The following is a 56,887-nucleotide window of genomic DNA, read 5'->3' on the forward strand; positions in this document are numbered from 1 at the left end:
ATGAGCGAATGTCGGCTGCACGCCCGACCAGTAAGTCCGAAGGCACCATAGATCAGATGTAATGAACCGCCCTGGCCATCGTCTCCTCGTCATACTTCCTCGCTGCAGGCACGAGCCGATCTTCCTTCCGTGAGTCTCTTCAGACCCTCCGACTCGCCCAGGGCGGTTCATTACATCTGATCTATGGTGCCTTCGGACTTACTGGTCGGGCGTGCAGCCGACATTCGCTCATGCCTCGAACTCCTTTGTCACTACCTACCTGCAGAGCAACGGCATGGCGTGGTGAAGGCGGCTACCTTCGCGATCTTCCTCCTGACGATACTGGCGGCACTGACAAGCTGCGATTCACAGTCTGCGCCTCCACGTGATGACAAGACGGTGGGCGTTCCGGCACCGGACAGCAATGACCCTGCCGCCGAGCCGATCGAGACCAACCGGTCGCTCGATGTCGGCCAGGCTCAGGCGGTCACCCAGGCGCGGCCGGTGGGCGCGGGGCTGCGTGAGGTGGCCAGGCTGGGCCTGGTGCGTTCGGCCAACACAACTCAGGGCATCAGGGCTATCCATGAACAAAGCGTCGTGGTAGGAATCCAATCCACACAGGAGTTCACTGGCGAGGCGCCCCCAACGCGGCTCGAGTTGCGTCCGATCGGTGCACTTGGCCATTCGGGTGAGCCGGTTCAGAGGCTGCCTTCCAAGAAGTCTCGACAGGTCTCAGCCGTCGACATGTCCGAGCGATGGGTCGTGTGGATGGAGACGCCGTCAACAGTTCTCGGGCTCCAACCGTGGACGCTGGTCGCCTACGACCGGACCGACAAGAGCGTTCGCAAGCTCGCGCGGTCGCCCCGGATGGACGATGGTGGGCCAGCGATATCAGTGCCCGGGTGGACCGGGCCGGTCATCTTTGGCACGAAGGTCTACTGGGCTCAGGCGGCCGGCACCCTCCAGGCAGGCCGTGTTGATGTCTGGGGTTGCGTCATCGAGGCCTGCAACCCGGCCATGGTGGCCAAGGCCGCCGCGATGCCGGCATCTGACGGCGAGTACCTCTACCTGATCAGCTCGGCCAATTATGCTGGTGCGCCCAGCGCAAACGAGCAGACGGTGGACCGAGTGGACCCGAACACCGGTGCTCGCTCCACCGTGGCCCGCATCGCGGTCGCCGATCAGGAGGGTGTCTCCGGGCTGGCCGCCGGGCCCGGCATGCTGGCGTGGACCGTCGGGAGATCGGGTGCGGACGAAGCGGTCGTCCTGAATCTGGTCGACGGTTCGGTAGCCACCTTCGCGGACACCCAGCAGGGCGTGTTCGGGTATCCCGTGGTGACCAGGAGCGCCGTGATCTGGGCCGAGTCCGGCGGGGTCGGTCCTGAGGTCGGGGGATACCTGCTCGACCGGAGAGACGGGACGCTGTCGACGATCGGCAACAAGCTCGGGCTCTACGGCGAAGGCGGGGACGGCGCCTATGTGTACTGGCAAGAGAGCCGCACCCCGCAGGCTCGCCCCGAAGACATCGACTACGTCGTCGGCCGACTGCGGTAGGTCAGTCGTGTCCGGTAGCCTCTGCCCCGGCACAGCGGCAGAGGAGTGGGACAAGTGGCAGTCAGGGCCATCCGGGGCGCGACGCGGCTCGGCTTCACCGACGTGCCGCTGATGTGCGCCCGCGAGCTGGCGAAGGTGAGCGAGACGCCTCATGAATGAGGCCTCATGACCGAGGACCAGGCCGCCGTCGAGATCGTGGGCGCGGGGCTGCTCGGCGCCTCCGTCGGGCTGGCGCTGCGGCGCGCCGGCGTGGAGGTGCTGCTGACCGACATCGACGCCGACCACGTCCGTACCGCCTCCGGGATGGGCGCCGGGCGACCCGCCGGGCCCGGCGACCGGGTCGGGCTGGTCGTGGTGGCGGTGCCACCGGCCCACCTGGGCGAGGTGATTCGCGAGGCGCTCGACCGCACCAGCGGCACCGACGCGGTGGTGACCGACGTCGGCTCGGTGAAGGCCGCCCCGCTGGCGGCGGTCGCCGACCATCCCCGGGTCGGGAGGTACGTCGGCTCCCACCCGATGGCCGGCAGCGAGCGCTCCGGTCCGCTGGCCGCCAGCGCGACCCTCTTCGACGGCCGCCCCTGGGCGGTGACGCCGCACCCGGCCGCCGACCCCGACGCCCTCGAGGCGGTCGACCGGCTGGGGGAGGCCGTCGGCGGCGTACTGGTCCACCTCGACCCCGAGGAGCACGACCGCGCCGTCGCCCGGATCTCGCACGTGCCCCACCTGATGGCCGCGTTGATGGCCGGCCGGCTCGCCGAGGCTCCCGGGCGACACCTGGCGCTGTCCGGCCAAGGCGTTCGGGACGTGACGAGAGTCGCCGCCGGCGACCCACGGCTCTACAGCCAGATCGTCGCCGGCAACGCCAGCGCCGTGGCCGACCTGCTGCACGAGGTCCGCGCCGAGCTCGACGGCCTCATCGCCGCCGTCAGCGACGGCGATGCGGACGGACTGCGGGCGATCCTGGCCAGGGGAGTGGCGGGTACGAGGGCCATCCCCGGCAAGCACGGCGGCCCGACCCGGCCCTCCGTATCGATCTTCGTGGCGGTCCCCGACGAGCCCGGCAACCTGGCACGACTCTTCGCCGACGCCGGCGAGATCGGCGTCAACATCGAGGACGTCCACATCGACCACGACCCGGGCCGCCCGGTCGGCCTGCTCGAGCTCACCGTCGAGGCCGCCCGCGCCGAGGAGCTGCAGAGCGCGCTGGAGTCGAGGGGATGGGTCGCGCACCGATAGACTTGTGCTCCGTGAGCAGACTGGTCATCGCCGTCGACGGCACCTCCGGATCCGGCAAGTCCAGCACGTCTCGCGGGGTGGCCGATCGGCTCGGGCTGCGCTATCTCGACACCGGGGCACAGTTCCGGGCGATGACCTGGTGGATGCTCACCCACGGCGTCGACGTCCACGACCCGGCCGCGGTCGCCGCCCACGCCGACGAGCCGGTGATCGAGTCGGGCACCGACCCGCTGGCGCCGACGATCACGCTCGACGGTGCCGACGTCGCCACCCAGATCCGCTCCGACGAGGTCAACGCCGCGGTCTCCCCGGTCAGCACCGTCCCGGCGGTGCGCCGCCGGCTGCTGGCGTTGCAGCGGCAGATCATCGACGCCGCCGAGGACGGCATCGTCGTCGAGGGCCGCGACATCGGCTCCGTGGTCTGGCCCCAGGCCCAGGTGAAGCTCTACCTGTCCGCCGACGCTGCGGCCCGCGCCGAGCGACGCGCCGCCGAGGCGGGCGCCACCGACGAGCGCAGCCTCAAGGCCACCAGGGCCTCACTGGAGGCCCGCGACGTCATCGACTCCGGTCGTGCCACCGCCCCGCTGGTGCGGGCCGACGGCGCGGTGCACGTCGACACCACCCCCCATACCCTCGACGAGGTCGTGGATCTGGTGCTCGGACTGGTCGCGGAGCGGGTGGAGAAGGCGGAGGTGTGAAGGAGCTGCCGGACCTCTCCGGCGTACCCCACCCACCCACCGCGCTGCTGCACAACCCGGTCGTCCGGGCGGCGGGCGACCACACCGACCCGGCGGCGGTGAAGACCGCGCTCCGGGTCCTCCAAGACGGCCACGGGGTCGAGACTCCCTCGGAAAGCCCCACCGACAGCAAGGAAGCACCATGAGCGAGTACGACGTCCCTGCGGCCGAGGAGACCGGCCCGACGCCGGTGCTGGCGATCGTCGGCCGGCCGAACGTGGGCAAGTCCACCCTGGTCAACCGGATCATCGGCCGCCGCGAGGCGGTCGTCGAGGACGTCCCCGGCGTGACCCGGGACCGGGTCTCCTACGACGCCGAGTGGAGCGGTCGCGCGTTCACCGTGGTCGATACCGGTGGCTGGGACCCGGACGCCCGCGGCCTGGCCGAGCGGATCGCCGCCCAGGCGGAGATCGCGATCGGCCTGGCCGACGCCGTCCTCCTCGTCGTCGACGCCACGGTCGGCATCACCGACACCGACGCGGCGGTCGTCAAGGTGCTGCGCCGCTCGGGCAAGCCGGTCATCCTGGCCGCCAACAAGGTCGACGACCAGCGCATGGAGGCCGAGGCCGCCGGGCTGTGGAATCTCGGCCTCGGCGAGCCCTACCCGGTCTCGGCGCTGCATGGCCGCGGCTCCGGCGACCTGCTCGACGCGATCCTGGCCGCGTTGCCGGAGCCCCCGCCGGCGCCGGAGGGGACGGAGGTCGGCGGGCCGCGCCGGGTCGCCATCGTCGGCCGGCCCAATGTCGGCAAGTCCTCGCTGCTCAACAAGCTCGCCGGCGAGGAGCGGGTGGTGGTCGACAACGTCGCCGGCACCACTGTCGACCCGGTCGACGAGCTGATCGAGCTCGGCGGCCGCACCTGGCGCTTCATCGACACCGCCGGCATCCGCAAGCGGGTCAAGGAGGCCTCCGGCCACGAGTACTACGCCTCGCTGCGCACCTCGACCGCCATCGACCGGGCCGAGGTCGCGGTGCTGGTGCTCAACGCCGGCGAGCCGATCGCCGAGCAGGACATCCGGATCCTGCAGACCGTCCGCGAGGCCGGCCGGGCGCTGGTGCTCGCCTTCAACAAGTGGGACCTGCTCGACGAGGACCGGCGCTACTACCTGGAGCGAGAGATCGAGCGGGACCTGGTGCAGGTGCCATGGGCACCGCGGGTCAACATCACCGCCCGTACCGGCTGGCACATCGACCGGCTGGTGCCCGCCCTGGACAAGGCGCTGGAGGGCTGGGAGACCCGGGTCGGCACCGGTGCGCTCAACACCTTCCTGGGCCGGCTGGTGGCCGAGCATCCCCACCCGGTCCGGGGCGGCAAGCAGCCGAAGGTGCTGTTCGGCACCCAGGCCTCGACGGCGCCGCCGACCTTCATCCTCTTCACCTCGGGCAGGCTGGAGGCGTCGTACGAGCGCTTCATCGAGCGTCGGCTGCGCGAGGAGTGGGGTTTCGTCGGCACGCCGATCGTGTTGCAGCAACGGGTGCGAGAGAAGCGCAAGCGTCCGTAGAGTCGCGCCATGGCCCTGGACACCCCCACGTTGCGAGTCGCCTTCGCGGTCGTCTCGCTGAGCGTGCTGGTGCTGGCGTATGCCGCGACCTATCGGAGCACCCGGGCGCCGTTCGGCGGCTGGTGGTGCCTGTCGCTGGTCTGCTTCCTGACGAGTGCCGGGCTCTATCTCCTCAACGGCACCGACGCCCAGGTGCTGGCGAACCCGGTCGCCAACGCGGCGGCGGTGGCCGGCGCGGGCTTCGTGTGGGCCGCAGGCCGCTCGCTGCGCGGCGTCGCGCTGTCGCGCTGGCAGCTCCTGGTGGGGCCGGCGGCCGCACTGGTCGCCGGGCTGGTGGACCATCCCGCCGACAACGTCTGGGCGGGCGGCGGCGTCCTGCTGGCGGGCATGAGCCTTCTCATCGGCCTCTCGGCCAGCGACCTCTGGCGGGCCTGGGCGGTCCCGGCGAGCCGGCTGTCGGCCGACGACGGCAGCAGGGTCGCGATCCTGGCGATCGCGCTCACCTCCTCGTTCACCGCCGCCTTCTACGCGCTGCGGCTCGTCGCCTTCCTGGTGGCCGGGCCCGACCACCGGCTCTTCACCGTGTTCTTCGGCTCGGGCGCTACGACGCTGATCCTGACCGTCATGCTGGTCACCGTCACCTTCAGCATCTCCACGCTGGCCCACGCGCAGGTGACGATCGAGTTGCGCGAGCAGGCCGCTCACGACAACCTCACCGGGCTGCTCAACCGCGCCGCGTTCATGACCAGGGCCGAGATCCGGATGCGCGAGACGCGGCACCTCGACTCCGACGGCGTCGTGGTGATGATCGACCTCGACGACTTCAAGCAACTCAACGACACCCTCGGTCACCAGGCGGGCGACCGTGCGCTCGTCGACTTCGGCGACGCCTGCCGGGCCGCCATCCAGCCGGGCGACCTGGCGGCGCGGCTGGGCGGCGACGAGTTCGTGCTGCTGCTTCCCGAGCGTCCCGGCCGCTCGCCGGAGTCGGTCACCGCGACGCTGGACGCCCGGCTCGGCGCCCGTGCCGAGCAGCGGCTGCGGGTCTCCTACGGCATCGCCGAGCTCTCCCGGCGCGACGGCCTGGAGGCCTCGCTGGCCCGAGCCGATGCCGCGCTCTACCGCGCCAAGGCGGTGGGTGGCGGCGTCGCGGTGTGGCACGACGAGGAGCAGGTCTCCTAAGAGCGTGTCCGAGTTCTCGAACACGCTCTGAGGGCGAGCCGCGACTCCTGGACGTAACAGAAGGGCCGTACGATCCGCCGGTGCCTCCCATCCACGTCATCGCCTACTTCGCCGACGACCCCACCCGGATCTACCAGCTGCTTCAGTGGCTGCCTGTGCTCGAGCGGCTCGACGAGCGCCATCCGGTCGGCATCGTCACGCGAGAGGCGGCAACCGCCGCCCTCGCCCAGGAGCGGACCCGGCTGCCCGTCTTCCTGGCGCGGAGGTTCCCGGGGCTGACCGGGCTCTACGACGAGCTCGACGCCAAGGTGGTCGTCTACTGCAACAACTCGATGCGCAACTTCCAGTCGCTGCTCGACGGCCGGATGCTGCACGTGCACATCAATCACGGCGAGAGCGACAAGCAGAGCATGGTCAGCAACAACGCCAAGGCCTACGACCGGGTCTTCGTAGCCGGCGAGGCGGCGGTGCAGCGCCACCGTGCCGGACTGATGGAACTCGACGAGTCCAAGCTCATCCGCATCGGCCGGCCGCAACTGGATCTGCGGCCGGAGCCGGTGCTGGCACCCAGCAGTCGTCGTACCGTTCTCTATGCGCCCACCTGGGAGGGCGACGCGGAGTACAACGACTACACCTCCGTCGACGTCTTCGGGTCACGCATCGTCGAGGCGATCCTCGCTCAGGAGGACGTCCGGCTGGTCTACAAGCCCCACCCGAAGGTCGCCACCAGCCTCACCCCGGCGATCGCCGAGACCCACCGGCGGATCCTGGAGCGGATCGCGGCGGCGACCGTCGCTGACCCGGCGGCGGGCCATCTGGCGCTGGTCGAGGGCGACATCCTCGCGGTGATGCCCAGCTGCGACGCGATGATCACCGACGTCTCCTCGGTCGGCCTGGACTGGCTCTACCTGCAGACCGACAAGCCCATCCTCATCACCGACCGGTACGACGACCCGGAGCGGCTACGCCGCAACGCCCCGGTCAGCCGTTGCGCGGACGTCGTCGACTCCGGGACCATCGGCTCGCTCACCGAGCTGCTGGCGACCCGGCTCGTCCACGACGAGCACCGGATCGCCCGGGCCGCGATGCGCCACCACTACTTCGACGGCGTCTCGGTGGGGGAGAGCACCGAGCGGTTCCTCGACGAGATCTCCCACGTGGTCGCCCGGCGCGACAGCCTCGTCGGGGTGCCGGCTACCGGCGAGGTCGCCTCGGCCTAGGGCGAGTCCGCCCCGGCGCCGGCCCGGCCGACCGCGGCGAGCGGCGACCTGTCCCACAGGTAGGCGAGGTAGGCGCCGAAGGCCACGCCGGTGCCGATGCCGACGCAGATGGTGGCGGCGCGGCCGAAGTACTCCGCCCCGGCGCCGCCACCCATCTGCTGCAGGATGCCGAAGAACACCGGGATGCCGGGCAGCAGCGCGCCGGTGATGCCCATCAGGGCCAGCACCTGCTGCGGATAGCCGGTCCGGGAGGCGAGGATCACGGTGAGGACACCGAGCACGACCGCGCTCGCCGAGCTGGCCCACAGCGTGGTCGCGTCGAGCACCCGGAGCAGCAGCTGGCTGCTGGCGCCGGTGACGACGCCGAGCACCGCCGCCGGGACGACGAGCGGAAGCCGGCCGCCATTGGCGAAGGCGTTGGCGACGGCACCGAGGCCGGAGAAGACGAGCACCAGGTACCACGGCAGGCTCGGGAGCTCGTCGAGTCTCGGGTGCGCCATGCTCAGCTGTTCGCCGAGCCAGAACGTGAACGCTCCACCGATGAAGATCCCGATGCCGGCGACAGCGACGCCGCCGACCCGGCTCAGGCAGGAGAGGAAGTCGGCCTCGATCGCATCGGTGACGGCGCCGATCACCTGAGGCAGCGGGAGCAGCAGCAGCCAGGTCACCGCGATCGCGGCGGCGGCGCCGACGGGGTCGACGAAGTCGACGCGCACCAGCAGGGTGGCGAACGCCCCGCCGACCGAGCTCTGCACCGCGATGGCGAACAGCCTCGGCATCCGGAGCCGGCCGACGCCGAGCCCGGCGAGCGAGGTCGCGACCTGGACCAGCGCCGCCGAGACCCACGCCCGCCAGCTGATCCCGACCTGCATGCTGATGAAGAACGCGAGCATCGTCATGCCGAGCGTGGTGGCCCACCAGGGCGTCCCGGTGCCACGCATCCGCTCCACGTCGTCGCGGGCGGCGAAAAGCCGCCGACGCTCGGCCTCGCCGGTGGTGGCGGCCTCGGGCGCGGCAAGGTCGGCGGCCAGATGGTTGAGAGCGCGAGCCCGGTCGCAGTCGATGGTGTCGAGCGTGCGTGCCGCGCCCGACAGCGTCGTCGTACTCCCGTCGGGCAGTGTGGCCTCCAGTAACAGCAGTCGCCCGAAGGAGTTGACGGCCAAGCCCACCAGGCCCAGCGCCCGGCCACAGCCGACCAGCGCCCGCCGGGTCTGGCCACTGGTCTGCCCGGACTCCAGGAAGCCATACCCGAGCTCCGCGAGCAGGTCCAGCCGGGTACGGACGTCGACGGTGGTCAGCCGCTCCGGCGCGGAGCCAGGCTCCAACGAGGTCATGGCGCGATCCTAGAGAGCGGAGCGCTCACGGCGGCGTGAGCTCGTGTACGAACCGGCGGACACGTGCCTGAAACGCTGGGTCGGCGGCCGCGCCACGCACCTGGGCGACGCGCAGCACGGTCTTGCGTCGCTTGAGGTCCGGCCCGACGAAGACTCCTTGCTCAACGTCGGGCGAGCTGGCCGACCAGATCACGGAGCGAGCCGAGTCGGATGCTGCGCGCGCGATCCGACTGGTAATGAGCCCAGCGATCGCCTTCGTCACAGCGTTGTCGGCCTGCGTGGCCATGCCCGTTGCGGCGACACCGGGGTGCGCGATGACCGAGCGCACCCGGGAGCCCTCTTCGGCCAGCCGCCTGCCGAGGTCCACCGCGTAGGCCGCTGCCGCGATCTTCGAGGCGCGGTAGGTGCCGAACTGGCTGAAGCTCGACGGGTCGCCTACGGCAGTGAGGTCGGGCGCCTTCGTCGTGCGCTGCGAGAGGTTCGAGGCGACCAGGACGATACGGGGGTCGGCCGCAGTCAGTAGCGGCACCAGCTTCTCGGTCAGCCGCGCGGGGCCGATGAGGTTGGTGGCGAACGTCAGCTCGATCCCGTCGGGGCTCGTCTCGAACCTCGAGGTGGTGACGCCGGCGTTGTTCACGAGTGCGTCGAGGTGGAACCCGTCGCGCTCGAGTTGTGCGGCGAAGGCGTCGATCGAGCGCAGGTCGGCGACGTCGACGGCGCGCACCACCAGTCGTCCCTCGCGGCCACTCGGCTCGAGTTGTGGGACGAGCGAGGTCATCTTGGCCGGGTTCCGCACGCCCGCTATCACCGTGCCGTTCGCCGTCAGAAGGGCCTTGGCGACTTCCAGTCCGACGCCGCTGCTCGCGCCGGTGACCACGAAGGTGCGCCCACTCTGGTCCGACAGTTCGCTGGTCTGCCACTCGAAGTCCTGCACGGCTCCCTCCGTTCCGGATAGATAATCCGCTTCGACGATAGCACGAATCGGATTAGGCATCCGAATCAAGGTAGGCTGAGGTCATGTCCGAGACCTTGGCTCGTCCGACCGGTCTGCGTGCCGATGCCGCTCGCAACCGTGCACGGCTGCTTGAGGTCGCCAGGCGCCATCACTCGCAGACCGGGCAGCTCCCGCTCAACGCCATCGCTGCCGAGGCCGGCGTGGGCATCGGCACTGCCTACCGCCACTTCCCGAGCCAGCAGTCCCTCGTCGAGGCGCTCGCCATGGACGCACTCGACCGCTTGGTCGGCGCGGTCAAACAAGCCATCGCAGTCGAAGACCCGGCACGTGCGCTCCGCGCAATGGTCACGACGGCATACGAGCACCTGTGCGACGACGCGGCGCTTACCGCCCTACTCGCGGGGGGAACCTTCGCCTGCGCCGATGCGGCGGCCGTCGCCGGTGGACTGTTCGCCGACGTCGAGATCCTCCTTCGCCGATCTCGACAGAGCGGAGCCCTGCGCGCAGAGGTCGGCGTCGACGACCTGCGGCGGCTCCTGTGTGGTCTCAGTGCAGCAGCGACCGCTGGGCCGGCTCCCCTGGGCAACGATCGGGGGCGGTATGTCGAGGTGCTGCTCGGCGGTCTGCGGCCGTGAGCCCACCGGCGCCGCCAGATATGACGAAGCCCTGGTGAAAGTTACCTCTCACCAGGGCTTTTTGTCGGGATGACAGGATTTGAACCTGCGACCCCTTGACCCCCAGTCAAGTGCGCTACCAAGCTGCGCCACATCCCGCTGCTCCCCAGGGGAGCGGGGGAACACTATCCCAGATCGGCGCGAAGCCTGGAATCGGGTCCCGTCCCACCAGACCCGAGTCGGCAGCCTCGCGGAGCCGCGGCGCCTACGATGGAGCGCCATGGCAGCAGAGGACGCTGGAGGCGACCAGGTCATCCGGGTCGTGGGGGCCAGCACGAACAACCTGCGCAATGTGACGGTCGAGGTGCCGAAGAAGGCGCTGACCGTGGTGACCGGAGTCTCCGGCTCGGGCAAGTCGTCGCTGGTGCTCGACACCATCGCGGCCGAGGCGCAGCGCCTGGTCAACGACTCCTATCCGGTGTTCGTCCGCAACCGGCTGCCGCAGTTGCCCGCGCCGGAGGTGCAGTCGATGGCCGGCCTGACGTTCACCGCGCTCATCGACCAGCGTCGGTTCACCGGCAACGCCCGGTCCACGGTTGCGACCGCCTCCGACGTCGCGCCGCTGCTCCGGCTGGTCTTCTCCCGCGTCGGCGAGCCGTCGGCCGGCTACTCGCCGGCGTACTCCTTCAACGACCCGGCCGGCATGTGCCCGGAGTGCGAGGGACTGGGCACCGTCGTCGACATCGACGTCGAGGAGCTCATCGACCCGGAGAAGAGCATCGACGAGGGACCGGTGCGGTTCAGCCAGTTCCGCCCGGGCGTCTACCGGTGGAAGCGGTTCGCCTACTGCGGGCTCTTCGACCGGAAGAGGCCACTCAAGGACTACACCGAGGAGGAGATGGACCTCTTCCTCTACGCCGATCAGCTCAAGCTGCCCGACCCCGACCCGCGGTTCCCGAAGACCGCGCGCTTCGACGGCGTCGTCACCCGGATGCGCGATGTCTACGTCAAGAACCACCCCACGAAGATCTCGGCCGAGGTGCGCGAGGAGCTGGACCGCCTGATGACGCACCGGACCTGCCCGGAGTGCGGCGGTGCCCGCCTGAACGCGGCCGCCCGGGCCAGCCTCGTCGAGGGCCGCTCGATCGTGGACTGGACGGCGATGTCGGTGGCCGAGCTGCGCGAGCTGGTCGGGGGCATGGACGACCCCCGGGTGAGCCCCGCCCTGGACGGCGTCAGGCGCGCCCTCGACGCGCTGCTCTCCGTCGGTCTCGGCTATCTGACGCTCGATCGCCAGTCCTCGACGCTCTCGGGCGGGGAGGCGCAACGGGTCAAGATCGTGCGGCACCTCGGCAGCGCCCTCACCGACGTGACCTACGTCTTCGACGAGCCGTCCACCGGGCTGCACCCTGCCGACGTGAGGCGGCTCAACGACCTGCTGCGCCGGCTGCGCGACGCCGGCAACACCGTGCTCGTGGTGGAGCACCACCCGCAGGTGATCGGCGTCGCCGACCACGTGATCGACATGGGCCCCGGCGCCGGCGCGGCAGGCGGCCTGGTGCGGTTCGAGGGGACGCCGGCCGAGCTGCGCGGCAGCGACACGCTGACCGGGCGGCTGCTGGCGCGCCCGCTGGTCCTCAAGAACGCGGTACGACGACCACTCGGCAGCGTGCTCGTCACGAATGCGCGGGCGCACAACCTGACCGGCTTCGACGTCGAGGTGCCGCTGGGGGTGCTCACCGCCGTGACCGGAGTGGCCGGCTCGGGGAAGAGCTCGTTCGCCACCGACGAGCTGCCCCGCCAGCACGCCGAGTTCACCGTCGTGGGCCAGGACCCGCTTCGTGGCGGGGTCCGCTCGACGTCGCTGAGCATCCTCGGCATCGCCGACGAAGTGCGCGAGGCGTTCGCCGCCGTGTCGGGGCTCGCTCCTGCCTGGTTCAGCTTCAACTCCAAGGGCGCCTGCCCGGCCTGTAAGGGCAAGGGCTATATCACCACCGAGCTCGCCTTTCTCGACGACGTGGCGACGCCCTGCGACGTCTGCCGCGGAGCGCGCTTCAACGACACCGCGCTGGCGGTGACGCTGGCGGGCCGGACGATCGCCGACGTGCTGCGGATGCCGGCGGCGGAGATGCGCGAGACCTTCGCCGACCATCCCGGCATCGTCCGGACCATGGACTGGCTGGAGCGGGTCGGCCTCGGCTACACCGCCGTCGGCCAGTCGCTCGACACCTACTCCGGAGGCGAGCGGCAGCGGCTGCTGCTCGCCCGCCACCTCAGCGGCGTCACCGACCTCGCCCGGGAGCGGATCGTGCTCGACGAGCCCACCACCGGGCTGCACCCCAGCGACGTGGACCGGATCAACACCCTGTTCGACGACCTCGTCGACGGCGGTGCGACGCTCGTGGTGGTGGAGCACAACCTGCGGGTGGTCGCCCGCGCCGACCAGGTCATCGACATCGGGCCGGGCGCCGGGTCCGACGGCGGCAGGCTGCTGTTCGCCGGCCCGCCGACCGAGCTTCTGGACAGCACCGACTCACTGACCGGGCGAGCGCTGGCGATCGCCAGCCGGTCCTGAGCGCCGCGAGCGGCTGGCCGCCGGGCGCTCTGCGTCGGGCTGAGCCTGGTCTACAGTTGGTGCCTCACCGCTGCCGAGTGCGAAGGATCAGACGACCTACCTGATGGAAGGCCAAAGTCCCGGGGCGCTGGCTCCATGACCCCGTATCTCCTCCTGCTCCTCGCCGTGCTGCTCGTGCTGGCGTGCGGCGTGTTCGTGGCCGCCGAGTTCGCCCTCGTCACCGTCGACCGGTCCCGTGTCGATGCCGAGGCCGAGGCCGGCAACGCCAGTGCCGTCGGCGTCCGGCAGGCGCTGACCCGGCTCTCGACGCACCTCTCCGGCGCGCAGTTGGGCATCACGATCACCAACCTCGGCATCGGCTGGCTCGCCGAGCCGGCGGTCTCCGAGATCATCGACGCCCCGCTGGAGTCGCTCGGTGTCCCCGGCGGCGCGGTCCGCCCGGTCGCCGTCGCGATCGGCCTGGTCGTCTCCACCCTGGTGACGATGGTCTTCGGCGAGCTGGTGCCGAAGAACATCGCGCTCTCGCTGCCGATGCGGACCGCACGGGCGACCCAGGGCTTCATTCGCGCCTTCACGAGCCTCAACACCGTCCCGATCAGGTTCCTCAACGGCACCGCCAACGCGCTGGTACGACGGCTGGGCATCGAGCCGCAGGAGGAGCTCCGCTCGGCCCGTAGCTCCGCCGAGCTCGCCTCGCTGATCCAGCGCAGCGCCGACGAGGGCACCCTCGACGCCGACGCCGCCGAGCTGATGGAGCGCAGCGTGGAGTTCGGCGCCCGTACCGCCGGCGAGATCATGACGCCCCGGGTGCGCACCGTCACCCTGGAGGAGGACGACCGGGCCGAGGCGATCATCGAGCTGACCCGCCGTACCGGCCACTCCCGGTTCCCGGTCCTCGACGCGCAGGACAACGTCGTGGGCACCGTCCACGTCAAGAACGCCGTCGCCCTCGCCGCCCAGGACCGCCTCACCACCAAGGTCAAGCACCTGATGAGCAAGCCGGTGGTGGTGCCGGACTCGCTGCGGCTCGACCCGCTGATGGCGCTGCTGCGCAGCGAGGGGTCGCAGATGGCGATCGTCCTCGACGAGTACGGCGGCCAGGCGGGTCTGGTCACCCTCGAGGACGTCATCGAGGAGATCGTCGGCGACATCGCCGACGAGCACGACTCGATCAGCGCCCAGGGGCGACTGCGCCGGGACGGCTCCTGGTCGCTCAGCGGCCTGCTGCGCCCCGACGAGGTCGAGGACCTGACGGGGGTCGCGCTGCCGGAGAGCGAGGACTACGACACCATCGCCGGCCTGGTGATGGCCTCCCTGGGCCGGGTGCCGCAGAAGGGCGACATCATCGAGGTGACGGTGCCGGACCCGACCGATCCCGAGTTCAGCAGGGAGCGGCTGGTCACCCTCGCCGTGGAGCACATGGACGGCCTGCGGGTGGACCGGATCGGCCTGCGGGTCGTGACCGGGGGTGTCTCGTGAGCCCCCTGGTCGGCATCCTGCTCACCCTGCTGCTGCTCGCCGGCAACGCCTTCTTCGTGGCGACGGAGTTCGCGCTGATCTCCGCCCGCCGCAGCCAGATCGAGCCGGTCGCCCAGCAGGGCTCGCGGCTGGCCCGCACCACGTTGCAAGCGATGGAGCACATCACCTCGATGGTGGCCGGCATCCAGCTCGGCGTCACCGTCTGCTCGGTGCTCCTCGGCGCGGTCGCCGAGCCGTCCATCGCGGGGCTGCTGGAGCCGGTGCTGGAAGCGGTCCACGCGCCGCACGGGTTGCTGCACCCGGTCGCCTTCGTGGTCGCCCTCGCCCTGGTGGCCTTCCTCCACGTGGTGCTGGGCGAGATGGTGCCGAAGAACATCACCCTGGCCGGCCCGGAGCGAGCGGTGCTGGTGCTGGCCCCGGCGATGTACGCCCTGGTCCAGGTGCTGCGGCCGCTGATCGTGGTGCTCAACGCCGTCGCCAACGGCACCCTGCGGCTGCTGCGGGTCGAGCCGAAGGCCGAGGTCGAGTCGACCTACACCCTCGAGCAGGTGGCCGCGATCGTCGAGGAGTCGCACGGCGAGGGGCTGCTCGAGGCGGGGGAGTACGACCGACTGGCCGGGGCACTCGGGTTCACCGAGAAGACGGTGGCGGCCGTGGTGCTGCCGCGGGCGGAGCTGACGACGGTGGCCCAGGGCTCCTCGGGCGCGGACGTCGAGGCGCTGTGCGCCGCCACCGGGTTCAGCCGGTTCCCGGTCACCGACCGGGCCGGCGAGCTGATCGGCTACCTCCACATCAAGGACGTGCTGGAGCCGGATCCGGCCCGCCGGCTGCGGCCGATCCAGGACAAGTGGATCCGGCCGTTCGCGGCGGTCCACCTCGACGATGCGCTGCACGACGCGCTGGAGACGCTGCAGCGACGGGGCTCGCACTTGGCGCGGGTGGTCGACGAGGAGGGCCGCACCATCGGTGTCGCCGCGCTCGAGGACGTCATCGAGGAGCTGGTCGGTGAGATCCGCGACGCTGCCCACACCGACTGACATCTACAGTGACCACTGTGACTGAGCAGGCGGCGCGCGACCGGGTGTGGACCATCCCGAACGCGCTCAGCGCGCTGCGACTGCTCGGTGTGCCGCTCTTCCTCTGGCTGGTGCTCGGCCCGGAGGCCGACCTGTGGGCGCTGGCGGTGCTGGTGGTCTCCGGCTTCACCGACTGGCTCGACGGCTTCCTGGCCCGTCGCTGGGACCAGCGCTCGGTGCTGGGCCAGCTGCTCGACCCGGTCGCCGACCGGCTCTACCTGCTCGCCGTGGTGGTCGGGCTGGCGCTGCGCGAGGTCATCCCGTGGTGGCTGGCGGTGCTGCTGCCGCTGCGCGACGTACTGCTCTGGGGGCTGGTGCCCTTCCTGCGCACCCGGGGCTATACCTCGCTGCCGGTCCACTTCATCGGCAAGGCGGCCACCTTCTGCCTGCTCTACGCCTTCCCGCTACTGCTCCTGGGCGACGGGGACGGCGACGCCGCCCGGCTGGCGAACGTCTTCGGCTGGGCGTTCGCCTGGTGGGGACTGGGCCTCTACTGGTGGGCCGGCTGCCTCTACGCCTGGCAGGTCCGCAAGCTGCTCGCCTCCGCGCCGCGAGTGGTCCGGCAGCGCCCGCCGAGGCGACGACCCCGGCAGGGAGGCCGGGTCGGTGCCTGACTCGCAGCTGCTGCCCGAGCGCGTCACCATGCCGTTGCTGACGCTGATCACCCAACAGGCGCTCGATGAGGACTACCAGCACGTCGCCGATCGCCGCGCCGGTCAGCCGGCGCCGACGGCCGGCACCGGCCGTCGGCTCACCGTGATCGTGGTGGCCCTCTTCGGCGTACTGGTCGCGGTCGCCGGGGTGCAGACCGCCCGCAACGCCGGAGTCACCAGTGCCGGCCGGGACCAGATCATCGACCGCATCAACGCCCGCCGCGACACGCAGGCGGCGCTCGAGCAGCAGGTGGCCGATCTGCGGGCGTCGAACGCCGCCGGCGAGAGCTCCTACCACGACCTCGGCGACGAGCTCGACGCGGCGAGGGCCACCCGCAACCGGCTGATGAGAGTGACCGGCTTCGCGGCGCTGGTCGGTGCCGGTCTCAGGGTGGTCGTCGACGACGCGCCGAGCGGCGACCCGGACGCGGTGGTGCGCGACGACGACCTCGCACTGCTGGTCAACGGACTGCTGGAGGCCGGCGCTCGTGGCGTTGCGGTGAACGGCCAGCGCTGGACGGCCCTCTCGGCGCTGCGCAACTCCGGGGCGGTCATCCGCATCAACGACGTGAGCCTCTCGCCGCCGTACACTGTTGAGGCCGTCGGCGACCTCCGCAATCTGCAGGCCAACCTCGTCGATTCGACCTCGGGCTCGCGGTTCCTGGATCTGGCCGCCGATCTCGGTATGCCGGTGACCAGGGAGGAGGTCGACAGCATCCAGCTCCCCGCCGCGCCCGCGCGGATGCTGGCCGTCCACGACGCACAGGAGCTGACGGGCAAGCAGCCCCGTCAGCCGGACGACTAGGAGGCCCCGTATTGATCGCCGCACTCGGGCTGCTCGTGGGCATCGTCCTCGGCCTGATCTTCCGCCCGGACATCCCGGTCGGGCTCGACCTCTATCTGCCGATCGCCGTCGTCGCCGCCCTCGATGCCGTCTTCGGCGGCCTACGGGCCTACCTGGACGGCATCTTCGACGACAAGGTGTTCGTGGTGTCCTTCCTGAGCAATGTCGTCATCGCGGCGGGCATCGTCTACCTCGGCGACAAGCTCGGCGTCGGCGGCCAGCTCTCCACCGGCGTCATCGTCGTCCTGGGCATCCGGATCTTCTCCAACCTCGCCGCCATCCGGCGCCACCTGTTCCATGCCTGAGACGCCGCCGGCCGCCGAGACCGGGCCCGAGGCTGGCCGTCGTCGGCTGTGGCGTGCCTTCGTCAGGCCCCAGCGCCGTCAGCTCGTCGTCGGCGTGCTGCTCGCCGTGGTGGGCTTCGCCGCCGTCACCCAGTTCCGCACCACCGAGGCCGACAACTCCTATGCCGGCCTGCGCGAGCAGGACCTGATCGACGTCCTGAGTGGCCTGACCGGCGCCACCCAGCGGACCCAGGCCGAGCTGTCGCGGCTCCAGGACACCCGCGACCAGCTCCAGACCGACACCCAGAAGCGCCAGGCTGCTCTCACCGAGGCGAGCACCCAGGTCGACAACCTCAAGATCATCGCCGGCCTGGTCCCGGTGACCGGCCCGGGGATCCGAGTGCGCATCGAGGAGAAGACCGCCGAGATCAACGTCGACTCCTTCATCGACCTGATCCAGGAGCTGCGCACCGTGGGCGCCGAGGCGATGCAGCTCAATGGGCAGGTCAGGCTGGTCGCACAGACCTCCTTCGAGCAGGCCAACGGCGGGTTGCTGGTCGACGGCGAGATGCTCGAGCCGCCCTACACCCTCGACGTGATCGGCGAGCCCGGCGCGCTCGAGGGGGCGGTGACCTTCCTGCGCGGCCCGCAGGAGGAGCTCGAGAGCGATGGCGCCACCGTGGTGGTGAGCCGGATGACCTCCCTCGACATCACCGCTGTCGCTGCCGCCGACTGAGTCAAGTAGGGTGCCTTCGCAGGCCGCGAGACCGGCCGCCGTGTACGTCGACCGAGTCGATCAAGGAGAAGTGGCGTGTACCCCGACGACCTGAGCTACACCACCGAGCACGAGTGGCTGCGCGACCCCGGTGAGGCCACCGGGTCGGTGCGAGTCGGGATCACCCACTATGCCCAGGACGCCCTCGGAGACATCGTCTACGTCTCCCTGCCCGAGGTCGGCGCCAGCGTCGAGGCCGGCACCCCGTGTGGCGAGCTGGAGTCCACCAAGTCCGTCAGCGACGTCTACGCGCCCGTGTCGGGCGAGATCGTCGCGGTCAACGAGGCGCTCGACGCCACCCCGGAGCTCGTCAACGACGACCCGTACGGCGGCGGCTGGCTGTTCGAGGTCGTGCCGTCCTCACGGACCGAGCTCGACGACCTGCTCGACGCCGCCGCCTACCAGGCGACGCTCGAGGCCTAGCTCGGGCATTTCGCCTTGATCCTCTGCCCTGGGCTGATAGGTTCGGGGTCTCAACCGAACCTTCAGCATGAGGCTGAGGGTTTTCCGCAGTTCCCCTAGCAATCACGCGAGCGAGACGAGGAAGCGTCGATGATCGTCTGCCCGGTCTGCGGCAACGACAACCCTGCGGCTGCCCGGTTCTGCTCGCAGTGCGGCCAGCGGCTCATGGCACTGACCCAGGAGGAGCCGGCCGACGCGACCGCCACGATCACCCTCGGCGACGGCCGCACGGAGACCTCGGACCGGCTGCTCGCGCCGGTCGACGCCGCGGCCGTCGACGCGCTGCCGGTGGGCCACGCGCTGCTCGTGGTCCAGAAGGGCCCCGGCTCCGGCAGCCGGTTCCTGCTCGACAAGGACGTGGTGCGGGTCGGCCGCGACCCCGACAGCGACATCTTCCTCGACGACGTCACGGTGTCCCGCAAGCACGCCCTGTTCCGGCGCGCCGGCGACACCTTCCGGGTCGAGGAGCTGGGCAGTCTCAACGGCACCTATGTCAACCGTGACCGCATCGAGCAGGCTGCCCTGACGGACGGGGACGAGGTCCAGATCGGCAAGTTCCGGCTGGTCTTCTACGCAGGTCACGCGAGCTGACCGGGGGCAGGCTTTTGGTCGCGGCGGCGAGTGGGGCGCCTGAGGAGGCGCGGCTCAACATCGGGCAGGTGCTCGACATCCTGCAGCCCGAGTTCCCGGGCTTCATCAGCATCCCCAAGCTGAGGCTGCTCGAGTCCGACGGCCTGGTGACCCCCGAGCGCACCCCGGCCGGCTACCGGAAGTTCTCCTACGCCGACGTCGAACGGCTGCGCTACGTGCTGCGGATGCAGCGCGACCACTACCTGCCCAAGCGGGTCATCGCCGAGCATCTCGACGCCATGGACCGTGGCCTGGAGCCGCCCGAGATCGAGCCGGTCGTCCCGACCGTGCCCGAGGTCGCGCTCTCGGCCGATGGGATGCCGACACCGGAGGCGTTCCTCAAGCGCGACGGGCTGCGGCTCTCCCGCAGAGAGCTGATCAAGACGGCCGAGATCTCCGAGGAACTGCTCGTCCAGCTGGAGTCCTTCGGCCTGGTCAGCGCCAACCGTGCCGGCCACTACGACCGTGACGCCCTGGGCATCGTCAGCACCGCCAAGCAGCTGGCGGAGTTCGGCATCGAGCCCCGGCACCTGCGCGGCTTCAAGGCTGCCGCGGACCGGGAGGTCGGGCTCGTCGAGCAGATCGTCGCGCCACGGCTCAAGGCCTCCGATGCCGAGGTGCGCGACGGCGCCGAGCGGACCGCCGCCGAGCTCGCCGCGCTGTCGGTCAAGCTTCATGCGACCCTGGTCAAGGCCGGGCTGCGGCGACTGTAGCGCCGGGGTAATGTGGAGAGCGTGCGCGAGGTCGACGTCATGGGAGTGAGGGTCGAGATGCCCTCCAACCAGCCCCTCGTGCTGCTCCGGGAGGTCGCGGGGGAGCGCTATCTGCCGATCTGGATCGGCGCCGTCGAGGCGACGGCCATCGCCTTCGCCCAGCAGGGCGTCGTACCACCGCGGCCGCTGACCCACGACCTGCTCAAGGACGTGCTGGTCGCGCTCGGCACCGAGCTCGCCGAGGTGCGGATCACCGACGTCCGTGACGGCGTCTTCTACGCCACCCTGGTCTTCGACTCCGGCGTCGAGGTCAGCGCCCGGCCGTCGGACTCGATCGCGCTGGCGCTGCGCACCGGCACCCGCATCGTCTGCGCCGAGGACGTGCTCGACGAGGCGGGGCTCTCGGTGCCCGCCGAGCAGGAGGATGAGATCGAGCGGTTCCGCGAGTTCCTCGACGAGATCACCCCCGAGGACTTCCAAGCCTGACTCACCCTCAAGCTGAGGGTTAGGGTTGCGACACGCCGGGTGGGTCTTTGACGCCCACGACGATCGCGCCTACCTTGAAGTGTCTCTGTTGTAACTCCATCCGTGACATCTCGTGGATCGACTGTCGCGGGCCTTCCCCCGACGGGGTTACGCTCAACGGAGTAGACCTCACGGAGGACCGCGTGAACGAGCACGAGCAGGAGAGCGGCGTCAGCGCCGAGGAGCTCCTGGCCGCCCAGGCGGCCGACGAGCAGGGACTCCTCTTCACCGACGACGTCTCGCCCCTGCCCAGCGACCTGGGCTATCGGGGGCCGACGGCGTGCAACGCGGCCGGCATCACCTATCGCCAGCTCGACTACTGGGCCCGCACCGGGCTGGTGGAGCCCAGCGTGCGCGGCGCGACCGGCTCCGGCACCCAGCGGCTCTACAGCTTCCGCGACATCCTGATCCTCAAGGTGGTCAAGCGGCTCCTCGACGCCGGCATCTCGCTGCAGCAGATCCGCACCGCCGTCAACCACCTCCGCGAGCGCGGCACCGACGACCTCACCCGGGTCACCTTGATGAGCGACGGCGCCTCGGTCTACGAGTGCACCAGCAACGACGAGGTCATCGACCTGCTTCAAGGCGGCCAGGGCGTCTTCGGCATCGCCATCGGCGGCGTCTGGCGCGAGATCGAGGGCACCCTCACCGAGCTTCCCAGCGAGCGCGCCGCGGACTCGGCGGAGGACACCGAGCCGATCCCCGGCGACGAGCTCGCCGCCCGTCGCGCCGCCCGCAGCGCTGGCTGACCGGTCACTCTCTCTTCCGCAACGTCATCCGAGCTGGTCGCTCCAACGGCCGGCTCGGATGACGTTGTCGTCAATCAGGCCTGTCGATAGCAGGTCGTCGGCCCGAGGCGGCTATCGTGGGACTCGCTGCGCATCCCGCGTGGGAGAGCCCTGTCGGACAGGGCGCCGAAGGGGCAATTCCTCCCCGGAATCTCTCAGGCACCACGACCACACGGGACAGGCGACTCTGAAGGCGCGAGGACGCACTGACAGAGGGGGAGGACCGGTCGAAGTCCGCTGTCCCTCCAGGAGCCGCCACCGTGTCCGACACCCCCTCGCTGACCGACCTCGACGCCGCGTCGCCCTTCGTCGAGCGTCATATCGGCATCTCGCCCGAGGCCGAGCGGCGGATGCTCGACCTGCTCGGCTATCGCTCCCTCGACGCGCTCATGGACGCGGCGGTGCCGGCCGGCATCCGCACCACCGAGCCGCTGGACGTCCCCGAGGCGCTCACCGAGACCGCCGTCGCGGCCCGTGCCCGTGAGCTCGCCGCCCTCAACTTCCCCGGCGAGCCGCTGATCGGACTGGGCTACCACGCCACCATCACGCCGGCGGTGATCCGCCGCAACGTGCTCGAGGACCCGAGCTGGTACACCGCCTACACGCCCTACCAGCCCGAGATCTCCCAGGGCCGCCTCGAGGCGCTGCTCAACTTCCAGACCATGGTCGGCGACCTGACCGGCCTGCCGGTCGCCAACGCCTCGCTGCTCGACGAGGGCACCGCCGCGGCCGAGGCCATGACGCTGGTACGACGCGCCAGCCGCAAGGCCGCACCCGGCGCGTCGTTCGTGGTCGACGCCGACGCGCTGCCGCAGACCATCGACGTGATCCGCACCCGCGCCGAGGCCATGGGCATCCCGGTCCTGGTCGCCGACCTGACCCGCGGACTGCCCGACGGCGACATCGCCGGCGTGCTGGTGCAGTACCCCGGCACGTCGGGCAATGTGCTCGACCCGCGCCCGGTGATCGAGGCCACCCACCAGCGTGGCGCCCTCGCGGTCGTCGCCGCCGACCTGCTCGCCCTCACCGTGCTGGAGGCGCCCGGCGCGCTCGGCGCCGACGTCGTGGTCGGCTCCACCCAGCGCTTCGGCGTGCCGCTCTTCTACGGCGGCCCGCACGCCGGCTTCATGGCGGTCGCGCAGGGCCTGGAGCGCCATCTGCCCGGCCGGCTGGTCGGTGTCTCCGTCGACGCCGAGGGCCGGCCGGCGTACCGGCTCGCACTGCAGACCCGCGAGCAGCACATCCGCCGCGACAAGGCCACCTCCAACATCTGCACCGCCCAGGTGCTGCTGGCCGTGGTCGCCTCGATGTACGCCGTCTACCACGGCCCGGCCGGACTGCGCGCCATCGCGCTGCGGACCCACCGCTACGCCGCCGTACTCGCCGCCGCGCTCCGCGACGCCGGTCACCGGCTCACCACCGAGACCTTCTTCGACACCCTCACCGTGACCGTCCCCGGCCGCGCCGAGACGATCGTCGCGGCGGCCCGCGAGCGCGGCCTCCACCTGCGGCTCGTCGACGCCGACACCGTCGGCATCTCCACCTCCGAGACCACCACTCGAGAGATCCTGGGCAAGGTGCTGGCCGCCTTCGGCATCGCCGACGCCGACCTGGACGACCTCGACCGCACCACCGCCTCGGCGCTGCCCGAGGGGCTCTCGCGCGCCACCGAGCTCCTCACCCACGAGGTCTTCCACAGCCACCACAGCGAGACCCAGCTGCTGCGCTACCTGCACTCCCTCGCGAGCCGCGACTACGCCCTCGACCAGGGCATGATCCCGCTGGGCTCGTGCACCATGAAACTCAACGCCACCACCGAGATGGAGCCGATCTCGCTGCCGGGCTTCGCCGACCTGCACCCGTTCGTGCCGGCCGCCGACGCTCAGGGCTACCAGATCCTGGTCGAGGAGCTGGAGGGCTGGCTCGCCGAGACCACTGGCTATGACCGGGTCTCGATCCAGCCCAACGCCGGCTCCCAGGGCGAGCTCGCCGGACTGCTGGCGATCCGGGGCTACCACCGCGCCAACGGCCAGAGCCAGCGTGATGTCTGCCTGCTGCCCGCCTCCGCGCACGGCACCAACGCCGCCTCGGCAGTGATGGCCGGGATGAGGGTCGTCGTGGTGCGGTCGGCCGAGGACGGCACCGTCGACCTCGACGACCTGCGCGCCAAGTGCGAGGAGCACAGCGCCGACCTCGCCGCCATCATGGTCACCTACCCCTCGACGCACGGCGTCTACGAGGCGGGCATCACCGAGCTCTGCGAGATCGTGCACGGCCACGGCGGCCAGGTCTACGTCGACGGCGCCAACCTCAACGCGCTGCTCGGCTACGCCCAGCCCGGCCGGTTCGGCGGCGACGTCTCGCACCTCAACCTGCACAAGACGTTCTGCATCCCGCACGGTGGCGGCGGACCCGGCGTCGGCCCGGTCGCGGTCCGGTCCCACCTGGCGCCCTACCTGCCCTCGCACGCCCTGCACCCCGAGGCGGGTCGGCGCAAGGGCATCGGTCCGATCTCGGCAGCGCCGTACGGCTCCGCGGGCATCCTGCCGATCTCGTGGGCCTACATCCGGCTGATGGGCGCCGCCGGCCTGACCCGCGCCACCGCCACCGCGGTGCTCTCGGCCAACTACGTCGCCGCTCGCCTCGACGAGCACTACCCGGTGCTCTATCGCGGCGAGACCGGGCTGGTCGCCCACGAGTGCATCCTCGACCTGCGCGGGATCACCCGCGATACCGGGGTGAGCGTCGACGACGTCGCCAAGCGGCTCATCGACTACGGCTTCCACGCCCCGACGATGTCCTTCCCCGTCGCCGGCACGCTGATGGTCGAGCCCACCGAGTCCGAGGATCTCGCCGAGCTCGACCGGTTCATCGACGCCATGATCGCCATCAAGGGCGAGATCGATCGGGTCGCGGCGGGGGAGTGGACCCCCGAGACGTCGGTACTCCGCGGCGCCCCGCACACCGCTCGGGCGCTGGTCGGCGAGTGGGACCGGCCCTACAGCCGGGAGCTGGCGGTCTTCCCGGCCGGCATCGACCGTGACAAGTACTGGCCGCCGGTGGCCCGCATCGACAACGCCTACGGCGATCGCAACCTGGTCTGCGCGTGCCTGCCGGTGGAGGCGTTCTAAGCGCCCAGAACACGTGCTCAGAACGTGTTCTCAGACCGCCTCGGCGTCGTCGCGGGACTCGCCGACGTGGGGGTCGAGCGCCAGCTCCGGGCGCTCCACCCCCTCCAGCGCGACCAGGTCGTCGAGCTGCGAGGGCTCGGCCAGCTCCTCGCTGGTGAACCGCTTGGTGAGCGCCTCGATCTGCCGCGGCACGGTGAGCGCCGCGCCGGCGCTGTCGAGCCGGCGGGCGGCCGGCAGCACCCGGGTCTCGAGCGAGCTGGCGAACTCGTTGTAGCTGCGGACGGTGCTCTCCAGGGAGCGGCGCAGCTTGTCGGCGTAGTCCGCGACCTTGCCGATGCGCCGGTAGAGCTCCTGGCCGGTGGTGAAGACCCGCTGGGCATCCTCGGTAAGGGTCTCCTGGCGCCAAGCCAGCGCGATGGTCTTGAGCAGGCCCAAGAGGTTGGTCGGCGTGGCGAGCACGACGCCCTTGGCGAAGGCATGGTCGAGCAGCGAGCCGTCGGCGTCGAGCGCGGTGGCGAGCAGCTGGTCGTTGGGAATGTAGGCGACGACCAGCTCGGGCGACTCCAGGCCGGTCCAGTATTCCTTGCGAGCCAGCGCGTCGATGTGCCCCTTGAGCCTCTTGGCGTGATCGCCGAGCAGTCGCTGCCGCTCGACGTCGGCGACGCCCGGCTCGTAGGCGGCGACGAAGGAGTTGTAGGGCACCTTGGCGTCCACGGGCATCTGCAGTCCGCCCGGCAGCCGGACCACCATGTCGGGTCGTCGTTCGCCGGAGTCGGCGCTGATCGACTGCTGGAGGTGGAAGTCGACGTGGTGGACCATGCCGGCGGCCTCGACGAGGGTGCGCAGCTGGGTCTCGCCCCAGACGCCGCGCACGGCGTTGTTCTTCAGCGCCGCGGCGAGCGACTCGGCAGCCTTCTTCGACTCCTCGACGCTGACCTGCGTCTGCCGGATCTGCGCGGCCAGCTGGCCGTGCTGCTCGGCACGCGCCCTCTCCAGCTCGTCGACCTTCTGCTGCATCTCCTTGAGCTGCTCGGCGACGGGAGCCAGCCTCTCCAGCACCCGGCTGTGCCCGCTCTCCTGATGCTCGCGCTCGGCGCGCTCGCGACGCTGATGCTCGACATACTCGACGTGCTGACGGCGAGTGGCCTCGACGGCCTCGCGCAGCTCCTCGACCTGGGCCAGCGCGGCGGCGAGCTCCGCCTGGGTCGTCGAGCGCACCTCGGCCTCCTGCTGTCGCACCTGGGCCAGCGCGGCCTCCTGCTGCGCCGCGAACAGCGCCCGGGTGCGCTCGGCCGCCTCGGCAGCCGAGCGGGTCGCCGTCGCCTCGCCCTCGGCGCGAAGCTGCGCCTGGGTCGCCGCCGCCTCGGCCTGCAGCGCGGCGATGGCGCTGTCATGGCGGCGCTGCCGGACCGCCACTACGGCTCCTCCGGCGAGGAGACCGAGCAGCAGACCGAGAGCGAGGAGACCAAGGGAAGCCATGCCGGGAAGTCTTCCAGCGACCTCCGACAGTTCTGGGCCGCACACGCCGAGACCGCCGGCCGGAGGCCGCCTCCTGCACGGATCCAGGCTCAGCGCTCGAACGCGGCCTTGACGGCCAGCTGTCGGCGCAGCGTGTCCGCGACGTCGGCCACACGCCGCCGCAGCGGGCCGTCGAGCCGCTCCGCGAGCGCCTCGGCCCTGGCCAGCGTCTCCGGGGTAAGGGAGGTGGCCGGGAAGAAGAACTCGGCGGCGTCGGCCAGCACCCAGCCGCTGCGTACCGCCGCGGTGCCCGCCAGGTCGGCGAAGTAGCGGTCGACGTACGGCGCGGTCACCTCGGCCGGTCCGGACCACATGCCGATGCCGGCGGCCTCGACCTCGTAGTTGGGCAGGTCGGTCTCGCCGGTGAACACCGACCAGGCATAGGCCTTCGCGGCCTGGTCGGGCAGCGAGCAGAGCGCCCGGGTGTGCTGGACGCGAGCATCGGCGGCCGGGTCGGCGTCGAAGGCGGCCCGCAGCTCCTCCCGGGTCACCACGCCGAGCTCGGCGAGCCGCACCAGCAGCCGCCACCGGACGTCGCGGTCGAGGTCGATCCCGGCCGGCGGCGCAGCCAGCCAGCCCCGCAACCGCTCGGCCGAGGTGGCGCTACGGACGGCGGCCCGGAAGGCGCCGAGTTGCGGGTCGGTGCCGTGCGGCAGCACGGCCAGCCTCGTCATCACCGCCTCGTGGACCCGCTCCAGCGATCCCGCCGGTGCCAGTGGGAGCACCTTGCCGAACAGCCAGGCCTGGGTACGACGCTTGCTGTCCTCGGCGTCCTCCACCGGCGGGCTCGCCACCGCCACCTCGACGACCGAGGCGGGGGAGACCAGCGCATTGTGGAAGGCGTTGCGCAGCCCGTTCCAAACCCCGGCGCGCAGGTGCTCGTCGTCGATCGCGGGCAGCAGCGTGGGCAGCGCCGCGATCGTCTCCGGGTCGGGGACGGTGACCGCCCAGGTGTCGTCGTAGGGGTCGAGCAGGACGACGCTCCCGGTCGGCGCGTACGACGTCTCGGCACCGGTGACGGTGACCGTCTCGGCCCGCCACGAGCCGTCGAAGACCGCCGCCCGGAAGGTGTGGTCCCGCTGCGCCGGCGCGGACTCGGGCGCGGTCCGCCGTACCACCCCTGCCGCCCGGTCCCAGACCAGCCGGTCCGGCCCGGCCTTGAGCAGCCACTCCCGGGTGACGTCGGCCAGCGACCCGGCGCCGGCCCGCTCCCAGGAGGCGACCAGGTCGCGGAGGGTGGCGTTGCCGAACCGATGGCGGCTCATGTGGTCGACCACGCCGGCGAAGAAGACGTCGTCGCCGAGCCGGGCGGCGAGCTGGCGCAGGATCGCCGAGCCCTTGGCATAGGAGATCCCGTCGAAGTCCTGCAGCGCGCCGACCGCGTCGGTGGCGCCATTGCCGGCCACTGCGTGGGTGGAGGGCCCCTGGTCGGCGACCAGCCCCCACTGCCGGCGGGCATAGGACATGTCGACCCAGGTGTCGGTGAACTCGGTCGCCTCGGCGGCGACCCGGTTGCCGAGATACTCGGCGAAGGACTCGTTGAGCCACAGGTCGTCCCACCAGGTGGGTGTCACCAGGTTGCCGAACCACTGGTGCGCCATCTCGTGGGCGACCAGTGCGGCCCGATAGATCCGGGTGCCCCGCGCGACCCGCGAGCCGAACACCAGCGGGTCCCGGATCGTCACGCAGCCGGGGTTCTCCATGGCGCCGGCGTTGAACTCGGGCACGAACGCCTGGTGGTACTTCCCGAACGGATAGCGAATGCCGAAGAGCCGGTGGTAGGCGTCGAAGGACTGCCTGGTGAGGGTCAGCAGCTCCTCGGCGTCGGCGTCGAGCTGGGCGGCCAGGCTGGCCCGGGCCGAGAGACCGAGCGGGATCTCGTCGTGGCTGTCCTCGATCACGTGCCAGGGACCGGCGACGACGGTGACGAAGTAGGTCGAGAGGGGAGCGGTCCGCTCGAACTCCCAGCGGCCCGGCTCGGTCTCGGTCCCCGCTGCGTTGGCGAGGACGGTCCAGCCGACGGGCGCGGTCACGTGCAGGAGGTACGGCGCCTTGAGGTCGGGCTGGTCGAAGCAGGCGAAGACGCTGGGCGCGGCGTCCATGAACATCATCCCGTAGACGTAGTGCCGGCCGTCGGCCGGATCCACGCTGCGGTGCAGCCCCTCGCCGTCGTTGCGGAACCGCATGGTGGCCTCGACGACCAGCTCGTTGGCCCCGGCCTCGGTGAGGATCGGCAGCCGGCCCCGGTCCAGCGCCTCGGCGTCGATCGGCGCGCCGTTGAGCGTCACGGCGTGGACCGCGACCGGCTTGAGATCGACGAAGGTCGGTCCGCCGGCGCTGGTGAAGCGGATCCGGGTCACCGACCGGAAGGTCGAGTCGTCGACGTCGAGGTCCAGCCTGACGTCGTACTCCTCGAGGTCCAGGAGCGCGCGGCGCGCCTCCGCCTCGGTGCGCAGCAGGCTGTGGAACACGGCTACACCCTAGGGTGGGAGCATGACGGAGCAGCAGGTCGACCTGACGAAGATCGGGGAGCATGGGCCGCACCGTGACGCTGGGCGACCCGGTGCGCTCTGTGACTACCCGACGGTGATCTTCTGAAAGGTCACCGGCGTGTTCGGCCGGCCGGTGCCGTCACCCCAGGCGCCGTCGTTCCCGGCGGCGCCGACGCCGGCGAGGATCTGCGTGGTCGCGTCGTCGAAGTGGCCGAAGACGGTGTAGCTCGGTTCGAGCTGGGTGTCGCCGAAGACCAGGAAGAACTGCGAGCCGTTGGTGTTGGCGCCGGCGTTCGCCATCGCCACGGTGCCGGCCGGGTAGGTCTCGGCGCCGGTCAGCTCGTCGTCGAACTGGTAGCCCGGACCGCCGGTGCCGTCACCGGAGGGGTCGCCGCACTGGAGTAGCGAGAAGCCGGTGCTGACGCCGAGCCGGTGGCAGGAGGTGTTGTCGTAGAACCCCTGCTTCGCGAGCGAGAGGAACGAGTTGACCGTGCACGGTGCGCTCTCGGCGTCGAGGGTGAGGTTGAGGTCGCCGACGGTGGTTGTGATGGTGACCGGCACGTCACCGGTCTCCTCGGCGTGGCCCGGAGGCAGGTCGACGCCGCTGTCGGTGCCGTCGGCGGTGTAGGTGCAGGCGGGGCCCTCGGACGCGGTCGAGGTGGCGTCGCTGTCCTCGGCGGAGCCGCAGGCCGTGAGGGCGGCGACCAGGACCAGCGTGGGACCGAGGGGCAGCAGGGCTCGCTTCAGCATGGCTGGCATCGTAGGGGCTCCGCCTGAGTGCTCTCTCAGGGAGGGGTTTGGGAGCTCGGTCGTAGCGTGGAGACATGCAACTGGGCGTCCACTACATGAACTTCTCCCACCCCGACTGGCAGCACACCCTCACCGACCGGCTCACCGAGACCGCCAAGGTCGCCGACGAGGGCGGCGTCACGCTGCTGACGGTGATGGACCACTACTACCAGATGATCCAGGCCGGCGGTCCGTTCGAGCCGATGCTGGAGGGCTACACGACCCTCGGCTACCTGGCCGGTGTCACCTCGAACGTCGAGCTCGGCCTGCTCGTCACCGGCGTCACCTACCGTCACCCCGGGCTGCTCGCCAAGATCGCCACGACCGCCGACGTACTCTCCCGAGGCCGTGCCTGGCTCGGCATCGGCGCCGCCTGGTACGACCGCGAGCACGAGGGCCTGGGCGTGCCGTTCCCGCCGGTCAAGGAGCGCTTCGAGCGGCTCGAGGAGACGCTGCAGATCGTCAACCAGATGTGGAGCGACGACGACGGCGCCTACTCCGGCAAGCACTACCAGCTCCGAGAGACCCTCAACCTGCCGCAGCCTCCTCGGGGCCGGCTGCCGATCATGGTCGGCGGGGGAGGGGAGCAGAAGACGCTGCGGCTGGTGGCGCAGTACGCCGACGCCTGCCACCTCTTCACCAGCGAGGGCCTCGACAGCGTCGCGCACAAGCTCGACGTCCTCCGGGGACACTGCGAGGCGGTCGGCCGCGACTACGACTCGATCAAGAAGACGATCGGCGGCGGTGGCGGCCCCGATCCGCTCGCCGATCCCGACGCCTTCCTGCGGTCGATGGAGGACTACGCCGGGCTCGGTGTCTCGCTGGTCACGGTCGCGCCGTACGGCCAGGACCCGGTCGCCTGGACGACGGAGTTCACCGAGACGGTGCTGCCGCGACTCCAAGAGATCTGATCCGGCTAGGTTTCGGGTCGTGGATCTACGCTTCGAGTTCGACGACCTGACCCGGCCCGAGGTGCTCGCCCTACTGGAGGAGCACCTCGCGGACATGTACGCCGTCTCGCCGCCGGAGTCCGTCCACGCGCTCGACCTCGACGGCCTGCGCGGCCCCGCGATGTCCTTCTGGTCGGCCTGGTCCGGCTCGTCGCTGGTGGGGTGCGGCGCGCTCAAGACGCACGCCGACGGGTCGGTCGAGCTGAAGTCGATGCGGGTCGCCACCTCCGCCCGCGGACGCGGGGTGGGCGCGGCGATCCTGTCGTTCCTGCTCTCCCAAGCGCGCTCGCGGGCGGCCACCGTGGTGCGGTTGGAGACCGGCGCGGAGGACTACTTCGTGCCGGCGCGCCGGCTCTACGCCTCCCACGGATTCGTGGAGCGAGGCCCCTTCGCCGACTACGTGGAGGACCCGAACTCCGTCTTCATGGAGCTGGCACTCTGACCGAGCTGTCGGTCCCGCCTGACAGACTGCGAGCATGGTGCTGGAAGTGGGCCCTGACGGCGAGCCGCGCTGCGGCTGGGGCGTGTCGACGCCGGACTACGTCGACTACCACGACACCGAGTGGGGCTTCCCGGTGCGCGACGACACCCGGCTCTTCGAGAAGCTGTGCCTGGAGGGGTTCCAGTCGGGGCTGTCCTGGCTCACGATCCTGCGCAAGCGGCCGGCGTTCCGGGCGGGTTTCGCGGGGTTCTCGATCCCGGCCGTCGCCGCGTTCACCGACGCGGACGTGGCGCGGCTGCTCGGCGACGCCGGCATCGTGAGGCATCGCGGCAAGATCGAGGCCACGGTCAACAACGCCCGCCGCGCCGAGGCACTGATCGAGGAGCGCGGCTCGCTCGCCGACTACGTCTGGTCCTACGCGGTCGACCCGCTGCCCCCGCTGTGGCGGGCGACCTCGCCGGAGTCGGAGGCGATGTCGAAGGACCTCAAGAGGCGCGGCTGGCGCTTCGTCGGCCCCACCACCGTCTACGCCTTCATGCAGGCGATGGGCCTGGTCAACGACCACGAGCTCGGCTGTGTGATCCGGGAGCGGGTCGGCACACCCTAGTCGTCGGCTGTCAAGGAGCTCAGCGCGGCCCCCGACTTCTTCTTGGAGGACTTCTTCGAGCTCTTGGTCGACTTGTTCTTGGTCGACTTGTTCTTGGTCGACTTCGTCTTGGTCGACTTCGTCTTGGTCGACTTCGTCTTGGTCGACTCCTTGGTGTGGGTTGCCGCCCCGGTGTCGGCGTCGGGCTCCTCGTCGTCGGCCGAGGGGTCCACCCAGCCGGGAGGCGGACCCTGCGTGCCGAGCGTGAGGGTGACGTCGTACGACGACGCGGGGCCCTCCATCTCCGCACCGGTGCCGAACTCGAAGTGCCAAGCCTCGGGTTTGCTGCCGGTCTCGGCGGCCCAGGTCGGGTGGCCCCAGCCGTACTCCGGCGCGTGCTCCACCAACCACTCGTGCTCGGTCGTGCCGAACTCCGCGCCGCCGCCGGCCACGTCGATCGCCAGGCCCCAGCCGTGGTTGGAGTAGCCGGGCTCCGCGGTCAGGTCGGGCTTCTGCTCGTGCGCGGTGACCTGGGCCTCGAAGGACCGGTAGGAGTCGGTCAGCGTCAGGTCGGTGCCGAACTCGGCCCGATAGGCCACGTTGAGCTGCTCCAGTGCGGCGGCGGCGTCGCACTGCAGCCGCTGTTCCGGCGCGAAGCTGAGCGCGCAGAGCACGTCGTCGCCAAGCTCGCCGTTGCTGTACGCCGAGAGGTCGATGGTGACGCTGGTGGACGTCGGGTCCGCCGTCGTGGTCTCGGCGGAGTCCGTGGTCTCGGCAGTGTTCTGGGTCCCGGCGCTGAGCGGGTAGGGGACGTCCGGGTCAAGGACGAGCGCGCCGGCCGGAGCGGCGAGCAGGACCCACGCGGTGAGGGCTGGGAGGACGACGATGCGGACGCGCCCACTCATGGAGTGGCGCCTCGACGATGAGGGTGATGACACCCCGAGAGGCTCGATGACTCAGTTCAGCGTGCACCCAGCGCCACCTGTGCGGTTGCTACGAGGTGCGGGCGCCAGGACGCCCCCTGTTCGACGCCCCGTTGCGCCATGACTCGCGAGGCGCTCACGGCAGACTCCACAAGGGCTGAGAACCAGATGACGCCACCGCCATCGCGGGACAGTCCTTGCGTGTACTGGATCTAGTACGTAGGTTGGAGGACATGACTGCTGCCGCCGCGATCGAGGACATTCTCGAGAGGTCGGGGCTCACCAAGTCGGAGCTCTCGACCCGCTCCGGCGTCAGCCGTTCGCTCATCGACGACTATCTCAAAGGCCGTCGGCAGCCCTCGGTCGCCCAGCTCGAGCGGCTGGGGGAGGCGGCAGGGCTTCGGCTCGACATCATCTGGGGTCCGAAGGTCGAGCCCGATATCAAGCCAACTCCGCGGTGGGCGATCCCGAGCGAGGAGATGAAGCCGCCACCGCTATCTGAGAGGGACCGGGCCGAGGTTCTCGTGCGGGTGGTCGAAGTCGCCATGTGTCAGCGACGTCGCCTGCGAGGAGAGCTGGAGTTCCCTCCGTTCCGAAAGCTTCTGCGCCAATGACTCCGCCGGCAATCGTCTTCGACCGCGCCATCGACGTCTATCAGCGACTGACAGCTGCGGGAATCGACTGTGCGATCGGGGGAGCCCTCGCCCTCGGCTATCACATCGATGATCCGCGCGGCACGCAGGACATCGATCTCAACATCTCGCTGCCAGCGTCCGATGCCAGGCGCGCCTTGTCCTGCCTGCCGGACGACGTGCCATGGGACGAGTCGACCCTCGCGCTCATCGAACGCGATGATCAAGTGCGCATCATGTGGCCGATCGCAGATGAGCTGCCGATGCCGCTCGATCTCTTCTTCGCCGTCTACTTGCTGCATGATCGCGTTCGTGAACGATCACTCACGGTAGAAATGCGTGGCCATCCCATCCGCATCCTCTCCGCGACAGACCTCACGATCTTCAAGTCCCTGTTCGCTCGCGGAAAGGACTGGGTCGACATCGAGGCGATGCTCGACGCCCACGACTCCTCGGTGGACCTGGACGAGGCAGTCAGATGGGTCGCCGAGATCGTGGGAGAGGACGACCCGCGCACGGTGCGGCTGCGCTCCTTGCGGGACTTGTAGCCGCCGGTCAGGGTTGCTGGCCGATGCCGAAGCGACGCCGCTCTCGCTGACGTCGGCGTCGAGCACCTTGCGTTGTCGGTGAGAGTGAGCACTTCTCTCCGCGCTCAACCTCGAGAGGGGCTGGTGCGTAGGGATGGGTGAGACGGCGATCGGCGCAGGGAGGTGACAGTGGGGCGAGGACAGCGGAGGCGCGAGCTCGATCTGGAGTTCGAGCGGTTCGTGGTGGCCGTGTGGCCGCGGCTGCGCCGCGCGGCGTATCTGCTGTGCCACGACACCCACGAGGCCGACGACCTGGTGCAGACGGCGTTGGCCGCGACCTATGCGCGTTGGCGCGGCGTTCGCAGAGAGGACGCCTATGCCTACGTACGTCGGGCCGTGGTCAACGCCTATCTGGACGGCCTGCGCCGGCGTCGGCCGGTGCCGGTCGAGCACGACCCGGACCGCCTGGTCCCGGCCGACCACTCGGTCGAGGCGCGCAGCGAGCTCGCTGAACTCCTCGCACCACTCTCGCCCCGCGAACGCACGATCATCGTGTGGCGCTACTACCTCGACGCCTCCGAGGCCGAGGTCGCCCAGCGGCTCGGCATCTCGGCGGGCACGGTGAAGAGCACCGCCTCACGGGCGCTGGCACGAGCGCGCTCGGCCGCCAGCATCCGGGCCACGACAACCCAAGGAGAGGGTCGATGACCGACCAGGACACCATCGAGCTGCGCCGGATGGTCGAGCGCGACCCCGCACATGCCGCCCCACCGGACCTGCCGGCTCTGATCAGATCGGGCCGACGGATCCGGGCCCGTCGGCGTCTGCTGGGGGCGGGAGCCGCCCTCGGCGTCGCCGCCGTGGTCGCCGTACCGATGCTGACGCTGGCCGGAGGCCCCGCGGGCACCCCGGTCGCCGACGTGGCGCGGGACACCGCCTCCGCATCGGCCACGAGGCCGGGCCCGGCCTCGGCGACCGCCGACGAGCCCGAGTGTGGTGTGTTGTCGTGCGTGGATCCCGACGACGACATGGTCGAGACCGGGACGGTCGTGGACGAGCTCTCGATCGACACGCTGCCGGATGGCGCCGAGGAGATCCTCTACGTCGCCCGTACCGAGGGGGAGGGGGAGCAGAAGGGGCGGACCGTGGAGGTGATCATGGCCGGCTACCGCTACCAGGGCAGGGTCTACCGCACCGCCTGGGCGCTCCAGCCAGGTGCCGACGACCCGGAGGCGTCCGGAGGGGACAGGACCGACCGGCCAGGACTCTGGATCAATCCCGGGCCCGTCAACAGCCCCGACTGCACTGGCGACCACTACGTCCTGCTGGGTTATGTCGACGGCAGCCCGGAGCAGATCACCTGGTCGACACCGGACGGTGGCACGGGGGAGGTGGGTGGCCTACTCCGGCTGGACGGGTACACCGCGTTCTACCTGACCCAGCCCATGCCCGTCGGCTGCGTCCCCGCGCTGTCGGCGACACGGAACCCGGACGGCTCGATCACGGTCCAGACCGAGCAAGGCCCCAAGACGTTCCACTCCGGTGACGTCGTCACGATCCCGCGCAAGGAGCTGATGGGGACCGATCCCGGCCTGCCGCCCGGCCTCACCATCCACACCTCCGACGGCTGGTCCTGCACGATCCAGAAGTGCGGCTCGTCCGGCTAGTGTCGCGGGGCCGAAATGCTTGGACGGTTGGCCTGCTCGGGGTGCGTTGCGGAGGACATCTTGCAGGAGCGGCGTAAGAGCCGTTCGGATCGCATCGAACGGTGGTCTCAGAACATCCCTCGCCCAGAGAGCCAGACACTTCTTGCCTGGGACGACGATCAGGGCCGGTTGCTCGGGTTCGTCAGCACCGGGCCTGGGCGCGAGGAGCCGCAACCGGACCTTCCGGACCTGGAAGTCTGGGCGCTCTATGCTCGCGCCGAGGCGTATGGCCAGGGCGTCGGCTACGCACTCTTGAACGAGGCGATCGGGACTGCGCCGGCATATCTCTGGGTGCTTGACGGAAACCATCGTGCGGTCGGCTTCTATCAGCGTCAGGGCTTCCGGTTCGATGGATCGTCCAAGGTCGAACCCGTCGGCGTGGAGCGCCGGATGGTCCGCCAGCGGGTTACGGTGAGTTGATTCGTCGGCCGGCGTACCGGGCCCACGGCGCTGGTCAGAGCTGGGTTCAGTCCGGCCAGCGGGGTAGTGGGTCAGCCGCCCACGATTGATTCATCCGATGCAATACGCAGACTAATAGTTGACATAATGTCGCTTATCGGCGAACCGGCATCACGGCCGGCAGACGAGGGGCAATCGGCTCCCGCTGACCGGGCTCAGCCAGGGTGCCGTCCCAACCGGCCCACTCCACCATCCGCAGCGACACCGACCCGGGCACCCACTCCGAGACGCCCCGCACCGATGAGATCGCGCGGTCGGGGTGGCGCAGCATGTGCCGTGACCAGACCAGCCGCCGACGCATCGTCGCTGCGACCTCGACGCGGCCAGCATCCTGCGCTGCCCGCAGCTGCGAGCGTGCGTCGGCAATGACGTAGCCACGCACCAGGCGCCGGACCCGCCAGAAGGCGACCTCGCTGACCTTGCCCTCCAGGGGCTCGCGCATCGGCCAGGATCCACCGAAGCCGTAGAGCCGCCCCGTCTTGGTCCAGCCCGGCGGACGGCCCTGCCGCTGGTAGTGCGCCACGCCACGCGAGGCGTGCTTCGAGAGGTACTTCAGCCAGCCAGCCGGGCCCGTGATGGGGACGACCTCTTGAGCGATCCGGCCAGCCTCATGGCTGACCGCCAGCCGCAGCCACTCATCCACGACCCACCGGCCAGCCGTCCGCGCCAACGCGTCCGGGTCTGCGCCGTCCGGGTCCGGTGCGTCCGTGCTCGCGCTCCGCGCTTGCGCGCGGGCGCTCCGGCCCCGGCTCGGCACCGTCCAGTCCGCCCCGACGTAGACCGCCATGTGCAGATGCGGCGTGCCCCGACGCTGCCACTCCACCACCCAATGCCAGCGAGTGAACCCAGCGACACGGAGCCGCTGCAAGAGCGCCTTGACCAGGCGCGACCACTCATCCTGGGTCGCCGGGGTCCGGCGCAGCGTCAGCGTGATCCCCACGCCGATCCCGTCAAGGTCCTCGACCTCGACGGCGTACAACTTCGCCTTGTGACGGCGCACGCTGTCGCGCGTCCAGCCGGTCACCGCACCGCGCTTGGTAGGACGCGCCCCGCCGCGTCCGCCGCGCCCAATCGTCAGCCCGTTCTCGTAGGATTTGAACGACGCCATGCCCGCCAACCTGTCTGGTGTCCACGCCCCCTGACGCGCCAACGTCGAGGGGGCTCTTTCTTCGGTTCTGAACGACGGCCCAACGGGCCGTCGTGAAGGGCCGTAGAAGCCCTGTTGTGGAGATATGCAACCACTAATCAAGGGGACGCCCGGCTTCGGCTCGCCGGACCCAGCGATCAATTCCCGAGCCCGACTACTCCCCCTATCTCCGAGTTTCGTTGATATCGCGGCCGTGGTCGGCGACAACCCAAATTGACGCCGCTGGCGCCCTAATAGCCCACAGGGCCGACAATTTCGGTTTACTGCCCTGGTGAGCACCGAGGCAGGCAGTCACGCCCGCTGGCTGCTGGGCCGGGCTGTCGAGGCCATCGAGCGGACCCGGAAGGGACCCCAAGAGCCGTTGGCCCACCTGCTCGACCTGCGACACGCCCGAGACCACCTTCACGATTCGATCGGCTACATGGTCGTCGCCGCAGTGAGGGAGGGAGCCTCCTACGCCCAGGTCGGCCGGGCCTTGAGGATCAGCAGACAAGCCGCCCGACAAGCCCATCTTCGCCGCCTGGTCGACGCCGAGGCCCGCTACCAACGTGCACACATCGACCGAGACCTGCCGCCGCTACCGCCACCACGACGCCGCATCCGCTGGCCCTGGCTGCGGCGAGCCGCCTGAGGACCTTGAAGAGGGACAGGCCCGGGTCCCCGAGCACTCCCCTGCCGCTGGCGGCTCACCTTCCGGTATCACGGGCCACTCACTGTCAACCGCGACCAGTCCTCAGCAGCCACAGGGACGTGCTCCGCACCTGCGTCCACCGCCTCCCAACGCCGGGCGGTTGACAGCGAGCCTCCACGGCCCGTGATCCCTCGCGCTCGCGGTGGGACCCGGCAAAAGCGGCCGGGACCCACCCCGACCCAACAGGAGGACCACCATGAACACACGAACCGCGCTCGCAGCCCACGCCCTCGACCGGGCCGCCTACCGGCTCGCCTGCGACGTCGCCGACGACGGCAACGTCTGGACCCCACAGGGCACCGCCTGGCCCACGCGCGCCGAACTCATCGAAGCCTTCCGCGCGGCCCGCCGCGAGTGGATCGCGGCCACCGATGCCGAGCAGAACGACCCAAACGACCCAACGGAGTGACCCTGTGAGCCAGCACGACACCTGCCCGCATCCCGACCACCTCGCGCATGACTTCACCCCGCCGCCCGTCTGGACCGTGACGGTCGAGCACATCGACCCGGACGGGATCGCGTGGGAGGTCCTGCACCGACTGTGCAGCGAGCACTACCGCCAGGCCAGCGACGCCTTCCGACTCTTCGGCGTCACCTTCGACAGCAAGATGGAGTGACCCAATGAGAACGCCTAGGCTCACCGCCATGCACCCCGCGGAGGACCAATACGAGCGTGACGTAACAGCAGCGCACGCCAACGCCGAGGCCGCCCTAGCCGCCCAGCAGATCGCCGCCATGCAGTACGCCGACGCCTGCGCCGACCAGGCCCCACAGAAGATCCGCGACGCCGCTCTAACCCTCTACATCCACAAGCGCGAGCAAGCCGACAACGCCCTCGAACTCCTCGAGCTCATCCGCGACCACGGCATGGACGCACCCCGCGACATCATCGACAACGCCCTACGACGCCACCGCGCCAACAACCCCAAACCCCGCCGCTGACCTGCAGAAACACTGTCGCTTATCGGCGAACCAGTCAGGAACCCCGACGAGACGCGCGACCAAACGATCAGGTGGTGTTGGTTTCCAAGATCGCTGTCCAATTTCCAGTCGATGTGTCTAGAAGTTCCAGGCGGTTGTCCAGAGCTGGCGCTCACGGGAAGCAGCAAGCTGCGGCGCCTGCGGTCGTTGCACTGAGGTACGGTGACCTGGTGATCCGCGAGGCGCTTCCTGAGGACTTCGGCGCCTTAATGCGTCTCTACCGTCAGTTGCACCCTGGCGACCCAGCCCTTGACAACGGCAGCGATCGTGACGTCTTCGACGCAATCCTGGCCACACGCGGCCTAACGCTGCTGGTGTTGGAAATCGACGGCGTCGTTGTTGCGACGACCTACCTGAACATCATTCCTAACATCACGCGAAGCGCTTCGCCGTACGCCGTCATCGAGAACGTCGTCGTCGACGAGTCCGTGCGCCGCACGGGGCTTGGGAAACAGATCATGACCGCGACGCTCCGGGCCGCTTGGGACGCGGGCTGCTACAAGGCGATGCTCCTCACGGGCTCCAAGACGCCCTCGACGCATGCCTTCTACCGTAGTTGCGGCTTCTCGCCTGACGCGAAGACGGCCTACCTCGCTCGCCCGTGATCGCGGCATTTTTGACCCTTGGCGGTCCCCTGCCATTGGCTGGCTACCCTCAACCTCGTGAGCAACGGGACCGTACGGAGAGCAACTGCGGCGGATGTGGACGCGCTTGTGCGGCTCCGGGCCGAGATGTTCGCTGCGATGAACGTGGCCGACACCGACGAGCTTTGGCGTACCAATGCGCACCGATGGTTCTCCGACAGGATCGATGAATCTGACTACTGCTTCGTAGTGGTCGAGGTTGACGCTCAGGTCGTGAGTTGCGCGGCCGGAGCTATCCGCGACGCTGCGCCCTCGCCTGCCGTCCCAGACGGCCGCGACATTCTCGTGAGTAACGTCTCCACGGCCCCCGCCTTTCGCGGCCGCGGATACGGCCGGGCGGCGTTCGACGGGGTGATGGCCTGGGCCCGCCAGGTTGGCGTGCGCCGCGCTGAGCTGATGGCAACTGCGTTTGGGCGGGGGATGTATGTGCGGGCAGGGTTCCAGGACACGTCCTTCCCAGCAATGCGTGCCGCGCTGGGTGAGGCGTGGTCATTGGACAGCGACCGTGGAAAGCAACAGTGACACCGGCGCCCTTTGAAACCCCTCTGAAGGGCGGCGCGGCACCCCCTCGTTCCTACCACCTGTCCTACCGATCGGATAGTATGACGGCATGGCACGGGTGAAGCGGTCGATCTCCTTGGCGAGTGACCTCGCGTTGCAGATCGAGTCGGCAGCGGCCGAGGCAGGCACGTCGGTGAGCGCATGGCTCGCCGAGAGCGCGGCCCACCGCCTGCGAATGGAGGCCGGTCGCAAGGCTCTGGCCGAGTGGGAATCCGAACACGGTGCGTTGACCAAAGCCGAGCTCGAAGAGGGACGCGCTCGTGTCCTTGGCCTTCTCGGCCTGGCTGAGAAGAAGAGTGCCTGACCCGCGGTGAGCGTCACCTACGACGCGGGCGCCCTCGTCGCCGGTGAGCGCAACGACCGGAAGATGTGGGCACTCCACGCAGCCCTTCTCGACCTGGAGATCTCCCCCAACGTGCCGGCCCCGGCGCTGGCGCAGGCCTGGCGAGGTGGTTCTCGCCAGGCATCCTTGGCGCGCATGCTCAAGCAGTGCCACGTCGAGCACATGACCGAGGCGCAGGCATTGGCCATCGGTGCGGTCCTCGCCGCCTCTGGCACCGCCGACGTGGTCGACGCTGCGGTGGTGGAGTCCGCCCGCAGGCTGGGGCACACCGTCATCGTCACCTCGGACCCCGGCGATCTGGGCTCGATCGCCGCTGCGCTCGGCTTCGAGGTCACCCTCGAAGTTCCATAGCACCGAGGAGATCGCGCGGCCGTCGTGTGTGTCGCTCAACTCTCACTCCACCATCCGCGGCCCGGTCCACCCCGGCGAGCCGAGGCAGGTGACCAGACGATGAGGCGCGGCACCCCTCGCACCCCTGGACAGCCCCCGGCGGCCAATCGTTACCTCGCCGAAACCTTCCATGGGCAGGGGTCGAGTACTTTTTCGCACAGGTGCGAGATTGACTCACACAGACTGCCGATTGGAGACACAGATGGCGCAGGACCCGGCCCCCTTCGCGATGCCCGACGGCCGAGGGGACGGCTCCCCCGGCGCCGATCCGATCCGATCCGTGCTGTCCCGGCGGGGGATGCTGATCGGTGGCCTGGGCGCGCTGTCACTTCCGTTGCTGGGGGCTTGCAGTTCGAGCTCGGACGGTAGCGGAGGGAACACCGCGCCGACCAGCGGCGGCAGCAGCTCGGCGGCAGTGTCGCCCACTGGGGGCCAGTTGCGGATGGCCCGGCCGGCCACCCGTACCGGGGAGGGCCTCGACCCGGTCAGCGACCTGTACACCTATGAGTTCCTCGGTGCGCTCTACAACAGGCTGGTCAAGGTCGCCAAGGACGGCACCCTGGCGCCGGATCTGGCCACTGAGTGGGAGCCTTCCGCGGACCTACTGACCTGGACCTTCAAGTTGCGCGATGGTGTCACCTGGCACGACGGGAAGCCGTTCACGTCCAAGGACGCCAAGTACACCTTCCAGCACATGTTCGACATCAAGGCCAGTCAGTCGGCAGTGCTCTCTCCGATCATGACGCCTGCCGACATCCAGACGCCCGACGACCTCACCCTGGTCTTCAAGCTGACCTCGGCGCACGCCGAGTTCCCGACGCTGTTGACCAACTATTCGTCGTACCTGATTCCCGACGGGTCCGGCGACACCATCGCCCAGACGGGTATCGGCACCGGCCCGTTCCAGCTGGTCTCATTCGTGTCTGGCGGCCGGGGCGAGGTCAAGGCCAATCCGAACTACTTCGGCGGCCCGCCCAAGCTGGACAGCATCGAGTTCACCGCGATCGCCGATGCGCAGGCACGGATCAATGCGCTGATGAGCGGCCAGGTCGACATCATCTCGCAGACGAATCTGGACTATGCGACCCAGCAGGTCGTCAAGGCCAATCCGCTGCTGACCACGGCAACCGTGGACAACGCGGTGATGTATGCCATGCCGATGCTGCCGTCCATGGCGCCCTTCGACAATCTCGAGGTCCGGCAGGCGTTCAAGACCGCTTACCAGCCGCAGGACCTGCTCGATCTGGCGGTGCACGGCCAGGGCACGATCGCCAACAACAACCCCGTCCTCTCCACCGATCCGTACTACCTGGACTACCCGCTGACCCCGGATCCGGAGAAGGCGGCGGCGACCCTGAAGGCCGCGGGGGTGACCGAGCAGGATCTGTACACCTCGAGCTTCGAAGCGGTCTACGAGCCGCTGGCCCTGGCCTACCAGGCGTCGCTGGCCGAGGCGGGCATCACCATCAACGTGAAGACGGCACCGGCCGACTCGTACTACACCGAGACCTACGCCAAGAAGTCGTTCTGCCTGTCCTACTGGTACACCGGCCGGCCGATCGACCAGCTGCTGAACCTGGTGTTCCGCGGTCCCACCTCCGAGGCCCAGTGGGACGACCAGCAGTTCAGCGACCTGCTCGACTCCGCCCGCAAGGAACCCGACCAGGCCAAGCGCAAGCAGCTCTACCAGGACGCGCAGAAGCTGGCCATCGACGAGAGCGGCGAGATCGTCCCGTTCTTCGGCCACCGGACCACCGGGCTGACGACGAAGGTCACCAACTACACCGAGTACGGGTTCGAATTCGACTACCTCAACATCGGAATCCAGCCTTGAGATGACCGTTTCGTCGGTCGCCCGTCAGCTGGGTTACGCGCTGCTGACCATGCTGCTGGTGACGATCCTGGTGTTCCTGGCCCTGCAGGCCCTCCCGGGTGATCTCGCCTCCCAGGTCCTGGGCAAGGACGCGACACCCGAGGCGAAGGACGCCCTGCGTGCTCAGCTGCACCTCGATGACCCAGGATGGCAGCGCTACCTGAGCTGGCTGGGCGGTGTGCTGCACGGCGACTTCGGACACTCGCTGGTCAGCGAGAAGTCAGTGCTGTCCGAGGTTGCCCTGCCGCTGCGGAACTCCGCCGTGTTGGCACTGATCGTGGTGGTCATCGGCGTCACCGTCGCGGTGGGCCTCGGTGTGATTGCCGGACTCACCCGGGGGCGCTGGCCGGACGCCGTCATCTCGGGTGTCGCCCTGGTCGCGATGAGCGTGCCCGAGTTCACCGTCGCCACTTTGCTGGTGCTGCTGTTCGCGATCAAACTGATGTGGTTCCCCGCCGTGGTGACGGACGGACCGACGGCGACGCTGAGCCAACTGCTGCCGGCGATGTGGTTGCCGGCAGCCGCGCTGATCATCGCCATGTCGAGCTACATCATCCGGATGATGCGGACCAGCGTCATCGACGTGATGGCCAGCGACTACATCGCGATGGCCGGTATCCGCGGGCTGTCACGGCCACGAATCCTGTTGTTGCACATGATCCCCAACGCGATCCTGCCGACGCTGAACATCATCGCGATCAATATCGCCTACCTGGTCGGCGGTGTCGTGGTGGTCGAGGCCGTCTTCAACTACCCGGGGATCGGCACCACCCTGGTCAACGCGGTGCACGTCCGGGATCTGCCGGTGCTGCAGTTCGTCGCCCTGATGAGCGCGATGCTGTTCATCGTGTGCAACCTGCTCGCCGATGTCGCCGCGACCTTCCTCAATCCGCGGATGCGCACCCCGGGGCGGGCTCGATGACGGCACCGCGCGCCGGCGTGCTGCGCAGCGCCCTGGGCACCTCGTGGGGACTGCGCAGCGGCGTCGTGCTGATCGCCATCAGCGTGCTCGTCGCGATCTTCGCGCCGCTGATCGCCCCGCACTCGCCGGTCGAGCCGAATGCCTTGCACGTCATCGAGAATCCGTCGCGAACCTATCTGCTCGGGACGGATCAGCTGGGCCGTGACGTGTTGACCCGGGTGCTCTACGGTGGCCGGTTCGCCCTGGTGATCTCGTTGTGCGCGACCGTCATGATCGTCGTGCTCGGCACCTTCCTGGGCTGTCTGGCCGCCTACCGGCGCGGCTGGTTCGACCAGGTGCTGGCCCGGCTCATCGACACCCTGCTGGCGATCCCGGCGATCCTCGGGCTGCTGGTGGTGGTCACCGTGCTCGGGGCCGGGATGCCGATCATCGTGCTGGTGTCGACGGTGATCTACCTGCCCGCGTCGACCCGGGTGCTGCGGGCGAGCGCGCAGACGGTGGTCGACCTGGATTACGTCACCGCCGCCAGAGCCCGCGGCGAGCGATTCTGGCCGATCCTGCGGCGCGAGCTGTGGCCCAACATCCTAGACGTCGTCATGGTGGAACTGGCCGTCCGAGCCTCGTCGATCCTGCTGCTGGTCAGCGCCCTGTCCTTCCTGGGCTTCGGCGCGAACCCGCCCACTCCGGACTGGGGGCTGATGGTGTCCGAGAACCGTGCACTGCTGGCGGTGGCGCCGTGGGCGACGATCGCCCCGATCATCGCCCTGGCCTTCATCATCCTGGGCCTGAACCTGGCTGCGGACGGTTTCGCCAAGGCGCGCGGCGTCGATCGAGGGGTGGCCAGATGACCGAACAGCCGACCGCCGCAGTGGCACAGATCGAGGGACTCTCGGTGTCCTATCGGTCGGGTGGCCGGGAGATCCCAGTGCTCCGCGATGTGTGGCTGACCTGCGAGGCCAACGAGACACTCGGGATCGTCGGCGAGTCCGGATGCGGCAAGTCGACGCTGGCCTCGGCGCTGGTGGGGACGCTGCGCCGCGGGTCCCGGTTGACCAGCGGCACCGTGGAACTGTCCGGCGAGCCGGTCTTCGGCGTCGGTGCGCGCACCCTGAGCCGGATCCGGCGGACCCGGGTAGGGTTCGTCCCGCAGAACGCCGGGCACAGCCTCACCCCGTCCATGCGGGTCGGCAGCCAGATGGTCGAGGTGCTGCGCGCCACCCGGGGTCTGGACAAGGACGCCGCGGCCCGGGAGGTCCTCAGCCTCTTCGGGCAGGTACGGCTGCCGGACCCGGAGAGCCTGGTGCGCCGGTACCCGCACGAACTGTCCGGCGGCCAGCAGCAGCGGGTCGCGCTGGCGATGGCCCTGGCCGGCCGACCAGGTCTGCTGGTCCTCGACGAGCCGACCACCGGGCTGGACGTCGTCACCCAGGCGAGCGTGTTGGCACTGCTGCGGCAGCTGCGTACCGAACTCGGCGTCTCCATCGTGCTGGTCAGCCACGACCTCGCGGCGGTGGCGGCGGTCTGCGACCGGATCATGGTGATGTACGCCGGCCGGGTGGTCGAGCTGGGCAGTGCCCAGGAGGCGTTCGCCGCCCCCGCCCACCCCTATACCCGAGGGCTGCTGGCCAGTGTGCCCAAGCTCGACCAGCCGGGACTGCCCGTCACCATGGGCGGCACGGTCGGCGACGCCGCCACCCTGCCGGGCTGCTCCTTCGCGCCCCGCTGCACGTTCGCCACGCAGACCTGCCACAGCGGCGCCGCGCCGGAACTCACCGCCTTCTCCGAGGACCGGCCCGATCACCGAGCCGCCTGCCTGAACCTGTCGGAGGTGCTGGCCTCGCCGCTGCGCCGCGCCACCCCACGCCGCCGGCCGATGGGTCACCGCGGTGTCCCGCTGCTGACGGTCACGGGTCTCGAGGTCGACTATCGACGCCGTCCGGATCCGCGCTCCGGGCCCACCGTCCAGGACGTCGATCTCACCGTGCATCGCGGCGAGGTGGTCGCGCTGGTCGGCGAGAGCGGCAGCGGCAAGTCCACGATCGCCTGGACCATCGCCGGGCTGCGGCGGCCGACGGCCGGCACCCTGACCCTGTGGAGCGGCGACGGTCCCGAGCCGGAGCCGGCCGACCTGGGCCGGCCCGCCGAGGCCCGCGAGCCGTCACTGCGGCGCAAGGTGCAGCTGATCTTCCAGAACCCGACAAAGGCGCTCAATCCCCGGCGTACGGTCGGCGATGCCGTCTCCCGGCCGGCGCGGTTGCGGGGGTTGCGAGGCCAGGCACTGCGGCAGGTCCGGGACGAGGCGCTCGCCGACGTCGGATTGAGCCCGACCCGGGCGGACAGCATGCCTGGACAGTTGTCCGGCGGTGAGCAGCAGCGGGTCGGCATCGCCCGCGCGGTAGCCGCCGGCCCGGCGCTGGTGCTGGCCGACGAGATCGTGTCCGCGCTGGACGTCTCCGTCCAGGCGTCGGTACTGCGGCTGATGGAGGAACTGCGCGAGGAACATCAGCTCGGCTACTTGTTCATCGGGCACGACCTGGCCGTGGTGCGCGCCGTCGCCGACTGGGTGGTGGTGCTCTACCTCGGCCGGGTCTGCGAGGAGGGGCCGGTGGACGAGGTCCTCGGCAGGGCCACCCATCCGTACACCCGGCTGCTGGTGCGATCCGTGCCGAGCGAGACACCGGGCGCCGAGCTCAAAGCTGGCAGTGGCGTGTCGGACGAGCCGGAGTCGGCGCCGCCGCCGGCCGGCTGCGCCTTCCAGCGTCGCTGCCCGCACCGCATCGAGGGGGTGTGCGACGTGGTGACCCCGCCCTGGCAGACGATGGGTGCGGGCCATCGGCTCCGCTGTCATGTCCCGATCGGCGAGTTGTCGCCAGTATCGTGACGATTCTTGCGGGACAGTGCTGCCCGCCGCGAGACGGCGTCGGGCGGAGGCGTCCACGCACCCGTCCTGAAAGGTTTGCCCCAGTGAGCCAGCGCCCCAGGCCCCGCGCCCGCCGACCGTCCGAGAGGGTTCGGCAACCGACCGAGGTACGCCGTCGGCTGATCGTCGACGCGGCCCGTGACCTCATCGCGGAGCAGGGGCTGGCGACCACGACGCTGCGGGAGATCGCCAGGGCCAGCGGCGTCTCGGTGGGCACCGTGACCTACCACTTCGCCGGCCTGGACGACGTCCTGGCCGATGTGCTGCGCTCGGAGATCGAGTCGTTCTACGTCCCGCTGGCCCAGGCGGCTCGGGATGCCGAGAGCGGTGCGGAGGCACTCGGCATCCACATCGACAGGTTCTTCGGCACCGAGCCTCGCGAGGTCCAGCACGCCCGGCTGTGGCTGGACTTCTTCAGCCTCGCCGTCCGCGACTCGACCCACGCGCGCTGGCAGATGGATGCCTACGCCACCTGGCGGGCGGACATCGCTGCCGCGCTGGAGCGGGGTATCGAGGACGGCAGCTTCGAGATGTCGGACCTGGAGACGATGACCACCGACTTCATCATCGCCTTCGACGGGTTGACCATGCAGGCCTATGCCCGCAACTCGCCGTTGGGACCGCTGGGCGCGCGGGAGTACTTGCACGACTGGGTGAGACGGCACTTCGTCAGCCCGGCCACTGGTAACGATCAGCCATGACCGGCACCGAGGTCCCGGCGGAGCGGGAACTGCGGGAGCTCTACGAGTCCGAATGGCGTTGGCGCACCACGGAGCTGGGCGAGCTCGCGCACTGCTCCCCGACCGCCGTACCCGGCGGGCCGCTGCCCGACGTCAGCGCCGACCGAGAGCAGCAGCGGCGGCAGCGTTGGGAGTCCACGCTGGCCGACCTCGACCGCATCGACCCGGCCGCCCTGGGACCGGCTGCGCTGTCGGACTACGGTGTCTACCGCTATCAGCTGACCACGATGATCGACCGCCGCCGGTTCCGGATGTACGAACGACCGGCGAACGGCGACACCGCCTTCTGGAACGATCTGCTGGCCGCACCCCGCCGGGTGCTCGCCGACACCGATGACGCACGGACCTACCTCGAGCACGTCGAGTCGATGGGCGCCTTTGTCCGGGCCAATATCGAGAATATGCGCCTCGGCATCGCCCGCGGCTTCGCCCCGCCGGCCGTCACCATGGTTGGCCGGGCGAGCGCACTGCGGGAGTTCGTGACCGGCGGGCCGTCGGCGGCGGCGAGCTTCGCAAACCCGGTGCAGACCCTGCCGCCGTCGGTCAGCGCCGCTGCCAGGGCGGCCCTGCACACCGAGATCGAGACGACCGTCGTCGATCAGGTGATGCCGGCGCTGGAGACCCTGGACACCTTCCTGCGTCAGGAGTACTTCCCCCGGCTGCCGGAACGGATCGACCTGGCCAGCCAGCCCGACGGCGCCGAGTGCTACCAGGCGCAGTTGGACGAGTTCACCACCTCCGGCCTGACCGGTGAGCAGATCCACCGCATCGGGCTCGACGAGGTCACGGCACTGTCCCAGGAGATGGCGCAGGTCGCCGCCGGTGCCGGATACCGCAGCGCCGGGGACATGCTGGCGTTCATGCGCACCGATCCACAGTTCGTGGAGACCACTCCCGGCGGGCTGCTGCGCTGGGCGGCCTGGCACGCCAAGCGATTCGACGCGGTGAGCGAGCGGTACTTCGGTCGTCAGCCGCGCCGTCGGTTCGCTATCGTCGAGGTCGATCCGGAGATCGCGCCGTTCTACACCGCCGGCCGGGGCGGTGACGGCGAATACCTGCTGAACACCTACAACCTGCCGGCCCGCAAGCTCTACTCGCTGGCCGCCCTGACCTTGCACGAGGCCGCGCCGGGCCACTGCTTCCAGGTGCCGTTCGCCCTGGAGATGACCCACCTGCCCGACTTCCGGCGCGCGGACTACATCTCCGCCTACGGCGAGGGCTGGGCGCTCTACACCGAACGGCTCGGCACCGAGATGGGGATGTACGAAAGCCCGTACGACGCCATGGGAATGCTCAGCTACCAGATGTGGCGGGCGGTGCGCCTGGTCGTCGATCCGGGTGTCCACCTGCTGGGCTGGACCCGCGAGCGCGCCCGGGCCTTCCTGCGCGATCACACCGCGCTGGACGAGCACGAGGTGACCACCGAGGTCGACCGGTATATCTCCTGGCCCGGCCAGGCGACCTCCTACTACCTCGGCATGATGCGCATCCTGGAACTCCGCGCCGAGGCCGAGCAGGCGCTGGGGGAACGCTTTTCGCTGCCGGCCTTCCACGACCTGGTGCTCTCGCTCGGCTCGGTGCCGTTGTCGGTCCTCTCCGACGAGGTGCACCGCTTCGTCGCCGACGGCGGGCACTCCCCCTTCGCCACCGCGGCGCCATAGGCGTTCCGCTCACCGCACCTACCCGGCGCAGAGCGAGACTCGCTCGATCACGATCGGCGGGGCCAGCAGCTGACCCTCGGACGGCGCGGAGTGGATGGCACGCACCACCTCCATGCCCGCGGTGACCGCGCCGAAGGCGGCGAAGCCGAGTCCATCCGGGTTGCGGGCACCGCCCGCGTCCAGCTGCGGCTGATCGCCGAGGCACAGGAAGATCTCCGAGGTGGCGCTGTCGGGATCCAGCCGGCTCACCGAGATGGCACCGTCGACGTGGCGCACGCCGGTGACGTCGGTGCGCTCCAACGGAATCGGAGAGAAGTCCTGCCGTCCCGCCGCCGTGCCGGCCTGGACCACGCTGATCGGGACGGAGTCGTTGGGGGCATAGTCGCCGAGTTCCCCCAGGTCCTCCGGAATCAGGTCGTTGCCGGAGGTCTCCGGGCTCACCGTCCGGAAGAACGTGCCACCGTCATAGGCGTGGGCGTCCACATAGCGCAGGAAGTTCGCCGTGGTGATCGGCGCGGCCTCGTCGGCGAGGGTCACCTCGAAGTCGCCGAGCTGGGTCTGGAACCGGACAGTCGTCATGAGCACCTCTGCTGGATCGGGCAATGCGCCACGGGCTCCACCGAGCCTATTCCGGCCGGCCGCCAATGCCGTGACCACCCACCCGGCACACTGGGACGATGCTCCACCGTCACCCGTTCCTCAGCCTGGTCACCGGCGGTTACGTGCTGTTCGTCGGCTGGCTGACGCTGACGCCGCAGCCGACCGGGCCGGCCAACGACCTGATGTGGCGGCTGCTGACCGGGCTGCACCGCCGAGGCTACGCCGAGTGGCTGGACTACAACCGGCTGGAGTTCGGCCTCAACATCGCCATGTTCGTGCCGATCGGCATGTTCCTGCTGCTGCTGTTCGGCTCCGGAGGCTGGTGGCTGGCGGGGCTGATGTCGTTCGCGATGACGGCGGGCATCGAGTACGCCCAGCATTACATCCCCGGCCGGGTGCCGGACCCGCGCGACCTGCAGGCCAACACCCTCGGCGCGCTGATCGGCATCGGCATCGCGCTGCTGCTGACGCTGCCCGCCACTCGCCGTCGACGGCGGCGCCGGCTGACCACGACGGCCCATGCCGGATAGCCCGTTCTGACCATCCAGGACGCGCCGTGTATCGGACGCGGTGCCACTCCCCTCTTCCCTACATTGGGAGCAGGGAGGAAGAAGCATGTGGGACACCGCCGAGCCGGGGCCGGGCAGCCGCCATCTGTCGCACGACCTGCCGTGCGTGCACTGCGGCCACGCCGGGCACCGCTACCTGCCGTGCGACGCCGACTGCGGCTGCACCGACACGGCCATGCCCGGCCAGGAGCTGGTCAGGGCTGCAGGAAGACCTTGATCGCCTCTCGCTCGTCCATCAGCCGGTAGCCCTCGGCCGACTCCGCCAGCGGCAGCGTGGCGTCGAAGACCTGGCCGGGGTCGATGGCGCCACCGAGCACGAGCGGCAACAGCTCGGGCAGATAGGCGCGCACCGGGGCGACGCCGCCGGCGAGCCCGATATTGCGATCGAACATGCGTCGTACCGGCAGGTTGACGCCATGAGGTACGCCGACGAAGCCGACCGTCGCGCCGGCCCGGGCGACCGCGAACGCCGTCCGCATCGTCTCGTCGGTGCCCACGCACTCCAGCACCGCATCGGCGCCGACACCATCGGTCAGCTCCAGGACCTCCGCCTCGCCCTGCTCGCCGCGGCTGGCGACGATGTCGGTGGCGCCGAACCGCCGGGCCAGCGCCTGCCGGGGCGCGTGCCGTGACATCGCGACGACCCGCGCCGCACCCAGGGTGGCGGCGGCCAGCACCCCGCACAGCCCGACCGCGCCGTCGCCGACCACGACGGCGGTGCCGCCCGGACGTACGCCGGCCGAGACCGCGGCGTGCCAGCCGGTGGCCATCACGTCGGTCAGCGCCAGCAGCGACGCCAGCAGCTCGGGCGCCGGATCCGCCGGGATCGCGACCAGCGAGCCGTCGGCGTGGTTGACCCGGGCGTACTCCCCCTGTCCGCTGACCGTGAAGCCGCCGTCGACACATGCCGAGGTGACCCCGGCGCGACAGGCCGGGCAGGTGTTGTCGCTGTGGCAGAACGGCACGATGACGAAGTCGCCCGGCCGGAACGAGGAGACCTCGCCGCCCACCTCCTCGACGATGCCGAGGCACTCGTGGCCGATGGTCATGCCGGGCCGGATGCTGTTCTCCCCTCGGTAGTTCCACAGGTCCGAGCCGCAGATGCACGACGCCGCTACCTTGACGATCGCGTCGGTCGGCCTGCTGATCTCCGGGTCGGGAACGGTCGTGAAGCGGATGTCACGGACACCCTGCAACGTGGTCGCCAACATGCTAGGGATTATCTCACATGTGAGTTACGGTGGTCCGCATGAGTGACGGTTACAAGGGCCGCATCGGCAACCTCGTCCGCGACGCACGCACCCACCGGGGGCTCACCCAGGCCCAACTGGCCGAGCGGCTCGGCACCTCACAGAGTGCCATCAACCGCATCGAGAAGGGCCAGCAGAACCTCACCCTCGAGATGATCGCCCGCATCGGCGCGGCGGTCGACTCCGAGATCGTCTCCCTCGGCGCCGGACCGGTGCACCTGCGGGTGACCGGCCCGACCACGCTGAGCGGCAGCATCGACGTGAAGACCTCGAAGAACGCCGGCGTCGCACTGCTGTGCGCCAGCCTGCTCAACAAGGGGCGTACGACGCTGCGCAAGGTCGCCAGGATCGAGGAGGTCAACCGGCTCATCGAGGTCCTCAACAGCCTCGGCGTGCAGACCCGCTGGCTCAACGAGGACAACGACCTGGAGATCGTGCACCCGCGCGAGCTGCGCCTCGACAATGTCGACGAGGAGGCCGCTCGTCGTACCCGCTCGGTGATCATGTTCCTCGGCCCGCTGCTCCATCGCGCCGACACTTTCGAGCTCCCCTATGCCGGTGGCTGCAACCTCGGCACCCGCACCGTCGAGCCGCACATGGCCGCGCTGCGGGCCTTCGGCCTGGCCGTCAAGGCGACCGACGGCGCCTATCACGCCACCGTGGACCGCGACATCACCCCCGGCCGGCCGATCGTGCTGACCGAGCGCGGCGACACCGTCACCGAGAACGCCCTGATGGCCGCCGCGCTGCACCCGGGCACCACCACGATCCGCAACGCCTCGAGCAACTACATGGTCCAGGACCTCTGCTTCTACCTGCAGAAGCTCGGGGTCACCGTCGACGGCATCGGCACCACCACGCTGACCGTCACCGGGCTGGAGTCCATCGACGTCGACGTGGACTACTCCCCCGCGGAAGACCCGATCGAGGCGATGAGCCTGCTGGCCGCCGCCATCGTGACCGACTCCGAGATCACCATCCGCCGGGTCCCGATCGAATTCCTCGAGATCGAGCTGGCGACGCTGGAGGAGATGGGCTTCCACTACGCCCGCAGCGAGGAGTACCTCGCCGCCAACGGCAAGACCCGACTGGTCGACATCACCACCCGCCACTCGCTGTTGCACGCCTCCAGCGACAAGATCCACCCGATGCCGTTCCCGGGCCTCAATATCGACAACCTGCCGTTCTTCGCGGTCATCGCCGCCGTCGCGACCGGCCAGACCCTGCTGCACGACTGGGTCTACGAGAACCGCGCCATCTACCTCACCGAGCTCAACAAGCTCGGCGGCCAGGTGAAGCTGCTCGACCCGCACCGGGTGATGATCGAGGGCCCCACCCACTTCTCCGGTGCCGAGATCGTCTGCCCGCCGGCATTGCGGCCGGCGGTGGTGATCCTGCTGGCGATGCTGGCCAGCAAGGGCACCAGCGTGCTGCGCTCCACCTATGTCATCGCCCGCGGCTATGAGGACCTGGCCGAGCGGCTCAACGAGCTCGGCGCCCACATCGAGCCCTTCCGCGACATCAGCAACTAGTAGCCGCGACAGGCTACTAGGCCGTGCCGTTGACCCCATGACCGGGTTGCGCACGCCATACTTCGGTGCGTGAGGAAACCCCTCGGACCGCACGACGGTGTGCTGGCCTTCGCGCATCGTGGTGGTGCCTACCATCCGGAGATCGAGGGGCTGGAGAACACCCTGGCGGCGTTCCGGCACGCGGTCGGGCTCGGCTACACCCATCTGGAGACCGACGTCCACGTGACCAGCGACGGTGTGCTGCTCGCCTTCCACGACCGCGTCCTGGACCGGGTCACCGACTCCGTCGGCGCCATCGCCGACCTGACGCTCGCCGAGGTCCGGGCGGCCCGCATCGGCGGCCGCCACCAGATCCCGACCATGGCCGAGCTCTTCGAGGAGTTCCCCGAGGCGACCTTCAATATCGACCTCAAGGCACCGGCCGCCGCGGCCGCCCTCGCCGACTTCCTGGCACGCCGCCAGGCCTGGGACCGGGTGATGGTGGGCTCCTTCGGGCCGCGCACGCTGCGCCGGTTCCGCAAGCTCACCGCCGGCCGGGTGCGGACCTCGGGACACCCGGTCGAGACCGTGCTCTTCCGGCTGCTGCCCAGCGGCCGGCTGGCCGACCTGCTCACCCGGCGCCAGGTGTGCGCGCTGCAGATCCCCCACCGGCGCCGGATCGCCGGCCGGGACGTGGTCATCGCCACGCCCGGCCTGGTCCGCCGGGCCCACGCCGTCGGCGTCCAGGTCCACGTCTGGACCATCGACGCCCCCGAGGAGATGAACGAGCTGATCGACCTGGGGGTCGACGGCCTGATGACCGACCGGACGGACCTGTTGAAGGATGTGCTCGTCGAGCGCGGCCTCTGGAGGGAGCGAGCATGAGTGAGCGTCAACGAGCGCAGCGAGAGGTGACGGGGTGAGCACTGGTATCGCCGACCTGGGGCCGGTCCGCCGCCGCGCCGAGCAGCGAGCCTGGAACTGGTACGACTGGGCGAACTCGGCCTTCTACGCCACCACGCTGACCGTCCTCTTCGGCCCGCTGATGATCACCGTCGCCGGCCGGGCGGCCGGCTGCACCGACCTCGACGACACCTGCAAGCGGACCGTCGACGTGCTCGGCCTGCACCTCGCCGCCGGGTCGCTGCCGTCGTACCTCACCTCGTTCGCGACGATCCTGAGCGCCTTCATCCTGCCGATCGTCGGCGCGATGGTCGACCGGAGCGGGCGCAAGAAGATGCACATGGCCTGGTTCGCCTGGTCAGGCTCCTTCTTCGCGGCGCTGCTGTTCTTCCTGCGCGGCGAGCAGTGGCAGCTCGGCGCCGTCGCGGTGGTGGTCTCCAGCATCCTCGGCGGCTGCTCGCTGGTCAGCTACTACGCGATCATGGTCGACATCTCCGAGGAGCACGAGCGCGACGCGGTCTCGTCGCGTGGCTGGGCGTTCGGGTACGTCGGCGGCGGCCTGCTGCTGCTGGTCAACCTCGGCATGGTGCTCGGCCACGACGCCCTCGGGATGGACAAGGAGCTGGCGGTACGGCTCTCGCTGCTCTCCGCCGCGCTGTGGTGGGCGGGCTTCACCATCATCCCCGTAGTGCGGCTGCGGGACTACCCCGCCCGCGAGGGTGCCCCGGCGCCGGGCGGCCTGCTCGGACGCAGCTTCGGGCAGCTCTTCCGGACTCTCAAGGAGCTGCCGTCGTACCCGATGACGATGACCTTCCTGATCGCCTACCTGTTCTACAACGACGGCATCCAGACGGTCATCTACAGCGCCTCGATCTACGGCAGCAAGCAGCTTCACCTCGGCGAGAGCGTGCTCATCGCCGCCATCCTGCTCATCCAGTTCGTGGCCTTCGGCGGTGCCCTGCTCTTCGGCCGGGTGGCGGCGAGGTACGGCGCCTACCGGTGCATCATCTGGGGGTGCGTGGGCTGGATGGCGATCGTGGTGCTGGCCGCCTTCCTCCCCGACCGCAATGTGGCGCTCTTCATGGTCGCCGGCATCGCCATCGCGATCGTCATGGGCGGCACCCAGGCGCTCTCGCGCTCCTTCTACAGCCTCTTCATCCCCCGCGGCCGCGAGGGCGAGTACTTCGCGCTCTACAACGCCGCCGAGCGCGGCACCTCCTGGTTCGGCACCCTGGTCTTCGGACTGACCTTTCAGCTCACCGGCTCCTACCGCTGGGCCATCGTGGCCATCGTGATCTTCTTCCTGCTCGGCCTGTTCTTCCTGCTCCGGCTGGACCCGCGCCGCGGCGTCGAGGACGCGGGCAACCGGGTGCCCGCGGTGATCTGATCCGGCGTTTGCCGGAACATTGCGCGGGTCGCTACCGTTGAACACTTCGACAGGGGGATCAGGGCGCCTGCCGTCACGAGCGGTCACGGCGCCCGTCTCGAAGACACCCGGCGCGGCCGCCCGACCCGGGCTGGCCGCGGGGAACAAGGACAGGGAGGTGCCCGCATGGCGGAGCGCACACTCAGGGGGGCCCGACTCGGGGGCCAGAGCTTCGAGGACGAGCGCGGCATCGAGTTCGCCGCACGGCAGCAGGTCGGCTACCGCTGCCCGCAGGGCCATGAGTTCGAGATCACGATGGCGGTCGAGGCCGAGGTGCCGGCCGTCTGGGAGTGCCCACGCTGCGGCCACGAGGCGCTCAATGCCGACGGCACCCAGCCCGAGCTGAAGAACGAGAAGCCGGCCCGCACGCACTGGGACATGCTGCTCGAGCGCCGCTCCGAGAAGGAGCTCGAGGAGATCCTCAAGGAGCGTCTCGAACTGCTGCGCGGCGGCGAGATCGGCCCCGCGCACCTGCACCGTCCGGCGACCCGGAAGCGCCGGGCCAGCGCCTGACCAGCGCAGGGTCAGCGGCTGACCAGCGCCGGGCCAGCGGCTGACTAGCCCCCGGCGCGACGGCGGAGGGCACCGCGCAGCTGCGCCGTCCGCTCCTGGAGGCCCCAGGCAGTGACGCGTCGCATCGACTCCGAGGCGATGCCGCCGCTGAGCTTGGAGTCGCCACGCACCCGCTCGATGAACTCGATCGGCACCTCACGCACCTTCAGGCCGTGCTGGAGCGCCCGGGTGGCGAGCTCGGTCTGGAAGACATAGCCCGCCGACCGCGCCGTGGCGAGGTCGATCTTCTCCAGGGTGGTGCGCCGGAAGAGCCGGTAGCCGCCGGTGGCGTCCTTGATCGGGATGCCCAGCAGCAGCCGCACGTAGAGGTTGCCGGCACGTGAGATGGCCCAGCGGCGCAGCGGCCAGTTGACCACCGATCCGCCGGGCACGTAGCGCGAGCCGAGCACCAAGTCCGCGCCGTCGGCCAGCGCATCCAGCAGCCGGACGAGCTCCTCGGGCTGGTGGGAGCCGTCGGCGTCCATCTCGCCGATGACGTCGTACCCCTCGTCGAGCGCCCACGCGAAGCCGTGGAGGTAGGCCGCGCCCAGCCCGGCCTTCTCCTGCCGGTGGATCACGTGGACCTGCGGATCCGCGTCGGCGAGCTCGTCGGCGAGGCGACCGGTGCCGTCCGGTGAGCCGTCGTCGACGACGAGCACGTCGACCTCCGGCTGGGCGCGCCGCAGCCGGCCGACGATCCAGGCCAGGTTGTCGGCCTCGTTGTAGGTGGGGATCACCATGACGACCCGACCCAGCTGGTCGGTCAGGGATGGTGCGCTCACGTCGGGGTCTTCTCTCCGGTCGGCTCGTTGAACGGCTGCTCGAGGCTGACGTCGTCCGGTGTCGCGACAACGCTACGACGCCGAGGCCACCTGATCGAAACGGCGATCAGCGCCACCGCCGTCGTCAGCAGCACCACCCGGCCCGGCCACGGCCCCAGCCACACCGCCGGGGTGATCCCGGAGACCAGGCCGACCTGCTCGTTGAGCACGCTCGTGGTGCGCGGGCGCGCCGTCGCGATCACCGAGCCGTCAGGCGCGATGACCCCGGTCCTGCCGTTGGGCGAGGCCACCACGACGTAGCGGCCGGTCTCGATGGCACGCAGCCGGGTGATGGCGAACTGCTGCTCGATCTGGTGGGTGAAGATGAACAAGGCGTTGGAGGTCTGCACCGTCACCAGCTGTGCGCCCCGGGAGACCTGGTCGTAGAGCACGTCGTCGTAGGCGATGTCGAAGCAGATCGCGTCGGCCACCGGCACGCCGGCCACGGTCAGCGGCTCCTTGCCGGTGCCGGCCACCATGTCCCGGCCGATTCGTGAGAGGCGGCCGAAGTTCCAGCCACCAGTGAGGTCGTCGAGGACGGCGCGGAACGGGATGTACTCTCCGAACGGCACCGGATGGCGCTTGGTGTAGCGCTCCCCCGGCCCGGTGACCGGATCCCAGACGATGCCCTGGTTGTAGACGTGCCTCGACCCGCCGTCGACCATCGCGCCGACCAGGATCGGCACGTCGACGGCCTGCAGTGCGTCGAGGATCGCGGCGTGGTCGCGGGCGTCGCGGAAGGGGTCGGTCGCTGTGGAGTTCTCCGGCCACAACACGAAGTCCGGCTTCGCCGCGGTGCCGGCCGCGATGTCCCGGGCCAGCTGCTCGGTGGCCTCGGCGTGGTTGCGGGTGACCTGCCGATGGTCCCAGAGGATGTCGTTGCCCGGGCCGGGTACGTCGCCCTGCACCGCCGCGACGTCGAGGTGAGCGGTGACGTTCGGCTGCCAGGGGCGCAGGTCGGCCGCCGCGAAGGCCACCAGCACCGCCGCCAACGCACCGAACGCCGGCACCCGGCGCGGTGTCACGGCCAGCCAGGCCAGCAGCGAGCCGAGCAGTGCCAGGCCGAGGCTGACGCCGGTCGCTCCGACGTACGGCAGCGCGTCGGCGAAGG

Annotated in this window: 59 protein-coding genes, 1 tRNA gene and 1 riboswitch (1 of these 61 cut by a window edge); of the genes, 48 read left to right on the plus strand and 12 right to left on the minus strand. The window is 70.1% G+C overall.

Translation table 11 applies throughout. From position 1 onward, the window contains the following. Positions 1-183: 183 nt before the first annotated feature. From QM595_RS16780 to QM595_RS16810, 7 genes are all read left to right on the plus strand, one after another. A complete protein-coding gene (locus QM595_RS16780) occupies positions 184-1,533 on the plus strand; it encodes a hypothetical protein (RefSeq protein ID WP_415172725.1) in 1,350 nt (449 codons plus the stop codon). A gap of 165 nt (positions 1,534-1,698) precedes the next feature. Continuing rightward, positions 1,699-2,769: a prephenate dehydrogenase gene (locus QM595_RS16785; protein WP_415172726.1), complete on the plus strand. Its 1,071-nt coding sequence runs from the start codon at positions 1,699-1,701 to the stop codon at positions 2,767-2,769. Positions 2,770-2,780: 11 nt separating this feature from the next. Beyond that, on the plus strand, positions 2,781-3,467 hold the full coding sequence (gene cmk, locus QM595_RS16790; protein WP_415172727.1) for a (d)CMP kinase: 687 nt from the start codon (positions 2,781-2,783) through the stop codon (positions 3,465-3,467). After that, on the plus strand, positions 3,464-3,652 hold the full coding sequence (locus QM595_RS16795; protein WP_415172728.1) for a hypothetical protein: 189 nt from the start codon (positions 3,464-3,466) through the stop codon (positions 3,650-3,652). Before cmk ends, QM595_RS16795 begins: the two co-directional genes overlap by 4 nt. Then, complete coding sequence (gene der / locus QM595_RS16800) at positions 3,649-5,007, plus strand: ribosome biogenesis GTPase Der (RefSeq protein WP_415172729.1); 1,359 nt, start codon at positions 3,649-3,651, stop codon at positions 5,005-5,007. Before QM595_RS16795 ends, der begins: the two co-directional genes overlap by 4 nt. A gap of 9 nt (positions 5,008-5,016) precedes the next feature. Further along, entirely contained in the window at positions 5,017-6,189 is a 1,173-nt protein-coding gene (locus tag QM595_RS16805) for a diguanylate cyclase domain-containing protein (protein ID WP_415172730.1), read from the plus strand. Between the two features lie 80 nt (positions 6,190-6,269). Then, a complete protein-coding gene (locus tag QM595_RS16810; RefSeq protein WP_415172731.1) occupies positions 6,270-7,409 on the plus strand; it encodes a CDP-glycerol glycerophosphotransferase family protein in 1,140 nt (379 codons plus the stop codon). On the opposite strand, the gene QM595_RS16815 is transcribed toward QM595_RS16810, so the two are convergent. Next, positions 7,406-8,743, minus strand: coding sequence for a threonine/serine exporter family protein (locus QM595_RS16815; protein ID WP_415172732.1), 1,338 nt, complete (start codon positions 8,741-8,743; stop codon positions 7,406-7,408). The genes QM595_RS16810 and QM595_RS16815 overlap by 4 nt on opposite strands. Positions 8,744-8,768: 25 nt before the next feature. After that, complete coding sequence (locus QM595_RS16820; RefSeq protein WP_415172733.1) at positions 8,769-9,677, minus strand: SDR family NAD(P)-dependent oxidoreductase; 909 nt, start codon at positions 9,675-9,677, stop codon at positions 8,769-8,771. Positions 9,678-9,760: 83 nt separating this feature from the next. On the opposite strand from QM595_RS16820, the gene QM595_RS16825 reads away from it, so the two are divergent. After that, positions 9,761-10,333 (plus strand): TetR/AcrR family transcriptional regulator, encoded by a 573-nt coding sequence (locus QM595_RS16825; RefSeq protein ID WP_415172734.1) that lies wholly within the window; start codon positions 9,761-9,763, stop codon positions 10,331-10,333. A gap of 64 nt (positions 10,334-10,397) precedes the next feature. On the opposite strand, the gene QM595_RS16830 is transcribed toward QM595_RS16825, so the two are convergent. Then, positions 10,398-10,471, minus strand: a tRNA-Pro gene (locus tag QM595_RS16830). A gap of 121 nt (positions 10,472-10,592) precedes the next feature. Between QM595_RS16830 and QM595_RS16835 the strand changes: the two genes are divergently transcribed. The 13 genes from QM595_RS16835 (at position 10,593) to gcvP (ending at position 24,247) form a co-directional block, all read left to right on the plus strand. Next, positions 10,593-12,887, plus strand: a complete 2,295-nt coding sequence (locus QM595_RS16835; RefSeq protein WP_415172735.1) for an excinuclease ABC subunit UvrA — start codon at positions 10,593-10,595, stop codon at positions 12,885-12,887. A gap of 135 nt (positions 12,888-13,022) precedes the next feature. After that, positions 13,023-14,366, plus strand: a complete 1,344-nt coding sequence (locus QM595_RS16840) for a hemolysin family protein (RefSeq protein WP_415172736.1) — start codon at positions 13,023-13,025, stop codon at positions 14,364-14,366. Next, entirely contained in the window at positions 14,363-15,403 is a 1,041-nt protein-coding gene (locus QM595_RS16845) for a hemolysin family protein (protein ID WP_415172737.1), read from the plus strand. The genes QM595_RS16840 and QM595_RS16845 overlap by 4 nt, the downstream gene beginning before the upstream one ends. A 17-nt stretch (positions 15,404-15,420) precedes the next feature. Further along, the gene (locus QM595_RS16850) at positions 15,421-16,056 is read left to right on the plus strand and encodes a CDP-alcohol phosphatidyltransferase family protein (RefSeq protein ID WP_415172738.1); all 636 of its coding nucleotides are present in this window, start codon (positions 15,421-15,423) and stop codon (positions 16,054-16,056) included. Continuing rightward, on the plus strand, positions 16,049-16,900 hold the full coding sequence (locus QM595_RS16855) for a DUF881 domain-containing protein (protein WP_415172739.1): 852 nt from the start codon (positions 16,049-16,051) through the stop codon (positions 16,898-16,900). Before QM595_RS16850 ends, QM595_RS16855 begins: the two co-directional genes overlap by 8 nt. A gap of 11 nt (positions 16,901-16,911) precedes the next feature. After that, positions 16,912-17,244 (plus strand): small basic family protein, encoded by a 333-nt coding sequence (locus QM595_RS16860; RefSeq protein ID WP_415172740.1) that lies wholly within the window; start codon positions 16,912-16,914, stop codon positions 17,242-17,244. Further along, positions 17,237-17,959: a DUF881 domain-containing protein gene (locus QM595_RS16865; protein ID WP_415172741.1), complete on the plus strand. Its 723-nt coding sequence runs from the start codon at positions 17,237-17,239 to the stop codon at positions 17,957-17,959. Before QM595_RS16860 ends, QM595_RS16865 begins: the two co-directional genes overlap by 8 nt. Positions 17,960-18,034: 75 nt before the next feature. Then, positions 18,035-18,421, plus strand: a complete 387-nt coding sequence (gene gcvH / locus QM595_RS16870) for a glycine cleavage system protein GcvH (RefSeq protein ID WP_415172742.1) — start codon at positions 18,035-18,037, stop codon at positions 18,419-18,421. Between the two features lie 129 nt (positions 18,422-18,550). After that, positions 18,551-19,051 (plus strand): FHA domain-containing protein, encoded by a 501-nt coding sequence (locus tag QM595_RS16875; RefSeq protein WP_415172743.1) that lies wholly within the window; start codon positions 18,551-18,553, stop codon positions 19,049-19,051. Positions 19,052-19,119: 68 nt separating this feature from the next. After that, positions 19,120-19,803, plus strand: coding sequence for a MerR family transcriptional regulator (locus QM595_RS16880; RefSeq protein WP_415172744.1), 684 nt, complete (start codon positions 19,120-19,122; stop codon positions 19,801-19,803). A 21-nt stretch (positions 19,804-19,824) separates the two neighbouring features. Further along, positions 19,825-20,289, plus strand: a complete 465-nt coding sequence (locus QM595_RS16885; RefSeq protein ID WP_415172745.1) for a bifunctional nuclease family protein — start codon at positions 19,825-19,827, stop codon at positions 20,287-20,289. A 182-nt stretch (positions 20,290-20,471) separates the two neighbouring features. Further along, positions 20,472-21,077 (plus strand): MerR family transcriptional regulator, encoded by a 606-nt coding sequence (locus QM595_RS16890; protein ID WP_415172746.1) that lies wholly within the window; start codon positions 20,472-20,474, stop codon positions 21,075-21,077. Positions 21,078-21,207: 130 nt separating this feature from the next. Further along, positions 21,208-21,297: riboswitch (glycine riboswitch) on the plus strand. Positions 21,298-21,376: 79 nt separating this feature from the next. Then, positions 21,377-24,247, plus strand: a complete 2,871-nt coding sequence (gene gcvP, locus QM595_RS16895) for an aminomethyl-transferring glycine dehydrogenase (protein WP_415172747.1) — start codon at positions 21,377-21,379, stop codon at positions 24,245-24,247. Positions 24,248-24,277: 30 nt separating this feature from the next. Here the strand turns inward: gcvP and QM595_RS16900 are convergent, their stop codons facing one another. From QM595_RS16900 to QM595_RS16910, 3 genes are all read right to left on the minus strand, one after another. Continuing rightward, complete coding sequence (locus tag QM595_RS16900) at positions 24,278-25,726, minus strand: DNA recombination protein RmuC (protein ID WP_415172748.1); 1,449 nt, start codon at positions 25,724-25,726, stop codon at positions 24,278-24,280. An 89-nt stretch (positions 25,727-25,815) separates the two neighbouring features. Continuing rightward, positions 25,816-28,236 carry an aminopeptidase N gene (gene pepN, locus QM595_RS16905; RefSeq protein WP_415172749.1) on the minus strand — a complete coding sequence of 807 codons (2,421 nt, stop codon included), beginning with the start codon at positions 28,234-28,236 and terminating at the stop codon, positions 25,816-25,818. 105 nt (positions 28,237-28,341) lie between these two features. Continuing rightward, entirely contained in the window at positions 28,342-29,007 is a 666-nt protein-coding gene (locus tag QM595_RS16910) for a peptidylprolyl isomerase (protein ID WP_415172750.1), read from the minus strand. Positions 29,008-29,081: 74 nt separating this feature from the next. Here QM595_RS16910 and QM595_RS16915 point away from each other — a divergent pair, with 74 nt between their 5' ends. From QM595_RS16915 to QM595_RS16925, 3 genes are read left to right on the plus strand one after another with little or no spacing between them, the layout of a single operon-like run. Further along, entirely contained in the window at positions 29,082-29,957 is an 876-nt protein-coding gene (locus QM595_RS16915) for an LLM class F420-dependent oxidoreductase (RefSeq protein ID WP_415172751.1), read from the plus strand. Positions 29,958-29,976: 19 nt separating this feature from the next. Continuing rightward, a complete protein-coding gene (locus tag QM595_RS16920) occupies positions 29,977-30,438 on the plus strand; it encodes a GNAT family N-acetyltransferase (protein ID WP_415172752.1) in 462 nt (153 codons plus the stop codon). Between the two features lie 34 nt (positions 30,439-30,472). Further along, a complete protein-coding gene (locus QM595_RS16925) occupies positions 30,473-31,045 on the plus strand; it encodes a DNA-3-methyladenine glycosylase I (protein WP_415172753.1) in 573 nt (190 codons plus the stop codon). Here the strand turns inward: QM595_RS16925 and QM595_RS16930 are convergent. Continuing rightward, positions 31,042-31,929, minus strand: a complete 888-nt coding sequence (locus QM595_RS16930) for a D-alanyl-D-alanine carboxypeptidase family protein (RefSeq protein ID WP_415172754.1) — start codon at positions 31,927-31,929, stop codon at positions 31,042-31,044. The two genes, QM595_RS16925 and QM595_RS16930, sit on opposite strands and share 4 nt — an antisense overlap. Positions 31,930-32,180: 251 nt before the next feature. Between QM595_RS16930 and QM595_RS16935 the strand changes: the two genes are divergently transcribed. From QM595_RS16935 to QM595_RS16955, 5 genes are all read left to right on the plus strand, one after another. After that, positions 32,181-32,561: a helix-turn-helix domain-containing protein gene (locus QM595_RS16935; protein ID WP_415172755.1), complete on the plus strand. Its 381-nt coding sequence runs from the start codon at positions 32,181-32,183 to the stop codon at positions 32,559-32,561. Next, entirely contained in the window at positions 32,558-33,127 is a 570-nt protein-coding gene (locus QM595_RS16940) for a hypothetical protein (RefSeq protein WP_415172756.1), read from the plus strand. Before QM595_RS16935 ends, QM595_RS16940 begins: the two co-directional genes overlap by 4 nt. Positions 33,128-33,295: 168 nt before the next feature. Then, positions 33,296-33,814 carry a SigE family RNA polymerase sigma factor gene (locus QM595_RS16945; RefSeq protein WP_415172757.1) on the plus strand — a complete coding sequence of 173 codons (519 nt, stop codon included), beginning with the start codon at positions 33,296-33,298 and terminating at the stop codon, positions 33,812-33,814. After that, a complete protein-coding gene (locus QM595_RS16950; protein WP_415172758.1) occupies positions 33,811-34,773 on the plus strand; it encodes a hypothetical protein in 963 nt (320 codons plus the stop codon). Before QM595_RS16945 ends, QM595_RS16950 begins: the two co-directional genes overlap by 4 nt. A 60-nt stretch (positions 34,774-34,833) precedes the next feature. After that, the gene (locus QM595_RS16955; RefSeq protein WP_415172759.1) at positions 34,834-35,232 is read left to right on the plus strand and encodes a GNAT family N-acetyltransferase; all 399 of its coding nucleotides are present in this window, start codon (positions 34,834-34,836) and stop codon (positions 35,230-35,232) included. A gap of 133 nt (positions 35,233-35,365) precedes the next feature. Here the strand turns inward: QM595_RS16955 and QM595_RS16960 are convergent, their stop codons facing one another. Continuing rightward, the gene (locus QM595_RS16960) at positions 35,366-36,379 is read right to left on the minus strand and encodes a hypothetical protein (RefSeq protein WP_415172760.1); all 1,014 of its coding nucleotides are present in this window, start codon (positions 36,377-36,379) and stop codon (positions 35,366-35,368) included. 310 nt (positions 36,380-36,689) lie between these two features. Between QM595_RS16960 and QM595_RS16965 the strand changes: the two genes are divergently transcribed. The 14 genes from QM595_RS16965 (at position 36,690) to QM595_RS17030 (ending at position 48,144) form a co-directional block, all read left to right on the plus strand. Then, a complete protein-coding gene (locus tag QM595_RS16965; RefSeq protein WP_415172761.1) occupies positions 36,690-37,049 on the plus strand; it encodes a hypothetical protein in 360 nt (119 codons plus the stop codon). Between the two features lie 256 nt (positions 37,050-37,305). Beyond that, a complete protein-coding gene (locus tag QM595_RS16970) occupies positions 37,306-37,518 on the plus strand; it encodes a hypothetical protein (RefSeq protein ID WP_415172762.1) in 213 nt (70 codons plus the stop codon). Positions 37,519-37,522: 4 nt separating this feature from the next. Continuing rightward, a complete protein-coding gene (locus QM595_RS16975) occupies positions 37,523-37,726 on the plus strand; it encodes a hypothetical protein (RefSeq protein ID WP_415172763.1) in 204 nt (67 codons plus the stop codon). Positions 37,727-37,754: 28 nt separating this feature from the next. After that, positions 37,755-38,051, plus strand: a complete 297-nt coding sequence (locus tag QM595_RS16980) for a hypothetical protein (RefSeq protein ID WP_415172764.1) — start codon at positions 37,755-37,757, stop codon at positions 38,049-38,051. A gap of 209 nt (positions 38,052-38,260) precedes the next feature. Beyond that, a complete protein-coding gene (locus QM595_RS16985; protein WP_415172765.1) occupies positions 38,261-38,695 on the plus strand; it encodes a GNAT family N-acetyltransferase in 435 nt (144 codons plus the stop codon). Between the two features lie 57 nt (positions 38,696-38,752). Then, positions 38,753-39,256, plus strand: a complete 504-nt coding sequence (locus QM595_RS16990; RefSeq protein WP_415172766.1) for a GNAT family N-acetyltransferase — start codon at positions 38,753-38,755, stop codon at positions 39,254-39,256. A gap of 88 nt (positions 39,257-39,344) precedes the next feature. After that, positions 39,345-39,599, plus strand: coding sequence for a hypothetical protein (locus QM595_RS16995; protein ID WP_415172767.1), 255 nt, complete (start codon positions 39,345-39,347; stop codon positions 39,597-39,599). A gap of 6 nt (positions 39,600-39,605) precedes the next feature. Beyond that, positions 39,606-39,989, plus strand: a complete 384-nt coding sequence (locus QM595_RS17000) for a PIN domain nuclease (RefSeq protein ID WP_415172768.1) — start codon at positions 39,606-39,608, stop codon at positions 39,987-39,989. 241 nt (positions 39,990-40,230) lie between these two features. Continuing rightward, complete coding sequence (locus tag QM595_RS17005) at positions 40,231-41,862, plus strand: ABC transporter substrate-binding protein (protein WP_415172769.1); 1,632 nt, start codon at positions 40,231-40,233, stop codon at positions 41,860-41,862. Position 41,863: 1 nt separating this feature from the next. Next, the gene (locus QM595_RS17010) at positions 41,864-42,823 is read left to right on the plus strand and encodes an ABC transporter permease (RefSeq protein ID WP_415172770.1); all 960 of its coding nucleotides are present in this window, start codon (positions 41,864-41,866) and stop codon (positions 42,821-42,823) included. Then, positions 42,820-43,671 (plus strand): ABC transporter permease, encoded by an 852-nt coding sequence (locus QM595_RS17015; protein ID WP_415172771.1) that lies wholly within the window; start codon positions 42,820-42,822, stop codon positions 43,669-43,671. Before QM595_RS17010 ends, QM595_RS17015 begins: the two co-directional genes overlap by 4 nt. Further along, positions 43,668-45,704 (plus strand): ABC transporter ATP-binding protein, encoded by a 2,037-nt coding sequence (locus QM595_RS17020; protein ID WP_415172772.1) that lies wholly within the window; start codon positions 43,668-43,670, stop codon positions 45,702-45,704. Before QM595_RS17015 ends, QM595_RS17020 begins: the two co-directional genes overlap by 4 nt. A gap of 83 nt (positions 45,705-45,787) precedes the next feature. Further along, entirely contained in the window at positions 45,788-46,444 is a 657-nt protein-coding gene (locus QM595_RS17025; RefSeq protein ID WP_415172773.1) for a TetR/AcrR family transcriptional regulator, read from the plus strand. Next, entirely contained in the window at positions 46,441-48,144 is a 1,704-nt protein-coding gene (locus QM595_RS17030; RefSeq protein WP_415172774.1) for a DUF885 domain-containing protein, read from the plus strand. The genes QM595_RS17025 and QM595_RS17030 overlap by 4 nt, the downstream gene beginning before the upstream one ends. Before the next feature lie 18 nt (positions 48,145-48,162). Here the strand turns inward: QM595_RS17030 and QM595_RS17035 are convergent, their stop codons facing one another. Further along, a complete protein-coding gene (locus QM595_RS17035; RefSeq protein WP_415172775.1) occupies positions 48,163-48,723 on the minus strand; it encodes a peptidylprolyl isomerase in 561 nt (186 codons plus the stop codon). A gap of 98 nt (positions 48,724-48,821) precedes the next feature. Between QM595_RS17035 and QM595_RS17040 the strand changes: the two genes are divergently transcribed. Further along, complete coding sequence (locus QM595_RS17040) at positions 48,822-49,274, plus strand: VanZ family protein (protein WP_415172776.1); 453 nt, start codon at positions 48,822-48,824, stop codon at positions 49,272-49,274. 233 nt (positions 49,275-49,507) lie between these two features. Here the strand turns inward: QM595_RS17040 and QM595_RS17045 are convergent, their stop codons facing one another. Beyond that, a complete protein-coding gene (locus QM595_RS17045) occupies positions 49,508-50,524 on the minus strand; it encodes a zinc-dependent alcohol dehydrogenase family protein (protein ID WP_415172777.1) in 1,017 nt (338 codons plus the stop codon). A gap of 38 nt (positions 50,525-50,562) precedes the next feature. Here QM595_RS17045 and QM595_RS17050 point away from each other — a divergent pair, with 38 nt between their 5' ends. From QM595_RS17050 to QM595_RS17065, 4 genes are all read left to right on the plus strand, one after another. Then, positions 50,563-52,095, plus strand: a complete 1,533-nt coding sequence (locus QM595_RS17050; RefSeq protein ID WP_415172778.1) for a UDP-N-acetylglucosamine 1-carboxyvinyltransferase — start codon at positions 50,563-50,565, stop codon at positions 52,093-52,095. Between the two features lie 69 nt (positions 52,096-52,164). After that, a complete protein-coding gene (locus QM595_RS17055) occupies positions 52,165-52,959 on the plus strand; it encodes a glycerophosphodiester phosphodiesterase family protein (protein ID WP_415172779.1) in 795 nt (264 codons plus the stop codon). A gap of 34 nt (positions 52,960-52,993) precedes the next feature. Next, a complete protein-coding gene (locus QM595_RS17060) occupies positions 52,994-54,364 on the plus strand; it encodes an MFS transporter (protein WP_415172780.1) in 1,371 nt (456 codons plus the stop codon). Between the two features lie 165 nt (positions 54,365-54,529). Next, positions 54,530-54,916, plus strand: coding sequence for an RNA polymerase-binding protein RbpA (locus QM595_RS17065; RefSeq protein ID WP_415172781.1), 387 nt, complete (start codon positions 54,530-54,532; stop codon positions 54,914-54,916). Between the two features lie 44 nt (positions 54,917-54,960). Here the strand turns inward: QM595_RS17065 and QM595_RS17070 are convergent, their stop codons facing one another. Continuing rightward, a complete protein-coding gene (locus QM595_RS17070; RefSeq protein ID WP_415172782.1) occupies positions 54,961-55,737 on the minus strand; it encodes a polyprenol monophosphomannose synthase in 777 nt (258 codons plus the stop codon). Then, positions 55,734-56,887, minus strand: partial view of an apolipoprotein N-acyltransferase gene (gene lnt, locus QM595_RS17075; protein ID WP_415172783.1) — the 3' portion only. Its footprint extends 418 nt past the window's final position; only the last 1,154 of its 1,572 coding nucleotides appear in the window; the start codon falls outside the window, past its right edge; its stop codon occupies positions 55,734-55,736. Before lnt ends, QM595_RS17070 begins: the two co-directional genes overlap by 4 nt.

The organism is Nocardioides sp. (genome assembly GCF_047607185.1).
Classification (GTDB): domain Bacteria; phylum Actinomycetota; class Actinomycetes; order Propionibacteriales; family Nocardioidaceae; genus Nocardioides.

Excerpts from the sequence above, each read along its gene's own strand:
- QM595_RS17035 (WP_415172775.1), bottom strand. The coding sequence starts at position 48,723 with ATGACGACTGTCCGGTTCCAGACCCAGCTCGGCGACTTCGAGGTGACC.
- QM595_RS16875 (WP_415172743.1), top strand. The coding sequence starts at position 18,551 with ATGATCGTCTGCCCGGTCTGCGGCAACGACAACCCTGCGGCTGCCCGG.
- QM595_RS16940 (WP_415172756.1), top strand. The coding sequence starts at position 32,558 with ATGACTCCGCCGGCAATCGTCTTCGACCGCGCCATCGACGTCTATCAG.
- QM595_RS16780 (WP_415172725.1), top strand. The coding sequence starts at position 184 with ATGGTGCCTTCGGACTTACTGGTCGGGCGTGCAGCCGACATTCGCTCA.
- QM595_RS17050 (WP_415172778.1), top strand. The coding sequence starts at position 50,563 with ATGAGTGACGGTTACAAGGGCCGCATCGGCAACCTCGTCCGCGACGCA.
- QM595_RS16915 (WP_415172751.1), top strand. The coding sequence starts at position 29,082 with ATGCAACTGGGCGTCCACTACATGAACTTCTCCCACCCCGACTGGCAG.
- QM595_RS17040 (WP_415172776.1), top strand. The coding sequence starts at position 48,822 with ATGCTCCACCGTCACCCGTTCCTCAGCCTGGTCACCGGCGGTTACGTG.
- QM595_RS16900 (WP_415172748.1), bottom strand. The coding sequence starts at position 25,726 with ATGGCTTCCCTTGGTCTCCTCGCTCTCGGTCTGCTGCTCGGTCTCCTC.
- QM595_RS17015 (WP_415172771.1), top strand. The coding sequence starts at position 42,820 with ATGACGGCACCGCGCGCCGGCGTGCTGCGCAGCGCCCTGGGCACCTCG.
- QM595_RS16950 (WP_415172758.1), top strand. The coding sequence starts at position 33,811 with ATGACCGACCAGGACACCATCGAGCTGCGCCGGATGGTCGAGCGCGAC.
- QM595_RS17005 (WP_415172769.1), top strand. The coding sequence starts at position 40,231 with ATGGCGCAGGACCCGGCCCCCTTCGCGATGCCCGACGGCCGAGGGGAC.
- QM595_RS17030 (WP_415172774.1), top strand. The coding sequence starts at position 46,441 with ATGACCGGCACCGAGGTCCCGGCGGAGCGGGAACTGCGGGAGCTCTAC.
- der (WP_415172729.1), top strand. The coding sequence starts at position 3,649 with ATGAGCGAGTACGACGTCCCTGCGGCCGAGGAGACCGGCCCGACGCCG.
- QM595_RS16960 (WP_415172760.1), bottom strand. The coding sequence starts at position 36,379 with ATGGCGTCGTTCAAATCCTACGAGAACGGGCTGACGATTGGGCGCGGC.
- QM595_RS16840 (WP_415172736.1), top strand. The coding sequence starts at position 13,023 with ATGACCCCGTATCTCCTCCTGCTCCTCGCCGTGCTGCTCGTGCTGGCG.
- QM595_RS17010 (WP_415172770.1), top strand. The coding sequence starts at position 41,864 with ATGACCGTTTCGTCGGTCGCCCGTCAGCTGGGTTACGCGCTGCTGACC.
- QM595_RS16865 (WP_415172741.1), top strand. The coding sequence starts at position 17,237 with ATGCCTGAGACGCCGCCGGCCGCCGAGACCGGGCCCGAGGCTGGCCGT.
- QM595_RS17065 (WP_415172781.1), top strand. The coding sequence starts at position 54,530 with ATGGCGGAGCGCACACTCAGGGGGGCCCGACTCGGGGGCCAGAGCTTC.
- QM595_RS16815 (WP_415172732.1), bottom strand. The coding sequence starts at position 8,743 with ATGACCTCGTTGGAGCCTGGCTCCGCGCCGGAGCGGCTGACCACCGTC.
- QM595_RS16935 (WP_415172755.1), top strand. The coding sequence starts at position 32,181 with ATGACTGCTGCCGCCGCGATCGAGGACATTCTCGAGAGGTCGGGGCTC.
- QM595_RS16825 (WP_415172734.1), top strand. The coding sequence starts at position 9,761 with ATGTCCGAGACCTTGGCTCGTCCGACCGGTCTGCGTGCCGATGCCGCT.
- QM595_RS16805 (WP_415172730.1), top strand. The coding sequence starts at position 5,017 with ATGGCCCTGGACACCCCCACGTTGCGAGTCGCCTTCGCGGTCGTCTCG.
- QM595_RS16970 (WP_415172762.1), top strand. The coding sequence starts at position 37,306 with ATGAACACACGAACCGCGCTCGCAGCCCACGCCCTCGACCGGGCCGCC.
- QM595_RS16995 (WP_415172767.1), top strand. The coding sequence starts at position 39,345 with ATGGCACGGGTGAAGCGGTCGATCTCCTTGGCGAGTGACCTCGCGTTG.
- QM595_RS16930 (WP_415172754.1), bottom strand. The coding sequence starts at position 31,929 with ATGAGTGGGCGCGTCCGCATCGTCGTCCTCCCAGCCCTCACCGCGTGG.
- QM595_RS16910 (WP_415172750.1), bottom strand. The coding sequence starts at position 29,007 with ATGCTGAAGCGAGCCCTGCTGCCCCTCGGTCCCACGCTGGTCCTGGTC.
- QM595_RS16785 (WP_415172726.1), top strand. The coding sequence starts at position 1,699 with ATGACCGAGGACCAGGCCGCCGTCGAGATCGTGGGCGCGGGGCTGCTC.
- QM595_RS16835 (WP_415172735.1), top strand. The coding sequence starts at position 10,593 with ATGGCAGCAGAGGACGCTGGAGGCGACCAGGTCATCCGGGTCGTGGGG.
- QM595_RS16980 (WP_415172764.1), top strand. The coding sequence starts at position 37,755 with ATGCACCCCGCGGAGGACCAATACGAGCGTGACGTAACAGCAGCGCAC.
- QM595_RS17045 (WP_415172777.1), bottom strand. The coding sequence starts at position 50,524 with ATGTTGGCGACCACGTTGCAGGGTGTCCGTGACATCCGCTTCACGACC.
- QM595_RS16925 (WP_415172753.1), top strand. The coding sequence starts at position 30,473 with ATGGTGCTGGAAGTGGGCCCTGACGGCGAGCCGCGCTGCGGCTGGGGC.
- QM595_RS17020 (WP_415172772.1), top strand. The coding sequence starts at position 43,668 with ATGACCGAACAGCCGACCGCCGCAGTGGCACAGATCGAGGGACTCTCG.